Genomic DNA, 57671 nt, shown 5'->3' on the forward strand with positions numbered 1-57671 from the left:
CCGCCTTGCGACCTATGCAATGTGGTGGATCCGGGCGGCCATTCAGGAATACATCCTGCGGTCCTGGAGCCTCGTAAAAATGGGCACGACCGCAAACCAGAAACGTCTCTTCTTCAACCTCCGCAAGGTCAAAAGTCAGATTCAGGCACTGGATGATGGTGACCTGAGACCGGATCAGGTGAGCCAGATTGCCACGCATCTGGGCGTCAGCGAAGCTGAAGTTGTCAGCATGAACCGCCGCCTTTCCGGCGACGCTTCCCTGAACGCTCGTGTGCAATCGGCCGAGTCGGAATCCGGCGAGTGGCAGGACTGGCTGGTTGATGACAGTGACAGCCAGGAACAGATTCTGATCGAAAGTGACGAACTTGACCAGCGCCGCCAGCTGCTGAAAGACGCAATGGGCGTTCTGAATGAGCGCGAGCGCCGAATTTTCGAAGCCCGGAGACTGTCGGAAGATCCCATTACTCTGGAAACGCTGTCAGAAGAGTTCGATGTTTCAAGAGAACGTGTCCGGCAGATCGAAGTTCGTGCTTTTGAAAAGGTTCAGAAAGCGGTCAAGAACGCGGCTCGGGACATCGAAAAAAGCCGAATTGACCTGGTAGAGTCACGCATTTAATCTAAGACGTCTAAGATTGTAGAGGGGACATCTTGGGACGACCGCAGGAATTCGACAAACGCGAAGTACTCGAAAAGGCCATGGCGCTTTTTTGGGAGCGTGGATATACGGCAACGTCTATCCAGGATCTGACTACCCATACAGGCCTGTCTAAAGCCAGCCTCTACAATGCATTCGAGAGCAAAGACGGCTTTTTTAGAGCTGTTATCGAACACTATATTGAGACTAGACAAAAACGCCGCCTTGAACGACTGAAAGAAGCGTCTCCGGGCTATGATGCCATCGACACATTTTTTCACGAGCTCGTCCAGGCAAAGACCGAGCGCGACCGGCGCCTGGGGTGCCTGCTGACGAACACAGCGGTCGAACTTGGACCTCATGTCAGCTACGTGGAAGATCGTCTGTCCCGAGCTTTCAATAATGTGGAAGATGTGTTCCGTCAGGCCCTGCAGAAGGGCATAGAGGATGGCAGCATCTCGGATGAGGCGGATATCGAAACACTGGCAGGAGCCCTGTCCACAGCAATACAGGGTATCCGCGTGCTGGCTCGCTGTGGCACTGATGAAGCGAGCCTGCAAAAGACAGCAGAAACCTATCTGACACTCATCCCGCGGCCTTAGAATCCAATGTCTGCTCAATCACAATAGGGTCAAATCGAGCCTATTCGCTAACTCGCTACTTGAATTTTGAAACGAACGTTCTAAATCTCTTTTCATACAGACGGAGAACAGGAGCTCAGCATGTCCGATATCACCCCTCTTATCCCACGCCAGCAAGTCCCAGGTCTCAACGTGTCGCTAGCCAGTGGCGGAACCTGGTCCTTGGCAGACCAGACACCGGAAAACTTCACCATGGTGGTTTTCTATCGCGGGCTGCACTGCCCGATCTGCAAGAACCAGCTTCTTGATCTGCAGAAGAAATTGCCGGAGTTTGCCAAACGGGGCGTCCAGGTTGTCGCAATCTCTTCCGATGGTGCCGAACGCGCCGAACAGACCAAATCCGAATGGGGCCTGAACGAACTGGACCTCGGCTATGGTATCGACATGGCCACAGCCCGGCAGTGGGGCCTGTATGTATCAAATGGTATTGGCACAACGTCAATCGGGGTAGAAGAGCCCGGCATATTCAGCGAGCCAGGTCTGTTCCTTGTCAGACCAGACGGCACTCTCTACTTCGCATCCGTCCAGACCATGCCATTTGCCCGGCCGCACTTCGCCGAAATTCTGGGCGCTCTCGACTTTGTCCTGGCAAAGGGATACCCGGCCCGCGGTGAGGTCGAAACGGCAGCATAGAGTGGATGTGTTCTACCGCGTGCTTCTGAAAAATTGATAGACTTTTCAGATAAAAGCTCGCGCAGAAACAAACTCTTAAAGCAACGCCGCCGATTCAGGTTAACGGTCTTGTGCTTTAAGACAGCCGCTTATCAATGAAAAAAGGCGGCAGGCCCAAAAGCCTGCCGCCTTTATTGTAAGAAAAAGCTGTTGAAAGAATTGTCTCAACCACCCCAGGCGCGCAGCGCATCATCAAAGACACGCTTGCCGCTGCTACCCTTTTCCAAAGTCAGAATAGCACGGCGCTTGTTGGTATAGAGCAGAGGGATATCAATCCAGTTCTGCGTCCGGAGCAGATCTTCATTGACCTGCTGATCACCCGGGATAGACGACAGGGCCAGCCAGAAGAAATTCTCGGAAACCTTGGCAGATGCCGCACTGAGCGCACGGCCGCGCGCCTGCTCAGCGGTTTTCATGATCATACCCGGAACCTTCTCAATCGCTCCACCGGGGAAATCCGCCGGGCTTGAGAAAGTCAATTCAACCATATGGCTGGCAGGCAAAGCCTGATCATCATTCTTGCGAATAACCAGCTCAAGCGTCAGTCCCCGGTCAGGGACTGAAACACGGGCCAGAATGGATGGTACACCACCGGCAATCCCAGGAACCAGTTCCCAGGCAACAGATGCACTCAAGGCCTGCGCTGTCTGGCCGGACTGGTTACCTTCTTCATAAAGGATGGCCCGATCACTGATCAGAGGTGCGTTGGCGTCAGGCGTGCCAGCGGGATCAGTCGTAGCCCCGGAACCAGTTTGCCCAACATCATTGCCTTGTGACGAGGCCTCAGGCTGGCTTACACCTGTGTCAGGATCCGTGGACTGGTCCCGACTGTCATCAGATTTTGCAATTGTCGTTGTCGTACCGGATGACTGTGTCTGCGCACTGTCTGGTGCCGCATCATCATCTTCAGGCACCCGCTCCTCATCAACATTGCGGACATTCTTCGGTGGATCACGCTCTTCAGCCTGTTCAGGAACAGTCTCGGGTGGTGTGTCAGTCTCATTGCTGGCAACAACAGGTGTGCTGGTCGTCTCCGCTCCAAACAAAGCTTCAACAATCGCATCCTTCTGAGTGAAGGCTGCAACAGCACCGACAATGATCAGGCCAAGAAGGCCCAGGATCAGAAAAATCGGAGAGCCGCTCTTTTGTGCACTGGCTTGTGCCGTCAGACGGTCCGCAGCGAGAACCGGATCAGGCTTGGCATCCCGCTTGGGTTCCACCGCCGGCTTTGCCATCTCTGGCGCAGGTTTTTCAGCAGGCTTTGCTGCGGGCTGATCCGGCGCGCGTGTCCCGAGCTGTTCTGCATCCCTGACCGCATCCTTGAGGATTGTCTTCGCCTGCTCAATCTTTGCTTCCGGATCCTGACTGTCCGGTCCGGTTTCAGGGGTTTTCTGTCCAGCTTCAGATGGCGCATTCTTGTCTTCAGCCTCAGCAGGCTTGGAGCCCGCATACATGGCTGTACCATACTCAGCTTCGACCTTCCGGATCGCTTCTTCAAGCTCCAGACGCTGCCTTGAGAGCTCCTCAGGCGACAACGGCGGATCCAAAGCCTCAAGCTGTCTGACAAGAGCACCACGGGCACGCTCATAGACCGACCGACGGGCAGTGCCCGTATTCTCCGGCAATGCGCCGATGGTGCGATTCAGGATCAGATAGAAATCAGCCATGCGGTTTTAAACCACCTCGTTAATCCAGCCAGGGTCCAGCAGAGAAGCCTACTAGACCCTCTTCGTCAATCAATCCTCGAAAGGATCCTGAACCAGAATTGTATCATCCCGCTCCGGGCTGGTGGACAGCAATGCAACCGGCGCTTCGATCAATTCTTCGATATGACGTACATATTTAACAGCCTGGGCTGGCAGATCATTCCAGGTGCGAGCACCGGCAGTTGTCCCGGACCAGCCTTCCAGTGTTTCATAGATCGGTTTGACACGGGCCTGCTGTCCCTGAGACGCCGGAAGATAGTCAATACGTTTACCGTCAAGTTCATAGGCCACGCAAACCTTGATCTCATCAAGACCATCCAGCACATCAAGCTTGGTCAGTGCGATCCCGCTGATACCGGACGTTTTGCAGGTCTGCCGGACCAAAACGGCATCAAACCAGCCACAGCGGCGCTGACGTCCGGTAACGGTTCCAAACTCATGCCCGCGTTCGCCAAGAAACTGACCGATCTCGTCATTCAGTTCCGTCGGGAATGGCCCCTCACCCACACGGGTTGTGTAGGCTTTGGTAATGCCCAGAACATAATTGATCGCGTTCGGACCAAGCCCCGAACCAGTCGCAGCCTGACCGGCAATCGTGTTGGACGATGTGACAAACGGATAGGTACCGTGGTCAATATCCAGCAGAGCACCCTGAGCACCTTCAAACAGAATCCGATCCCCGGCCTTGCGACGTTCGTCGAGCAGATACCAGACTTTGTCCATGAAAGGCAGGATCTTGTCTGCCACACCAACCAATTCATCATAGATCGTCTGCGCAGAGATTTCCTCAACACCAAGACCGCGACGAATGGCATTGTGATGCACAAGAAGCCGTTCGATTTTGCCCGGCAGGGTATTCAGGTTCACCAGATCCATAAGGCGGATAGCACGACGACCGACCTTGTCTTCATAAGCCGGACCAATGCCGCGTCTTGTGGTCCCGATGCGCGTATCAGCAGACGAATTATTCTCGCGGATAGCATCCAGCTCCTGATGGAGGGACAGGATCAGCGGCGTATTCTCGGCAATGCGCAGATTGGCTTCAGAAACAGCAACACCCTGTTCGGCAAGACGACCAATCTCATCAGCCAGCGCACGCGGGTCCAGAACAACGCCATTGCCGATAACCGCCATCTTGTCCTGACGGACCACACCGGAGGGCAACAGGCTCAGCTTGTACTTTACCCCGTCAATAACCAATGTATGACCGGCATTGTGGCCGCCCTGAAAGCGGACAACCACATCGGCGCGCTCGGACAGCCAGTCAACGATTTTTCCTTTGCCTTCGTCCCCCCACTGAGAACCGACGACAACCACATTGGCCATGAGAACTACTCCTGAACTCGGGAATCAACGCAAAGCGTGATGCAAGACATAATCGCGTGCGTTATAGCGACGTTCTATAGGAATTGCGAGCCCGGACCGCAGTTCATATGGCCATTCTCAAAAAAAACCGCCGCGAGGCCGCGACGGTTCAAGAGATCACAGAGATATTCAGCCAGCTTCAGAACTGAAGAGGCTTTGCCTGCACCACGCCTTCAAGGTTGCCAACCTCCGCAAGAACCGCTTCAGTGAGACATCCGTCTATCTCCAGAAGAGCAATCGCATCCTGCCCCTGGCTCTGACGTCCCAGGTTAAAGGTCGCAATATTGACCGCCGCATTTCCGAGAACCGTCCCCAGGCGGCCAATGAAACCCGGCTTGTCCTGGTTGGAAATATACAACATGTTGGCACCAAGCTCGGCTTCCATATTGATGCCCTTGATCTGGATAACACGCGGCTTGCCGTCCGAGAAAACCGTCCCGGCCACCGAGCGTTCCTGCCGATCAGTGATTACTGTCAAACGGATATAGCTTTCATACGCGCCCTGCTGCTCACGACGGACTTCTTCAAGAGCAATACCACGTTCCTTGGCCATAGCCGGGGCGGAGACCATGTTCACGGTCTGGAGCAAAGGCTGAAGAACCCCGGCCAAAGCTGCCGATGAGAGGGCTTTCACATTCATGGAAGCAACAGCACCCTCATATTCTATGCGAATGCCCTTAAGCCCCGTTTCAGTCAGCTGTCCGGCAAACAGGCCCAGCTGCTCGGCAAGTTTGACAAAAGGTGTCAGCTTCGGGGCTTCTTCAGCACTGATTGACGGCATGTTCAGAGCATTTGTGACGGCCCCGCTCAACAGATAATCAGACATCTGCTCCGCAATCTGTACCGCAACATTCTCCTGCGCTTCAGTGGTCGCAGCACCGAGATGGGGCGTGCAGATAACATTTGGCAAGTCGAACAGCGGATTTTCCCTGGCGGGCTCCTCCTCAAACACATCAAGCGCCACACCGGCCACCTTGCCCGCTTCCAAAGCCACTTTAAGGGCTTCTTCGACGATCAGCCCTCCACGGGCGCAATTGACGATGCGAACACCATCCTTCATCAGATGCAATGCACGGGCGTCAATGATGTTACGCGTCTTGTCGGTCAACGGTGTATGCAGCGTTATGAAATCAGCGCGGCGCAGCAGATCATCCAGTTCTACCTTTTCCACACCAAGATCCACGGCCCGCTCTTCAGAAAGGAACGGGTCAAATGCCACGACCTTCATCCGAAGGCCAAGGGCACGATCGGCCACGACCGCACCGATATTACCGCATCCGATGACACCAAGAACCTTTCCGGTAATCTCGACACCCATGAAGCGGGATTTCTCCCATTTACTGGCCCGCGTGGATATGTCTGCCGCCGGTATCTGGCGAGCAAGCGCCAGCATAAGTGAAATCGCATGCTCTGCTGTTGTGATGGAATTGCCGAAAGGCGTATTCATCACGACGATACCCTTCTGGGTCGCCTTTGGCAGATCAATATTGTCGACACCGATACCGGCCCGACCAATCACTTTGAGATTGTCCGCTGCATCGATGATTTTTTCCGTGGCCTTGGTCGCGGACCGAATAGCCAGGCCATCATATTGCCCTATCACCTGCCGGAGGGCCTCTTTATCCTTGCCCAGATCAGGCTGGAAATCCACGTCGATACCGCGATCACGGAAGATCTGAACGGCAGTTTCAGAAAGCTTGTCAGAAATAAGAACACGAGGTGCCATAATACACTCCTGCTGCGAGCCTGTGCGCTCGCCAAATCAATGGGAAAAGTCTGGATTTACGCTGTCAGGCAATCAGGCTGCTGCGGATAGTGCCTGCTTTTCGGACGCGAAGGCCCAGTCAAGCCAGGGCAGCAGCGCCCGGACGTCATCCGGCTCAACAGTTGCCCCTGTCCAGATTCTGAGGCCGGGAGGCGCATCGCGATAGGCACCAATATCATAGGCGATACCGCGTCCTTCAAGCCGGGACACCAGTCCTTTGGCAAAAGCGCGCTGGCCCGCATCATCAAGAGCGGCAATATCCGGATCAACAATGGACAGGCAGACAGACGTATTCGAACGGGTTCCCGGATCAACCGCAAGAAAATCCACCCAGGCCGTTTCAGTGGCCCATTCGGCGATCGCACCAGCGCTGTCATCGGCCCGGGCAATCAGGGCGGGCAGCCCGCCAATGGACTTTGCCCAGTCCAGAGCATCCAGATAATCCTCGACACACAGCATGGATGGCGTGTTGATCGTTGCACCTTCAAAGATACCGGCAATCAGCTTGCCACCCTTCGTCAGGCGGAAGATCTTCGGTAATGGCCACGCAGGTGTGTAGGTCTCAAGCCGTTCCACGGCCCGCGGCCCGAGAATAAGGACTCCATGAGCCCCCTCACCACCCAGCACCTTCTGCCAGGAGAATGTCACCACATCCAACTTGTCAAACGGCAGAGGCTGGGCGAATGCTGCCGATGTGGCATCACAAATGGTCAGGCCCGCCCGGTCAGCAGAAATCCAGTCACCATTCGGCACACGAACACCGGATGTAGTTCCGTTCCAGGTAAAGACCACATCCCGATCGCAGTCCACTGCGGAAAGGTCAGGCAACAGACCATAGTCGGCCTCGAGCACCCGCACATCATCAAGCTTCAATTGTTTGCTGACATCGGTGACCCAGCCCTTGCCGAAAGATTCCCAGGCAAGCATATCGACGCCACGCGCACCGAGCAGCGACCAAAGGGCCATCTCGACGGCACCCGTATCAGATGCAGGCACGATACCGATCAGATGCGTATCGGGCACCTGCAGAACAGTCCGCGTCATGTCAATGGCGCGTTTCAGACGGTCTTTGCCAAGCTTTGCACGATGAGAGCGCCCCAATGGAGCCCGAGCAAGATTGTCGACGGTCCATCCGGGTCTTTTGGCACAAGGGCCAGACGAAAAACGGGGATTGCCCGGCGCAGTGCCGGGTACGGTAGGTTCAGCCATATCTCTACCCTTTCAGATAGCTGCCCCTCGTTGGGGAGGGGTGTCCCACCGCTGTATCTACGCTCCAAAACGTCGCCCGTCAACCAATTCATGTCGGTTTAAGATCATACGATAGATCTACCAGCCAAACAGAAAACCGGCGCACAAGGCGCCGGTTCCAAATTTCAGGTCTCAGGAAGTTCCTGGGATTAGTGCAGCTCGTAACGGAAGCCGACACGAACTTCATGAGCATCAATATCTTCGTGGTTGATCTGGCCACCGAAGCCATCATCCGCACTGGACACTTCACCCAGGTTCACATAGCGATAGTTCGCATCAAGCAACAGATTTTCGGTTACATCCAGAGACACACCGGCCATCAGAGCCCAGGCAAAGTTCCACTGACCATCGCCACCGAACGGAGTGGAAGATCCATCCGGGTTGACGCCAAAGTGGTTGCCCACATTCACGTAGGCAGCACCAATACCGCCACCGATGTAAGGGCGCAGGCCTTCGAGCACTTCGTACTCAAGATAGGCATTCCACAAGAGTGTATACGATTCGATGCTGGATTTCTCCTGGGAGAAGCCGGAACAACCAACCGTGGTACAGACAGCAAGACCGTAGAAGGATGCATCTACGCGATAGTCGACGGTCACATCCGTACGGAACCATTCATTGACCTGATAACCAATACCGGCACCGATAACGAATGTATGATCCAGGTCTTCCCAAAAAATATCAACGCGTGTGGAAGGGTTGGTAAAATCTGAATCCGTGGACTGATAGACAAAACCTACGTCACCGCGGAGATACCAGGTTCCTGATTCTTCAAAATCAATATCTACGATTGGTGGCTCGGGCAGATCCGCAGCGCTTGCAGCAACAGGGACGACTGCCAGCATCGCCGCACTGATTAGGGATTTAATCTTCAGGCTGACCATTTTATGTTCCTCAATCACCATGCACTCATAACGCCAGCATGAAAAGGATGCTGAAACTCAAGTAACAGAGATACAGAACAAGTCTTAATTGAAGATTAACCAAGAAACTTAACCTCAATTTTTAACCTTAACGCATCATTAATATCAGTTAATTTGTATTTATAAATTTGGCAAAATCCAATAATTCCTAGAGTTACAAAAATACATAAAATAAAAACTATTAATATTTCAGTATTTTTTGTTAATCATTGGATGGAAATTATATGTTCTCCTGACAAAATAAAAACCGGTGTCCATAAGGCACACCGGTTTTCAGATTAGATAGATATCGATTTCAGGGGCGATCAGGCAGCCACTGACCGCACAGCATTGCAGATATCGTCGACAACAGAGAGAACCAGAGGTTCATCATCCCCTTCCGCCATGACGCGAATAAGCGGCTCAGTCCCCGACTTCCGGATAACCAGACGCCCACGCCCGTCAAGACGCGCCTCACCTTCCGCAATAGCACTTTGAACATCAACGCTTTCAAGCGGTGCTCCACCGTTGAAACGGACATTCTTGAGAATCTGCGGCACGGGCTCAAACCGGTGACAGACCTCACTCACAGGCCGGTCACTCTCCTTGACCACAGACAGAACCTGCAGCGCTGATACGAGGCCATCACCTGTTGTGCTGAAATCTGAGAGGATAATATGGCCGGACTGCTCCCCGCCTACGTTATAACCGCCGGATTTCATCCGCTCGATGACATAGCGATCGCCAACCTTGGTTCGTTCCAATGTCAGCTTGCGATCGCTGAGATGACGTTCAAGGCCCAGATTGGACATGACTGTCGCCACGATACCGGGAGAAGACAGCATGGATCGGTCTGCCCACGTGTCGGCCACAACGGCCATCAGCTGATCGCCATCCACCACACGCCCCGTTTCATCAACAATGATGACCCGGTCCGCATCCCCATCAAGAGCAATCCCGATATCCGCACGAACTTCATGCACCTTGCGGCAAAGAGCATCCGTTGAAGTGGACCCGCATCCGTCATTGATGTTTATGCCATTTGGTTCGACACCAATGGTCACCACATCAGCGCCAAGCTCCCAGAGCGCATCCGGTGCCGACCGGTAGGCTGCACCATTGGCACAATCAATCACGACGCGCAGCCCTTCAAGACTCATAGAGCGTGGCAATGTCCGCTTAGCAAATTCAATATAGCGATCCCGAACACCATCCACACGCTTGGCACGACCCAGACGCTCAGAGGAAGCCAGTCGTGGCGCAAGATCTTCTTCCAGAAGGCTCTCAATCTGAGTCTCAAGTGCGTCAGACAGCTTGAAACCATCCGGCCCAAACAGCTTGATACCGTTGTCATGGTAAGGATTATGGGAGGCGGAAATCATGACGCCGATATCGGCCCTGAGGGATCGCGTCAGCATGGCAACTGCCGGAGTCGGCATCGGCCCCAACAGGAACACATCCATACCCGCGCTTGTAAATCCTGCCACCATGGCATTTTCAATCATATAGCCGGACAGCCGAGTATCCTTACCGATCACCACCCGGTGCCGGTGTTCTCCACGGGTAAAGATCAGGCCTGCAGCCATACCCACCTTCATCGCCAGTTCCGGCGTCATCGGTGGTGTATTGGCGCGACCGCGAATTCCATCCGTTCCAAAATATTTCCGAACCATTCAGGGACACCTTCTCGGACAACCAGAACCGCCTCATCCATTGCAAGTGGAGAGATGCTGATGGTCCGATATACTCCATTAAACTGTATTGGCCTTGTCATCAGACAACGCCTTTGGCCGCACCATACGCGAAACTCGTAACCAACGGGTTTCAAATTCAGTTATCAAGTGTAACAGAAAAGCGCGCCTGAGCAGTTCAGGCGCGCTTTGTCGTCTCTGTTCTGTAAAGGAGATCAAGCCTGAGGCTGAGGCTCCATACCACCCGGATCAGACTTGCCGTCCTTCTGCGATCCGGCAGTTGGCACTGCTGTACCGCGAGACGGAGGCGTCTCATCATCTGTATCACGATGAGGCGGCTTGCCTTTCAGAAGATCACAGATCTCATCACCGGACAGGGTTTCATACTCAAGCAGACCCTGGGCAATCGCGTGCAGCTCATCTTCGTAGTCGGTCAGGATCTGCTCCGCAGTCTGATAACCCTGGTCAACATAGGCCTTGATTTCCTCGTCGATCATCTTCTGTGTCTGCCCGGCAATATTTTGCTGACGGGCAACGGAATGGCCGAGGAAAACCTCTTCCTGATTCTCACCATAGGCAATCAGGCCCAGCTTGTCGGACATGCCCCACTGGGTCACCATGGCGCGTGCCAGACGCGTTGCCATCTGGATATCGCCGGAGGCGCCTGAGGTCACCTTCTCATAGCCGAAGATCTTCTCTTCCGCGACGCGACCACCCATGGCAACCGCCAGATCCGCATAACACTTGGCCCGGGTCAGCGAGACCTGATCTTTCTCAGGCAGGCGCATGACCATACCCAAAGCCCGGCCACGCGGAATGATGGTGGCTTTATGGATCGGATCAGAAGCAGGCATATGCAGGGTCACCAGAGCATGGCCAGCCTCGTGATAGGCGGTGAGTTTCTTCTCCTCATCCGTCATCACCAGCGTCCGGCGCTCGGCGCCCATCATTACCTTGTCTTTTGCATCTTCAAATTCCTGCATCGTCACAAGACGACGGCTGCGCCGTGCCGCAAGGAGTGCCGCTTCATTCACAAGGTTCATCAGGTCAGCACCAGAGAAACCCGGAGTTCCACGGGCAAGCGTCTTGATGTTGACATCCGGAGCCAGCGGAACATTGCGCACATGAACTTTGAGGATTTTCTCACGACCGGTCACATCCGGATTGGGCACAACAACCTGTCGGTCGAAACGGCCCGGACGCAGCAGCGCCGGATCCAGAACATCAGGACGGTTGGTCGCTGCAATCAGGATGATGCCTTCATTGGCCTCAAAGCCATCCATTTCAACGAGCAGCTGGTTGAGCGTCTGTTCACGTTCGTCATTGCCGCCGCCAAGGCCCGCACCACGGTGACGGCCTACAGCATCGATCTCATCAATAAAGATGATGCAGGGAGCGTTTTTCTTGGCCTGCTCGAACATGTCACGGACACGGCTGGCACCGACACCCACGAACATCTCAACAAAGTCAGAACCGGAAATGGTGAAGAACGGCACATTGGCTTCACCGGCAACTGATTTGGCCAGAAGCGTTTTACCGGTACCCGGAGGGCCAACCAGCAGCACACCGCGCGGAATACGACCGCCCAGACGCTGGAATTTCTGCGGATCGCGGAGGAACTCAACGATCTCCTGCAGGTCTTCCTTGGCTTCATCCACGCCAGCAACATCTTCAAAGGTCACACGACCATGCGCTTCCGTGAGCATCTTTGCCTTGGACTTGCCAAAACCCATGGCCTTGCCGCCTGAACCCTGCATCTGGCGCATGAAGAACACCCAGACCGCAATAAACAGAAGCATCGGGAACCAGTTCAGAAGAGCACCCAGGATCGGAGAACCTTCCGTTTCCGGCTTGGCCGTAATGGCAACACCCTTGCCATGCAGCTTATCAACAAGGTTCGGAGCATCCGGAGAATAGGTATGGAAGCTTGTATTGTTCCGATACTGACCCGTAATGTTCGGTCCGGAAATCGTGACACTGCTGACCTGTCCCTGCTCCACATCAGTCAGGAACTGGGAGAATGGAATCTCGCGTGTCGACCCACGCTGGGTGGGGTTCTGGAACAACTGAAACAGGGCAATCAAAAGCAAGGCAATGATGACCCAAAGGGCAAAGTTTCTGAAGTTACTGTTCATATGGATGTCCTGTTCGCCCCTGAACCTAGAATTCTGCAAATTTGGAAGATCTTATCATTCAGAGGTTAAAGATAGGTGGGCTTTACACCGATTCCAAGTCAAAGAACCGGCCAATTTGCCGCAAAAACACGCTTTTATGGATATTCTGTTGACCATATTGTCAGAAACTCGTCATCAGCCAGTGGAACAAGCACAGGATTCCCCTGTCTATGACCGCCATTCCCCGTTTCAGCTTTCTCTTCTGGCTCTAATCCTGCTTCACCTAAGACCGACACCACACCCTCACGCATAAGAATCGGTACGGCCATTCTGGCGGCCGGCGGCATCTCCAGATACCGGGTCGGCAATGACGGGCAATCGGATGATGACAGAATCGACAATGGACAAATCACATCACCGGCACGAAAACCATCTGACACATTCACCCTGTAGCGCTGATCCCAGATGATCTCTTTATCCTTATCCGCCAGTTCCTGAGCAGGCAGGCCTTCACGCCCGTCTTCCCGATAGATCCAGAGGCCATTCCCCCAAAACTCAAGAACCGCCCCACCAAGTGTACGGCGATAAGGCTCTCCGGTGGATAAGGCCTGCAGGAATTCAGCAATATGACTCTCAAGGGCATCAGCTCTTGGCGGATAAGCCCGATTGCCGCTTAACCCAACAAGTAGCCGGACGGCCAAATAGTTGAACTCGGGATGCTGATTGTCGAAAAACCCACGATCAACACGAAAGCAAAGCCCCGGATAACGCTTGAGGCAAGGTCTCAGCTTTTCCAATAATACGGATTGCAGGGCATCATTGCTGCGTCTGAGGCGCTCCAGAGTCTCACTGATCCGCCCCGAATCGAGACCAAGTTCCGCAAGTTGCGGCAGCATTTTTCGAATGCGGACACGGGCAAACCGGTCATCATGATTGCTCGGATCATCGATCCAGCTCTGCCCGACCTCATTGAGATAGGATTCCGTCTGATATCTGGAAAACGAAAGGAATGGCCGCTCAACTGAAATGCCATTCATCATTCGGCTGCTTGTCATCGCCGCAAGGCCTTTAAGGCCACTTCCCCGCGCCAGACGTATCAGAAAGGTTTCAGCCTGATCATCCCGGTGATGTGCCACCAGCAGGTGCCCATAGCCCCGCTCAGACAGAAAGGATGTCATGAGATCATAACGGGCCTCACGGGCACCAGCCTGCAGATTGCCGCTGATGGCCCCTGATTGAACCGGGAGAATGTAGTGATCCAAGGCTAACTTGTCACACAGACCAGCGACAAACCTGGCCTCTTCTGCGGCTTCCGCCCTAAGGCCATGATCAACAGTTAGAACACATACAGGCAGATCAGGGGCGTTTTGAGTCCGCCAGTGTGCAAAACTGAACAGCAGGCAGAGCGAATCCGCGCCCCCTGAGACCGCCAGACCAACGCCCGCTACATCGGTAAAGTGGCGATAGGCCGCTTCGAAATCGATTGAGGAAAGCGGCTTATCCGCACCGGGCATTCTGACGCTCAGTCCGTGCACGGCGTTTCAGGGCATCAGGTGCCTGCGGATATTTCTTCAGCATTTCGCCAAACGTCACGCAGGCCGCCTGGCGCTGTTGCAGCTGATTGAGAGAAACCCCAAGCTTCAACAGGCTCTCAGGCGCTTTGTTGTCCTGAGGATATTTAGTCGACACTTCCAGATAGTGATTGGCGGCTTCACGATAACGCCCCTGCGCAAACAGGCTTTCCGCCAGCCAGAACTTGGCATTTGGCTGCAAACGGTGGTTCGGATTCTCGGCAAGAAACTGATTAAAGCCGGATTCAGCCAGATCATAATCCCCGGTCAGCACATAGCCATAAGCCAGGTCATAGGAATCCTGCGGATCACCGGACCCTGCAGTCACACCCAAATTCTGGCCAAAATTCTGGTCTCCAGACCCGGTGTCATCCAGACCTCCAGTCAACCCGCCGGCCAATGCAGACAAATCAAGCGGGCCGCTCTCAAAGTTACCTGATGTGGAATCATTGCCACTGGCCGAGACTTCGCCCAGTGATCGCGGCTCAAGTGAGCTGAGACGATTGCCAGTTGATGTATCCGACTGCCTTGGGGCCGCCGCCGTCTGATTGCGTGGACGGGATTGGGTCGGCGCGGCATTCGAGCGCTTCTTGCCGGCACCGCCTTCGAGCCTCTGCAGACGAAACTCGTTGTCTTCCTGAGCCCGGCGCAGCTGTTCTTTCAACTGCCGCATTTCATAGAGCAGCTCTTCCACCTGGCCATTCAGCCGCCGCATCTGGGATTCAGCCCGGTCCAGACGTACATTCAGGTCGGCAGCACTCTGGGCCACGACAATCGGCTGGCCCGCCCGCGTCTCTCGCTGCCCCAGCAGCGGTGCAGGTGGTGTCACTGTGTCAGAAAATGCTGTCAGGCCTGCTGCCAGCCGGTCTCTCTGGCGCTCGACCTCTCGTTCAAGGGTACTCACCCGGCTTTCCGATGCATTGGCCGGAGTAAATCCACCCAGCGCCAGAAGCGTCACAAGAGAAGCCGAGAGAATGGCCTGATGTTTCAACCGCATAAATCCGTCCCCATGAAGAGCGATCCGATTACAGAAATCGGCTAGTCCAGTTCTGAGGTTATGTCTAGCCGAAACTATGGCCAAAATAAAACCGGCAGGGAAATCCCTGCCGGTCCAAACCACACAATGGTGATTGATTTACTGCGTTGGCACAGTCACCGCACGCCGGTTCTGAGACCAGCAGCTGATGTCATCACAAACGGCAACCGGGCGTTCCTTACCAAAGGAAATGGTCTTGATCCGTGTTGGAGCAATTCCCTTGGACATCAGGTAATTCCGCGTTGCAGTTGCGCGCCGGGCACCAAGCGCCAGGTTATATTCCCGGGTGCCGCGCTCATCCGCATGACCTTCAATGGTGATGCTGTATTTCGCATATTGCGTCAGCCACTGAGCCTGGCGATCCAGCGTCGTTTTGCCTTCTGCCGTCAGGTCTGTTGAATCCGTGGTGAAGAAAACACGATCTCCCACACTCACGGTGAACTCCTGCACACTGCCCGGAGGCGCCTTTGTGCCGGAATTGAAGTCTTTATTCGTGTTTGAACACGCAGCCACTGTCAGAGCCAGCAGAGCGGCAAGTCCGATCCGTTTGCCCATCTGGCCAACTGTCGTGTGAACGGGTAACAGGTTCATCCCCGGTCACTCCTTATCTATGTCCCAAATCGCTGCCGATAATACCCTGTTTAGGTTAAGCAGCCGTTGGCAAACGTGGTTAATAAGCGATTAAGGAAATTTCGTGTCAAAACTGCGTCTGACCGTTTTCCATCCCCTCATCGGCAGAAATCTGCATCAGTTGACCAGTGGCGACCAGGCCGGATCTGAGGCAAAAGTGGATGTATCCATCCGCAACTCATTCCGCCCCGTCAGGTCAATAGACCACAGGCGCGGCCCGCCATTGGGACCAGGTATGTCCCGGAAGAACATCAGCACACGGCCATTCGGTGCCCATGTAGGCCCTTCATTGTGATAACCCTCAGTCAGGATACGCTCTCCTGACCCGTCTGTCTTCATGACGCCGATAAGAAACTGCCCGCCACTGCGCTTGGTAAAGGCAATCAGATCGCCTCGTGGTGACCACACCGGCGTCGAATAAGATCCGTCACCAAAACTGATGCGTCGCTGGTTCGAACCATCCGCATTCATAACGTAAAGCTGCTGCGATCCGCCCCGGTCCGATTCAAAAACAATCTGACGACCATCCGGTGAATAGCTTGGCCCGGTATCAATGGACGCCGAATTGGTCAGACGCGTGGTCCGTCGTGATCTGAGGTCCATCGTGAAGATATTGGCATTGCCTTCCTGCTGAAGGCTCATGATCACCTTGTGGCCATCCGGGGAGAAGCGCGGGGCGAAAGTCATACCCGGGAAATTACCGACCACCTCACGCTGGCCCGTCTCGATGTTCAGCAGATACACACGAGGCCGATCATTGCCGAACGACATATAGGTCACTTCCTGCCGGGACGGGCTGAACCGGGGTGTCAGAACAAGATCATTGCCATTGGTCAGGTAGCGTACATTGGCGCCGTCCTGATCCATAATAGCCAGCCGCTTCACACGCTTGTCTTTCGGTCCATCTTCCGAGACAAACACGATCCGCGTGTCAAAATAACCCTTTTCGCCGGTAAGCCGTTCGTAGATGGCATCAGAAATGATATGCGCCAGACGCCGCCAGTTGCTCTGGGGCGTGAAAAACTGCTGGCCCAGCATCTGCTGTCCGGCAAACACATCCCACAGACGGAATTCCGCTTTCAGACGGCCATCAGGCTGGCTGGTAATCTTGCCCACCACAAGTGCCTGGGCCTCAAGCACACGCCAGTTCTGGAATTGCGGTGTCCTGTCCGGGCCTGCATCGCGACTGATAAAGGCCTGCGGGTCAATCGGACGGAACAGGCCTGATCGCTGAAGATTTGATGTGATAACCTCGGTAATATCCTGCCCGACCTGGGCATCGCCCCCGGCTCCAATAAAGTTTGGCAGAGCAATGGGCAGTGGTTCAACCACACCTTCGGTAATCTGGAGCTTCAGCACCGCCTGTGCCGGATTGCTGAAAGTCGCAAGCCCCACGACAACGGCAAGTGACAGGAAAGCAAGGGACCCCAGACGGGCAAACGCTTTCAGCGGGGATTGCCAAACAGACACCATTGTCACTCTCCTTCAAAGCTGACCTTGCCAGCATATCAGCAGATCACGCGATCAGAACAGGTTACGCGGATCAAATACAATCTCAACATCACGCCAGGCGGAATATTTCTCTATCGGCAGATTGGAATAAGGACCGCAGCGCCAGATAGCCCGCAGCGCACTGTCAGCGGCGGCCTGTCCAAATGCGCCGCCAGGCTGCTGCAGAACGGCTGGGCTTCCATTGACTTCACCGCTTTCCGTCAACTGAAACCGGATGGTCACGATCAGGTCTTCCGGGTTGGCTGCGCCTGCCGGCGGGTTCCAGCACTGCTGGATCTGACCGCGCAGGGCATTCAGCTCATTCTGGGACAGACGCGCAGTCTCACTGCCGAATGCACTGCCAAGAGAAGCCACATCCTGCCCGGTGGTTGAGCCGCCTGACGCGCTGTCCTGCTTGTTCAGCAGGGCTGCGATATCATTGGGGTCAAACTGTTCCTGCTTCTTTTTTGGCTTCTTCTTCGCCACTTTTTTCGGTGGCTTTGGTCGCCTTTGCGGCGCAGAAACCGTTTTCGGCAGATTGCTTTCCGGTTCTGCCTTGGTTTCTTCAACCTTCGGCGCAGGCTCTACAGGCTTTGGCTCGGCTTTCGGTGTCGGAGCGGGTTCAGGCTCTTTGACCTTTTCCTGTTTCGGCGGTTCCAGTGCAGCCTTTGGCTTGGGAGGCAGGGCAGCTACTTTTTCCGGTGTCGGCTTGGGCGTTGCCTTGTGAACAGTCTTGGCCTTGTCTGATGTTTTACGGGTTGGCTTGGCCTCGACGTCACTCTTCTTTTTCTGAATGACCTCTTTCACCTTGCCCCGTTTGTCACCCTTCAGGGTCTTCTCCACATCTTCGATGGGTACAAGCTCCACCGGCAGAACATCAATGGGCGGCGCTTCGAGCGGTGCGACAGACGGCAGGCTGACCAGCCCCCATAACAGGATGCCGGTATGCCCGAACAAAGACATGGCAACACCCGCCCGCATCGCTTACTGCTCCAGCTCTTCCAGGGTCACAAGACCAATTGACCGAAAACCGGCCGAATTCATCAGACCCATAACCCGCATGACTGATCCGTAATCCGTTGTCCGGTCGCCGCGCACAAAGACCCGCTCATTGTACCCGTTCTTGGCGATTGCCAGGAGGCGTGGTACCAGTTCCTCGCGTTCGACTTCCGCATCCTGAAGATAGATCTTGCCCTCTGCATCAACGGATATGGTTATGGGCTCTGTTTTCGATTCAAGTGGTTTAGCCTGACTTTCAGGCAATTCTATGGGCACGCCCACCGTCAGAAGCGGTGCGGAAATCATGAAAACGATAAGCAGAACGAGCATGACATCCACAAAGGGTGTCACATTGATCTCACTGTTGAGCTGACCATGCCGCCTCCGTCTGCGACGACCGCGCCCGTGCCCGCCACCTGATGGTCCTTGAAGCGCCGCACCCATCGTTACTGCTTCTCGTCAAGCTGGCGGGAGAGGATGGCGTAGAACTCATCCGCAAAGCCCTCAAGCCGTCCGCTCAACTTGGAAACTTCACTGGAAAATTTGTTATACGCTATAACCGCCGGAATAGCGGCCAAAAGCCCCATCGCTGTTGCAAAAAGCGCCTCGGCGATCCCCGGCGCAACCACCGCCAGATTGGTATTCTTGGACGCAGCGATAGCCTGAAAACTGGTCATGATGCCCCAGACCGTTCCAAACAGGCCGACGAAAGGGGCCGCCGAGCCGACCGATGCCAGAAACAGCAAGCGACGTTCCAGCTTGTCGGTTTCCCGGGCAATGGTCAGGTCGAGCACCTTCTCAATCCGGTAGGACAGGCCACCCACACCACGAGCACCACTTTCAAAACTGCGTTTCCATTCACGCATGGCAGCCACAAACAGAGCTGCCTGGGATGAATTGGGACGACTGGACAGAGACTGATAGAGGTCTTCAAGCGATTGCCCCGACCAGAACACCCTCTCAAAGCGGTCCATCTGTCGCTTGGTTCGGGCGTATAGAATGACCTTGTCAAAGATGATCCCCCAGGACCAGATCGATGCCACAACCAAGCCAATCATCACGAGCTTGACCACCAGATGGGCCTGCAGAAACAGGTCGAGGAAGGAAAACCCACCCGTCGTGGCACCAAGGGCAGACGTTGCAATATCAGCAGGTGTCGTCATAAAACCGGAACCTCACTCAGTCCTCAGGGTATATGTTTCGGGAAAGTAATCCGCCATTCTGGTCAGCAGCAGTTCTGCATGCAGCATAAAGCTGTCCGGCCCGGCCAGAACCACCGACCGGACTGATGTGACGAAGAATTTTGTCAAAACTTGGATAATCATCCCGCAACAATGGAATTGTCAGATTATTCCAAGAAGCGCCTTTATGGTTAACACACGGTTACCAAACGGGCTGGAGTCGCCGCTTTGGGCCCCAGTTTCAAAGAATTGATCGCTCAAACGCCGAGCGCATGAAGTCAGGCAGCCGCCGGAGGCGACCATCGAGAGTGATCACCACGATGGTGACATCGGCACTGACCAGCTCTGTATCACCCAGAAAAACCCTCTGGTCTAGAACGATACGGGCACCGGTCACAGAACGCGTCGCAGTCCGCACCTCAACGACATCATCAATCCGGGCCGGTCGGCGATAGGTCACGTTGATGGACTGAACAGCAAAGCCCAGTGCTTCACCTGTCTTGCCATCTGCCAGTTCAGAATGATGTACCCCCAGAAGACGGAGAAAATCTGTCCGGCCACGTTCAATAAACTTCAGATAGTTTGCATGATAGACAACGCCGGTAAAATCCGTGTCCTCGTAATAGACCCGGACCGGCAGCATATGGGTACCATCTACCAGCCGCCCGGAGAGGTCAGGCCAGTCGGTCACCCTTCATCCCCTTCTGCAAACAGGCCCATCTGCTGAACCTGCCCCTTGGGTGCAGCCATCCCCAGATGGTCAAAGGCCTGGGGGGTCAGCAACCGCCCGCGCGGGGTTCGCTGCACGAAACCCTGCTGAATCAGATAGGGCTCAACAATTTCCTCAATCGCATCCCGTGGTTCAGACAGGGCTGCAGCAATGGTTTCAATCCCCACAGGCCCGCCACCAAAACTAAGCGCGATACAATCCAGATATCGCCTGTCCAGCGCATCAAGGCCGCGATTATCCACATCAAGCCGCCTCAGCGCCTGGTCTGCAATATCCGCGTCAATGGCTGCTTTGCCGGCAACGGTCGCAAAATCACGCACCCGGCGCAGAAGACGACCGGCAATACGCGGTGTCCCTCGAGACCGACGCGCGATCTCCTCTGCACCGTCATCCGTCATGCCCATGCCAAGCAATCGGGCACCGCGATTGACGATCAGTTTCAGTTCATCAACCGTATAGAAGTTTAACCTGACAGGAATACCGAAACGATCTCTCAAAGGCGTGGTGAGAAGTCCGATACGGGTCGTTGCACCAATCAGGGTAAACCGCGAGAGATCGATGCGTACGGACCGCGCAGCAGGTCCCTCACCAATAATAAGGTCGAGCTGATAATCCTCCATCGCCGGATAGAGCACTTCCTCAACGGCTGGATTGAGGCGGTGAATTTCATCGATGAACAACACATCACGCTCTTCCAGGTTGGTCAGGAGTGCTGCAAGATCACCCGCCTTGGCGATGACCGGCCCGGATGTGGCACGAAAATTGACCCCGAGTTCCCGTGCCATGATCTGAGCAAGAGTGGTCTTGCCAAGGCCGGGAGGTCCAACAAACAGCACGTGATCCAGCGCCTCGGTACGGGACTTGGCGGACTCGATGAAAATATGGAGATTCTCACGAGCCTGCGCCTGACCAACAAACTCGGAAAGAGCCTGCGGGCGCAACGTGGGATCACCAATATCATCATGGTGAGTCTGAGGGGTAACAAGGCGATCTTCAGACATGGCTCACAGACTTGACCGTTGAACAGACAGACTTCATTTCGACAGCTCTTTCAGACCAAGACGGATCAGGGTCTCCGTTCCTGCGTCGTCTCCGGCATCGCGCATGGCTGCCGCCACTGCCGCGCTGGCCTGCGGCTGACTATAGCCGAGATTACACAAGGCTGATACGGCATCGGCAACAGGTCGGGCCGCAACATCGGTGGACATCTTGTCCTGTAACTCAACAACCGCAGGGTCCACGGTTCCAAAGGCCGGTGCCTTGTCGCGCAATTCTGCAATGATACGCTGAGCCACTTTCGGGCCAACGCCCGGTGTCCGCGCCACCATCGCCTTGTCCTGAAGGGCAATGGCGTTGGCCAGATCGCTTGCCTTCAGGGTACTGAGAACAGCCAGCGCCACCTTGGCCCCCACGCCCTGCACAGTCATCAGCAGACGGAACCATTCCCGCTCCAGATCGGACGAGAAGCCAAACAGCTTGATTTCGGTCTCGCGCACATGGGTTTCGATCGCCAGAACAGATGCTTCTCCCGCCTGAGGCAGGGACTGCAAGGTCCGTGATGAACAGAAAACCTGATAACCGACACCCTGCACATCAAGGATGACCCAGTCATCACCATACGAATCGATAATGCCCTTCAATTTGCCAATCATGCACCACCTGCTGCCCGAAGTGTCTTCAATCGCCCGACCGCCGATTGCCGATGATGCGCATGACAGATCGCAATGGCCAGAGCATCGGCCGCATCATCGCTGTCAAAACGCGCCTTGGGCATCAGCATCTTGACCATGGTCTTGACCTGCGTTTTGTCCGCGTGCCCTACACCCACCACAGCTTTTTTCACCGCGTTCGGCGCATATTCAGCAACAGGAAGCCCCTGCTGCACCGGTACAAGCAGGGCCATGGCCCGGGCATGTCCGAGTTTCAGCGTGGCCGTCGCATCCTTGTTCACAAAGGTCTGCTCCACCGCAACTTCATCCGGCAAAAACTGCTGATGAATGTCTGTGATCCCCACATGAAGCTCATGCAGTCTCTGCGCCAACTCCGCCTTGCCGTCAGAAGTCACAAGACCGGAATCAACAAAACTCAACCGGTTGCCACGAGCCTCAATCAGCCCCCAGCCTGTCCGTCTCAAACCAGGGTCAATGCCCAGTATCCGAATCGCTTCACCACTCATGACGGATCTTTAGCACGGAATGAGTGAAGAAAGAACAAAGACTGAACAAGCCGCCACTAGCTTTATCCGATCCAACAAAAAAAGAGCGGCCAAGACCGCTCTTCTGATCGCTACGGAATGAAACCCGCACCTTATGATGCGAGCTTCTCCATGATCTCGTCGGAGATGTCGAAGTTTGCATAGACATTCTGCACATCGTCATCATCTTCAAGTGCATCAATCATCTTGAGCAGAGACCCTGCCTTTTCTTCATCAACCGGCGTCAGGTTCTGTGGCTTCCAGATCGGGTTAACAGATTCAGCTTCGCCCAGCGCGTCACCAAGAGCTTTGGAAACTTCACCAAGATCTTCGAAGGCACATGTTACGACATGCTGTTCCTCATCGGACTGCACATCTTCTGCGCCCGCATCAATGGCTGCTTCCAGCATGGAATCCGCGTCACCCGCAGAAGCCGGATACACAATCTCACCAACACGGTCGAACATGAAGGATACCGATCCGGTTTCGCCAAGTGCACCGCCGTTTTTGGAGAAACAGGCGCGAATGTTGCTGGCAGAACGGTTACGATTATCCGTCAGAGCTTCGACGATCACAGCAATGCCGCCCGGACCATATCCCTCGTAACGGATCTCGTCATAGGTCTCCACATCACCGGCGTCGGCCTTTTTGATGGCACGTTCGATATTGTCCTTCGGCATCGACTGGCCACGGGCGTTCTGGATGGCGAGGCGCAGGCGCGGGTTTGAATCGGCGTCTGGGCCGCCCATCTTGGCGGCAACTGTAATCTCCTTGGACAGGCGGGAGAACAGTTTCGAGCGCTTCGCATCCTGAGCACCCTTGCGGTGCATGATATTTTTGAATTTGGAATGTCCAGCCATGGCTCTCACTCTTAATCTTCTGATGAAGCCACACCGTATCTCGGGGCAACCATCAGGCTGTTATGTCATAAAGGGCTTATAATCCGGGTAACCGGGAATTTCCAGCCGGGAGCACAACAGAAACACTGCCCCGGCTCTCTCTGAACGGCAGATGATCAATCCGGCGGCTGCGCGTCCCAGTGATGCGGCAAGGCCTCGGACAGCACACCGCCCGAACGAAAAGGCTCGACCCGGGTTGCCAGACCGGTTCTCAGGTCCACATCTACACAGAGGCCGCTCAGGCTTGCCTCACCCTTTGCAGGCGAGAAACGACTGCTCGGGATCTTGCGCAGAAACCGGCTGACCGGCTCTTCCTTGTCCATCCCGAGAACGGAATCATAGGCACCACACATGCCCGCATCAGACTGATAGGCAGTCCCGCCAGGCAGGATCTGGTGATCCGCGGTCGGGACATGAGTATGGGTTCCCACGACAAGGGTCGCACGACCATCAACGAAATGTCCCATGGCCTGTTTTTCACTGGTGGCTTCCGCATGCATATCAATGACAATCACATCTGCCTGCTCACCAAGCCCACAGGCATCAAGCTCGCGCTCAACAGCCTGAAAGGGGTCATCCAGCGCATCCATATAAACGCGCCCCATCACATTGACGACGAGGACATTGGCACCATTACGGGATTGCACAAGCGTCGCCCCGCGTCCCGGTGTGCCTGACGGATAATTCGCCGGGCGCAGAAACCTGTCTGTACGCTCGCAGAAACTCAACGCCTCACGCTGGTCCCAGACATGATTGCCCGTGGTAATCACATCGGCACCCGCATCGAGAAGATCGTTGAAGATCTCTTCGGTCACACCAAAGCCACCGGCAGCATTTTCGGCATTCACCACGACAAAGTCGATGCCATATCGTTCAATCAGACCAGGCAGCCGGTCAAAAACAATCTGTCGGCCCACACGGCCAACAAGGTCACCAAGAAACAGAAGACGCATTATGCAAGAGTTCCCGAGCTGCAGATGATGAACTCTTTCTCGGTCACGACACAATCCAGTGCAATATCGTAGACCTCATTCGGTACCCGTTCCACTTCCTGACATGAATGCGCAATACCGACCAGAAGCGGTCGCTTGTCCATATTGATCAGACGCTCGACATAGCGGTCATAATAGCCGCCGCCATAGCCGAGGCGAATACCACGGCGGTCAAACCCGACCATAGGTGCGAGAATGACATCGGGGTAAATCGTCTCTGCGTGATCACCCGGCGCAAAGGTACCAAATCCGGCATCCACCAGATCAGCCTCCGACTGCCAGCGACGGAAATCGATAGTGGTCTTGTCAAGAACGGCCGGAAGAGCAATCACTTTGCCATCAGCTCGCAGGGCTTCGGTCATCGCGCGCGGGTCAATCTCGCTGCGGATTGGCCAATACCCGCCAAGAATGGTTGCGCCTTTGACAACATCAAGCGTCAGCGCCACATCGCTGATACGGGCCGCCGCATCCTTGCGTTCATCAACCGGCACCGCATTCCGACGGCTCATCACCGCTTTGCGCAGCTCTGCTTTCTGATCCGCATTGCTCTGGCTGGTCGTTGTCATCCGTTACTCCTGAAGGCCTGAAGCGCGAGACCGCCGCAGCCGTTGGAAATGTCGATCCTGGGAACCTACAAAGTAGGTGGGTGCCGTGTGATAGAGCCCACGAGCTCAGTCAGGGACAGCTCCCGTTCGGATCGGTAAGGCCCCAGGGATAGTGTTTTCCTGACGCGAAGGGCAGTCTCTGGCGGGACATATAATCTTTGCCAGCCTCCTTGAACAGTCAAAATCGCCGTGAGAGTTCAAAGGAATCACAAGACAACGGCTGGCAGAACAAGCATCAGGCCGGAAAAGAAAAGAAGAAGATGCATAAACAGCCGGAACTGGGCTTCATCCACCTTGTCAAACAGACGCAGACCAACGGATGTGCCGACCACGGCAAAAGGGACACACAGGAGCGCCAGCCAGAGATTTTCAGTGGTGAAAACTCCGTTCCATACATGCGCAATCAACGTGGCAGTGAGAATGGTTCCGTTGAAGGTCTGGTAGATTCGCCGTTGCTCAAGCTTGCCCCAGCCGCAGAAATTTCCCCAAAAGCTCGGGATGACACCGGACAGTCCGGCAAACCCGCCCAGAATACCCGACAGAAAACCGACCGAACCATCAGCCAGACGCCTGTGCGGAACAGCAACAACCTGTGAGGGCCGGGCCAGATTGATTCCCACATAGGCCATCAGCAACAGACCAGCCCCGACCTTCACATAGAACGGGTCCAGATAGAGCAGCAGATAGACCCCGAGCGGGATACCCAGCAACCCGCCAATGATGAGGGGAACCGCATCCACGGTCAGAAAGTCAAACCCGCGCCGAATGACCGCCAGCCCGTGGCCAATCACAGCACAGGTCACGGCAAGTGCCGTTGCAGTGGCAGGATCAAAGACATGGAGCCAGATGCTGAGCGCAACAATTGCAGTCCCAAACCCTGCAAGGCCGTTGACGCAACTGCCCGCAAAAGCACCAAGCGCGAGAAAAACCAGAACAGTCAGGGACATGTGAAATACAATCGGACAGGCAGAGACTCATGCCTGTTGAGAAAAATCATCAGGCATCAGCCCGCTTTGTCGCATTCAGAGCCTTACCCAGACGTTCCAGTTGCTCTGCAGCATCATTCACCCGGTCTGCAAGACGCTGTTCGTGGCCTTCGAACCGCTCGACGACTGCAGTCCGGGCATCTCGCAATGCGGAGAGTTCCGCTTCCAGACCACTGATCTGGCGCTGCATCTCGGATAGCTCATCAGTCACCATGATTCCGGCCATCACTGTGAGACGCTGGTCGCCGATCTCTCCGAACACTTCTTTGAGCTGAGAAATATAGCCGTCAAATTTCCGCGCCAGACCAACCAGATGGTCTTCCTGGCCGTCATCACAGGCCATCCGGTAGGATTTGCCGTTTATCTGCACACTGATCTGAGACATGAGCCCCGCCTATCCCCCATGCCTGTCGAGAACGTTTCTGATCGATTCCATAGCTGCGACAAGCCTGCGGGAAACCTCCTGATTGGCTTCCTCCAGCCGCTCGGATCGTGACGTCTGAACATCAAGAGAATTGGCAAGACGCGCACGGTCTTCCTCGACCTGCTGCATCTGTTCACGCAGACCAACTGTCAGGCGATCCTGCTCAAGTCGCCTGTCTACCGCCGCTTCCACAGTATCGATGGCGGTTGACAGCCGGTTAAGGGCCTCTTCCAAACGATGGCCGCCTGCCATTGTACCCCTCAAAATCCGCTCTAGTACCCCCAATAACGATTGGGGCTCCCTGCCTCCACCCGACCAAATCGGTCGAGTCGCTTCCCAAAACGAGAATCAGAGACTTTATGGTTATTATGTGACTGACATTAGGCGCCGGATCGCGGCTTCGTCAACGGAATCGCATCACCTTAATCGCATGAGACGACCCAAAAGGGCAAAAAAAATGCCCCCAAATTTGGATAAGAACCCCGGTTTTCTCAATGAGCGCATTGACTCGTGCGCCGCGCCTGATATGTGTCTTGCGCCTGCCTAAGTGGGTAGGGTCAAGAGATTTCCACAGATTGAACGGACTGCGCGCACCAACAGTGCGCTATTGGCAATTCATGACAGATCTAGCAAAACACTCCAAGATGGCAAACGCGATCCGCGCCCTTGCCATGGACGCCGTGGAAGCGGCAAAATCCGGCCACCCCGGCATGCCGATGGGAGCCGCTGACATTGCGACGGTTCTCTTTACCCGCTGCATGAAATTCGATCCAACCGATCCGCATTGGGCTGACAGAGACCGCTTTGTGCTCTCAGCGGGTCACGGATCCATGCTGCTTTATTCAGTTCTGCACCTGCTCGGCTATGAAGACTTCCCGCTCGATGAGCTGAAGAACTTCCGCCAGATCGGTGCCCGGACCGCTGGCCATCCTGAGTTCGGCCACGGCGCTGGCATCGAGACCACCACCGGCCCGCTGGGTCAGGGTGTGGCAACGGCTGTCGGTATGGCACTGGCCGAGCGCATCATGAATGCCAAATTCGGTGATGACCTGGTTGACCACCATACCTATGTCGTCGCAGGCGATGGCTGTCTGATGGAAGGTATCAGCCAGGAAGCCATCGGCCTTGCAGGGCATCTCAAGCTGTCAAAGCTGATTGTTCTCTGGGATGACAACGAGATCACCATTGATGGTTCCGTGTCTCTCTCTGATTCCACCAATCAGCTCGATCGTTTCCGTGCCTCCGGCTGGGCTACCCGTGAAGTAGACGGCCACAATCCGGAAGATCTCTTCGCAGCCATTGAAGCCGCCAAGATATCCGATCGCCCGACCCTGATCGCCTGTAAAACCACAATCGGTTACGGCGCACCAAACAAGGCTGGCACATCCGGCGTTCACGGCGCACCGCTTGGCTCTGACGAAATCGCAGGGACCCGTGCAGCGCTCGACTGGCCGCACGCACCCTTTGAAATTCCGTCCGATGTAACCGATGCCTGGCGCATTGCCGGTCTGCACGCAGCTCATGCGCATAAGGACTGGCAGAAACGCCATGATGCGCTGGACGCTGATATCCGGACTGATTTTGACCGTCGTATGCGCGGCGATCTGCCAGCCGGTTTTGAAGACGCGATTCTCGATTACAAGCGTCAGCTGGCCGAAGAACATCAGACCGTTGCAACCCGCAAGGCCTCACAGATGGCTCTTGAGGTCATCAACAAGGCTGTTGAGGATACCATCGGCGGCTCTGCCGACCTGACCGGTTCCAACAACACCAAGACAGCCGGTATGAGCGGCATCACCGCTGACGACTTTACCGGCCGTTTTGTCAATTACGGCATTCGCGAGCACGGTATGGCAGCCGCGATGAACGGCATGGCCCTGCATGGCGGCGTCATTCCCTATTCCGGCACCTTCCTGGTGTTTGCCGACTATGCCCGCCCGGCCATCCGCCTCTCCGCCCTGATGGGACAGCGCATTGTCTATGTGATGACACACGACTCCATCGGTCTTGGCGAAGATGGTCCGACCCATCAGCCAGTCGAACATATGGCCAGCCTGCGCGCCATTCCGAACCTCAATGTCTTCCGCCCGGCGGACGTCACTGAAACCGCGGAATGCTGGCAGCTTGCCCTTGAGACCAAAGACGCGCCAAGCGTTATTGCCCTGACCCGTCAGAATCTCCCGGCATTGCGGACCTCTTTTGACCAGAGAAACCCGTGCGGTTGCGGTGCCTATGTTCTGGCATCCACCAACGGCCATGCAGACGTCTCCCTGTTTGCATCAGGCTCCGAGGTCGAAATCGCCATGGATGCGAAAGCCCAGCTTGAAGAAAAGGGTATTTCCGTCCGTGTCATTTCCGTGCCCTGTTTCGAGCTGTTCGAAGCACAGAGCGCCGAATACAAGGCAGAGATCATCGGTCAGTCGAAGGTCAAGGTCGCTGTTGAAGCAGCAATCCGTCAGGGTTGGGATCGCTTCATCGGATCTGACGGCATCTTTGTCGGCATGTCCGGCTTTGGTGCCAGCGGACCTTACAAGGCCCTTTACGAGCATTTCGGCATTACCGCAGACGCCGTTACCAATCAGGTTGTCGACGCCCTTGAGCGCGCGGCCGACTAACAGAGGAACGAGAGGGCCATTGTGGCCCTCTTGACATTTTGACTGCGCTATCCGGCGCACAGCACGGAGATTGAACCATGGCTGTGAAAGTTGCCATTAACGGCTTTGGCCGTATCGGACGTAACATCTTGCGCGCGATCATTGAATCCGACCGCACCGACATCGAAGTCGTCGCCATCAATGATCTGGGCCCGGTCGACACCAACGCGCACCTACTGCAGTACGATTCCGTCCATGGCCGCTTCCCGGTAGAAGTTAAGGTTGACGGCGATACAATCGACGTTGGCCGTGGCCCGATCAAGGTAACCGCTGTTCGTGACCCGAAAGATCTGCCATGGGGCGAGCTAGGTGTTGATATTGCCATGGAATGTACCGGCATCTTTGCCGACAAGGACAAGGCAATGGCGCATATCGAAGCCGGTGCCAAGCGTGTTCTGGTTTCCGCTCCGGCGACTAATGCCGACAAGACCATCGTTTACGGCGTCAACCATGACACCCTGACTGCAGACGATCTGGTCGTTTCAAACGCATCCTGCACCACCAACTGCCTGTCCCCAGTGGCTCACGTCCTGCACAAGCTGGTTGGTATCGAGCGTGGTTTCATGACCACGATCCACGCTTATACAGGCGATCAGCCAACCCTCGACACCATGCACAAGGATCTGTACCGCGCACGTGCAGCTGCAATGTCCATGATCCCGACATCAACCGGTGCTGCGAAAGCTGTTGGCCTGGTTCTGCCGGAACTGGCTGGCAAGCTGGATGGCTCATCCATCCGCGTCCCGACAGCCAACGTATCGGTCGTTGATCTGAAGTTTGATGCTGGTCGCGAAACAACTGCTGAAGAAATCAATGCGGCAATCAAGGAAGCTGCTGAAGGTGAGCTGAAAGGCGTTCTGGCCTATTCCGACAAGCCGCTGGTTTCCATTGACTTCAACCACGACCCGCATTCGTCTTCGTTTGCCAGCGAGCAGACCAAAGTTATGGGCGGCCGTTTCGTCCGTATCCTGACCTGGTATGACAATGAATGGGGCTTCTCCAACCGCATGTCCGATACAGCGGTTGCCATGGCCAAATTCCTGTAAGCGGGAACAGATTTGACGATGAGTGCATTTCGCACCCTTGATGACGCGGATGTAGCGGGCAAGCGCACGCTGGTCCGCGTCGACCTTAACGTGCCCATGAAAGATGGGCACGTTACCGATACGACCCGTATTGACCGGATCATCCCGACACTCAAGGAACTCTCCGACAAGGGTGCCAGGGTTATCCTCCTGGCCCATTTCGGACGTCCGAAGGGCTCGGTCAATCCAGAGATGTCTCTGGCACCGGTGGTTCCAGCCTTGTCTGAAGCATTGGGCAAGCCTGTGACCTTTGCAGCAGACTGCATCGGCTCTGTTGCTGAAGGGGCCGTCGCTGCTTTGTCAGAAGGCGATGTTCTTCTTCTCGAAAACACCCGCTTCCACGCCGGTGAAGAGAAGAACGAGGAAACCTTCATTGACGCCCTGGCCGCAAATGGCGATCTGTTTGTCAGTGATGCGTTTTCTGCAGCACATCGTGCACATGCATCAACAGAAGGCCTTGCCCGCCGCCTGCCCGCTTATGCTGGCCGGACCATGCAGGCCGAGATCGAGGCGCTGGAATCCGCTCTCGGCACACCGAAACGGCCGGTTCTGGCCGTTGTTGGCGGAGCCAAGGTATCAAGTAAGATCGACCTTCTGGAAAATTTGGTTTCCAAAGTCGATGGCCTTGTCATCGGTGGCGGCATGGCCAACACTTTCCTGGCGGCCCAGGGTGTTGCTGTCGGCAAGTCTCTCTGTGAGCATGACCTTGCAGATACTGCCAGCCGGATCATGACCAAAGCGGCTGATGCAGGATGTACCATCATCCTGCCGGAAGACGTGGTGGTCGCCAGAGAATTCGCTGCCAATGCCGAAAACGAAACGGTTTCAAAAGACAGTGTCTCTGAAGACGGTATGATCCTGGATGTGGGGCCTCAGTCAGTGGATAGCGTCAAGGCGCATATCGACACCGCTGCCACACTGGTCTGGAACGGCCCGCTTGGAGCCTTTGAAGTCACCCCATTTGATCGGGCAACAGTTGCAGCCGCACAGCATGCAGCAGAAAGAACCGCAGCCGGTTCTCTTCTGACGGTTGCTGGCGGTGGTGATACGGTTGCCGCGCTTAATCATGCAGGCGCAGGTGACCACTTCTCTTATGTCTCTACTGCAGGCGGTGCATTCCTTGAATGGCTTGAAGGAAAGCCACTTCCGGGTGTAGACGTTCTCAGGAAGGCTGACTGATAGAAATACGGATCGCGCAAGGGCGGTCCAGTTGATCGCTGTTCTGCATAGAACGGGAATATGGAGCACTTAATTATGAGCGAATATTTGGACGATATCGCCGCTGCCATGGTCGCCGAAGGCCAGGGCATTCTGGCTGCTGACGAAAGCACCGGCACCATCAAGAAGCGTTTCGATTCCATCAATGTGGAATCAACCGAGGACAAGCGTCGCGATTATCGTGAAATGCTATTCCGCGCCGACGATGCCATGAACAACTACATCTCCGGTGTCATCCTCTATGACGAAACCCTTCGTCAGGCTGCCAGAGACGGCACACCACTCGTTGACCTGATCAAGAACGCCAATGCGGTTCCGGGCATCAAGGTCGACATGGGCGCCAAGGATCTGGCCGGTTTCCCGGGCGAGAAAATCACCGAAGGTCTTGATGGCCTGCGTGAGCGCCTGGCCGAGTATCACGATCTCGGTGCACGGTTTGCCAAATGGCGCGCTGTTATCGACATCAACGAAGATGCTCCGTCTGCCTATGCAATGAAAGCCAATGCACAGGCTCTGGCCCGCTATGCATCTTTGTGTCAGGAAGCAGGTATCGTGCCAATCGTCGAGCCGGAAGTGCTGATGGACGGCCCGGACGCCACTCACGACATCGAAGACTGCTACGAAGTCACCGAAGCTGCTCTCAACACTGTCTTCAGTGAACTCTATGATGCAGGTGTTCTGCTTGAAGGCATGATCCTGAAGCCGAACATGGTGATCGCTGGCAAAAACTGCCCGGATCAGGCTGACGCTGAACAGGTTGCCGAGCTGACCATTCGCTGTCTCCGGTCAACTGTCCCGGCGGCAGTTCCAGGCATTGCCTTCCTGTCCGGTGGACAGAGCGACGAGCAGGCAACCCAGAACCTTTCCCTGATGAATGCCATGGGTAATCTGCCATGGGCCCTGACCTTCTCTTATGGTCGTGCCCTTCAGGCTGCTGCCCTGAAAGCATGGGGTGGTCAGGATGCCAATGTGGCCGCCGCTCAGGCAGCCTTCACGCATCGCGCCCGCATGAACGGCCTTGCCGCTCTTGGCAAGTGGTCCTCCGAGCAGGAAAAAGCGGCCTGAGGCCAAACGACCTGCCTTGACCTTCAGGTCGGGACTGATAAAGCTTGAAAGAGGGATGCTGAGAAATCAGCATCCCTCTTTTGCCTTATTCTCATGGCACCACCCAATCACGATCCGACAGGAATAACGACCGGATTGACACTGAAGAAACGCGCCCATGTCAGACATCAACCGTATTTATCTCATCACCCCGTCCAGTCTTGATCCGGATGTGTTCTGCCCTTTGCTGGACAAGACGCTGGATACAGGTGGCGTGGCGGCGGTTCTGATTTCTCTGGACGAACGGGACGCTTCCAGACGCCAGTCCATTTCCGAGCGGATTTCAGGCATCTGTCACAAGCATGGCGTTGCGGCCATTCTGCATCTTGATCCTGAATGTACCGATGACAGTCGCATTGCAGGCCGTGCCCGGCTGGATGGTGTTCATTCCGGAACCGGCGAAGCGGATCTGGAAAACGCTCTGGACAGTTTCGCACCCCAGAAGATGGTCGGTGCCGGGAACCTGCGTGACCGCCATACGGCCATGACTGCAGGCGAGCTCGATCCGGATTATGTCTTTTTCGGCCTTCTGGAACGGCCCGACGATGAAACCCTGCACGACAAGACATTCGATCTTGCCGTCTGGTGGGCACAGATGTTTGAAATCCCAGCAGTTGCCTTCATCGGACTGGACCTTGCAGACACAGACCGCCTAGCAGCAGAAGGCGTCGAGTTCATTGCGGCAAGAGAAGCCGTCTGGTCCCATCCGGACGGCCCTGAGAGCGCACTGAAAATCATCCAGTCACATCTGGCCAGCCATCCGCTGGAGATGGGCAGATGATCCGCTTCTGCCTTGCCCTGCTTCTCGGTCTTGCAACAGGTTTGAACAGCACCCTTGTTCAGGCAGCAGACAACAATACCGGAAGCGAGGCGAAACAGACCGTAAAGACCGAAACAACCGGCTCAGACGAGCAGGCCAGGCCGAAGAAGACCGTGGACCTCGCTTATGGCGCATTCCAGCGCGGTTTTTATCTGACCGCCTTTGCCCATGCCGTCATTGAAGCCGGAAAAGGCGATCAGGCTGCACAAACACTGCTAGGCGAAATCTACTCCAAGGGCCTTGGGGTCCCCCGCGATCAGACCAAGGCCATCCAGTGGTATCAGATCGCGTCCAATACCGGCGACCCGGAAGCCCAGATTGCCCTTGCTCTCATCTACCTGCGCGGCGATGGCACAGAGAAGAATCTCGAAAAAGGCGTTCACTGGCTGAAGAAGTCCGCAGAAGCAGAACAACCAACGGCACTCTACAATCTGGCACGACTTTATTTGAGCGGGACCGGCGTCAAGAAAGATGAAGCCGAGGCTGCCAGGCTGATGAAAAAGGCAGCCGATCTGGAGGAGCCAGAAGCCCAGTATGGTATCGCCCAGCTCTACCATCACGGTATCGGGCTCAAGCAGAGCGATGGTCTGGCCACGTTCTGGTATGGGAAGGCCGCAAGAGCCGGCCAGATCGATGCCCAGGTTGAATATGCCACGGCCCTGTTTCAGGGACGCGGCATTGCCACAGATCAAAAACGTGCTGCTCTCTGGTTCCTAACAGCTGCACAAAGCGGGCATGTTATCGCCCGGAACCGCATAGCGCGTCTATACGCAACCGGTTTTGGCATCGAACAGGATCTGACCAGTGCTGCCACCTGGCATTTTCTGGCGTCTGCCGCTGGCCTGAAAGATGATGAACTTGATCTGATGGTAACCCGCCTCACGCTCGGAGAACGCAGACGAGCGACTGAGCGGGCCCGCATCCTGTCAGGTCGCTAGGCCATATCTCGAGCTATCACGATCCGGAATTATTCGCTGGATGGTGTCCAGATAATCCTCTTGTCCAGATCGTATGTCCATGGCAGTCCGGCATTACGCCAGCCATTGACCGTGCGCTGGCGGGTCAGCCGATTACGATCCCCTTCGAACCCCTCAACAATATTCCAGACATTGGTATAGCCGGCCTTTGCCAGCATATTGGCACCAACCGCGGAACGGGCACCCGACCGGCAGATGATCATCACCGGATCATCCTTGGACTTACCTTCTCGCATCATGACCCGGCCCACATCCGCAACAAAATGCCGATTGGCCAGCATCCGGTAACCGCGACCATTCCCGGTCGGCTGATGTGTCATTGTACGGAGTGGCACAATTCCATCGACACCTGCCGCATGGCCGACAAAACTGATTTCAACCGGATCACGAACATCAAGGAAGATGATGCCATCATCAACCTGGAGGGCTTCAAAAGCATCCTGCGGTGTCAGATAGAGCCCCAAAGATGTCTGTTTGTGCTTTGCGAGAAACGCAGCATCCACGCTGCTGGAGAGGCCTTCCGCCAGCACCGGCGCAACACCAAACATCCAAAGAACCATGACAAGCGCAACACGAGTAACAGACATCCGAGGACCTCTTATTTCAGACCTATCGCAACAACCTAGCGAGCCACAGCCAGCACCACAATCTATCCATTTGCCCTAGGGTCAAAATTGGAACCGGTTTGGCGAAAACCAACGCACTCCCGCAGAAGTATGGAGCATGTTGCGCGAATCCCATTCACCACAACATGCTCTGAGGTCAAAACTCGATCACAGCAGAAGACCCATATCCACTTTGGTTTTTTTCTTGAATTCCTCCGCCATTTGTGGTGCATCACCCAGATGATCCGCGAACCGGGCCTTTGCGCTGATTTCTGCAGCATGCCTTCGCTCACATTCATGATTCCAGTCGGATAAGCTCTTATGAAAATCAATGGTAACGAAATTCGCCCAGGCAACGTCATTCAGCATCAGGACACCATCTGGGCTGCTGTCAAGGTTCAGAGCGTCAAGCCAGGTAAGGGCGGTGCCTTCGCCCAGGTCGAGCTGAAGAACCTGATTGACGGTCGGAAACTGAATGAGCGGTTCCGCGCTTCTGAAACAGTTGAACGTGTTCGCCTCGAACAGAAGGACTATCAGTTCCTCTATGAGCAGGGCGAGGATCTGGTTTTCATGGATATGGAAAGCTATGAGCAGCTGGAACTGCAGAAGGAATTTGTCGGTGACCGCGCCGCCTTCCTTCAGGATGGCATGACAGTCACTGTGGAAAGCCACGAAGGTCGCCCGATCGGCATTTCCCTGCCGGACCAGGTTACACTGGAAGTGACAGAAACCGAGCCGACCATCAAGGGCCAGACCCAGTCATCTTCATACAAGCCGGCAACGCTTGAAAACGGTGTTCGCTGCATGGTGCCCCCATTTGTCACGACAGGTGAAAGAATTGTGGTCGACACCAACGAAATCACCTATGTGCGCCGCGCCGACTAAGACGCTCTGAAACAAACATTGACCTCAATCCGGCGGCAGAATGATCTCCGCCGGATTACGATTGAATAAAGCAGGACGAAATCCATGGCCTACTCGGCAATCATGAATGTAATGGTCAACGCCGTTATGAAGGCCGGTCGCAGCCTCAAGCGGGACTTTGCCGAAGCGGAAAGCCTTCTGGTATCCCGGAAAGGCCCGGGCGATTTCGTCTCCGCAGCCGATAAGAAGTCTGAAAAGATCCTCTATGAGGAACTGAGCAAGGCCCGTCCCACATACGGCTTTCTGATGGAAGAAGGCGGAGAGATCATCGGTGAGGATCCGACCTGCCGTTGGATCATTGACCCGCTGGACGGAACAACAAACTTCCTCCACGGCATTCCTGCCTTTGCCATTTCCGTTGCCGTTGAGCGCCAGGGGCGTCTTGATGCCGCCGTCATCTTCAACCCGGCAACCGATGACCTCTATACTGCAGAACGAGGCTCCGGTGCTTTCATGAATGACCGCAGGATGCGTGTGTCCGGTCGCGTTGACCTGCATGACAGCGTCATTGCAACAGGTATCCCTCATCTTGGCAGGGGTCAGCACAGTCTGGCCCTGCGCGAACTCAAACATGTGATGAGTGAAGTCTCCGGTATCCGCCGCTTTGGTGCAGCATCCCTTGACCTGGCCTGGGTGGCGGCCGGACGCTTCGATGCCTTCTGGGAACGTGATCTCAACGCCTGGGATATGGCCGCTGGAATTCTGCTCATCAAGGAAGCCGGCGGGTTTGTTTCTGACGTCAACAATCGCGACAAGATCTTTGAGAGCGGCTCCATTGTGGCTGGCAACGAAACCATGCACCGCAACCTCGTTGCTCTGCTGAAAAGAGCCAAAACACCGCCCAGATCCTGAGAGGATCGCTTTATGGGCCAGGGGTGGTTCTTTTTCGTCACAAATCAGTTTATCACTAGATTAACGTGACGCGATTGGAGCCCACCGACCCATGGCGGATGAACTGGACCCGTACAAGCTGTCGAGCCCACAGATCTATCTGTGGCGCATGGTCATTTTTCTGATTATTGCGGCCTTTGTGCCCTTCATTCTCTACCGCCAGGTGCTGGATGCCTTCAACGCCAATGTGTTTCTGAACGGCGTCATCCTCGCCGTGCTGTTCTTTGGTGTCATACTGGCTTTTCGTCAGGTCATTCTGCTGTTTCCCGAAGTCCGCTGGGTCAATGGCTACAGGGTGAGCGATGAGGGCATCAGCATGGAAGCCCATCCCACATTGCTGGCACCGATGGCAACCATGCTGAGAGATCGTCAGAGCCAGATGGCCATGTCACCGACGACCATGCGGTCGATCCTTGATTCCATCGGCACCCGCCTTGATGAGGCTCGGGATATATCCCGCTACCTTACCGGTCTGCTGGTTTTCCTTGGCCTGCTCGGCACCTTCTGGGGCCTGCTGCAGACCATTGGCGCTGTGGGCAATACAATCCAGTCTCTGGATGTGGGAAGCGGCGATGCCGGGGTCATTTTTGAAGACCTGAAGACCGGCCTTGAAGCGCCCTTGTCCGGAATGGGTATCGCCTTTGCCTCATCCCTTTTCGGTCTTGCCGGATCTCTGGTTCTCGGTTTCCTTGATCTGCAGGCCGGCGCCGCACAGAATCGTTTCTATACCGATCTCGAAGACTGGCTGTCGTCTCTCACCGACCTTCATCCGGAAGCCTTTGCCGGCATTGCAGCCGAGCAGGCAGAGGATATAGAAGACAGACTACAGGCGGCCCTCGACAGGCTGTCCCACTCACTCGACAATGGCGGTAACGCACGCACGACCACAGCCGCCATGGCCAATCTGGCCGAAGGGATCCAGGGTCTCGTCCAGCACATGCGAAACGAGCAGCAGATGATCCGGACCTGGGTGGAAAAACAGGGCGAACAACAGGAGGATATCCGGCGTTTGCTCCAGCTTCTGACCAGTCACAAACCCTCTGACAATCCCAACAAAGAGGGATAATCTCTGATGGCACTTGGTCGCGCACGACGTCGCGAACAGCGAATGGACTACTGGCCCGGTTTCGTGGATGCCATGGCTACGCTGCTGCTTGTCATCATCTTCCTTCTTTCCGTTTTCATGCTGGCCCAGTTCTTTCTCAGCCAGGAAATCAGCGGGCGTGATACGGTACTCAACCGGCTCAACAGCCAGATTGCCGAACTGACAGAACTTCTCGCCCTTGAACGCGCCAACAAGCGCGAACTTCAGGGCACCGTCAATCTGCTCGAAGCCAATCTGCGCAACGCGGAAGCCAGCCAGGCGCGCCTGCAGGGTCTGCTGGATACGCAGCAGCAGACGTCTGGTTCAGCCGACGCACAGATTGGTGCCCTGAATACCCAGCTTGACGAAGAAAAACAGGTTTCAAAACGCGCCCTCTCCCAGGTCGAAATTCTGAACCAGCAGATTTCAGCCCTGCGCCGCCAGATTGCTGCACTGGAAGACGCACTTGATGCATCTGAAAACCGTGACAGGGAAAGTCAGGCCAAGATTGCCGATCTTGGCAAACGGCTGAATGTGGCTCTGGCCCAGCGGGTTCAGGAACTGACACGCTATCGGTCGGACTTCTTTGGTCGCCTGCGGGAAATTCTCAGCCAGCGTTCGGATATTCGCGTCGTCGGTGACCGTTTCATCTTCCAGTCGGAAGTCCTGTTTGGTTCCGGCTCGGAGCAGGTCAATGATGAGGGCCGCAAGGAGTTGGATGCCCTCGCCTCCGCGATTGTTGAGCTGGAGCAGGTTATCCCTGATGAAATCAACTGGGTGCTCAGAATTGATGGCCACACCGACGCACGCCCGCTATCCGGTACGGGGCGCTTCCGCAACAACTGGGAACTGTCCGCAGCACGCGCCATTTCTGTGGTCCGTTATCTGATTGACGGGGGCGTATCCCCCAAACGGCTGGTCGCTGCCGGGTTCGGGGAATTTCAGCCTCTCGAAGAGGGTGAAACAGATGAGGCTTACGCGAAAAACAGACGTATCGAGCTGAAGCTGACCGAACGATGATCAGATGACACTACCCAGCCGCCCATACCAGCCCTCGGACTACGAACAGGTCATAGAGTGCTGGGTGGCGGCCTGGAAACCGATCTTCGATACGATCTGGCTCGAAGATTTCATTGATGCCTGGCGGGAACAATTCAGATTACTCACCAGACAGGACGATGCGTCCATTACACTGGTTGAAGATCCGGAAGGCATCGCCGGAGTTCTGATTGTCTTGAAAGATACCTGCAAGGTGGATCAGCTTTTCATCCACCCGAGAGCAAAACGCCTTGGCCTTGGTCGGCAACTGATCATAGAAGCGCAAAGCCTTTGCCCCAGCCATGTGTGGCTAACCGTCTTCACCTTCAATGAACAGGCCATCCTGTTTTACGAAGCACTTGGGTTCACACTGGTCAGGCAATATACAAGCGAGGCCAGTGGTCTGCCTTTGTACGAATATCACTGGAAGCCCCACTGCATACCCGTGAGAAGCTGACAGCCTTTCCTGGTAACAAATTCGTTCTAAACAGAACCGGCAGAGGCTGTATCAAACTGAAGTCTGGCCAGCTTGGCGTACAATCCACCACGCTGAACAAGCTCCTGATGAGTTCCCTCTTCGGCAATCTCTCCCTGATCAAGAACCACGATCCGGTCCGCCTTGAGCACCGTTGCCAGCCGGTGCGCAATCACAAGGGTGGTGCGTCCCTTCATCAGCTGTTCCAGGGCCTGCTGAACCAGATGCTCACTTTCCGCATCCAGCGCTGATGTTGCCTCATCAAGCAGTAATATAGGAGCGTCTTTCAGAATAGCGCGGGCAATGGCAATCCGTTGCCGCTGGCCGCCAGAGAGTGTCAGGCCACGTTCACCAATCTGGGTCTCATAGCCCTGCTCCATCCGGCTGATGAATTCATCAGCCAGAGCCAGTTCCGCAGCTTTTTTGACTTCTGCGTCGGAAGCAGACGGTCGGCCATAGCGGATATTCTCCAAAGCACTGGCCGCAAAGACCATCGTATCCTGCGGCACGATGGCAATCTGTTGTCGCAGCTCTGTGGGATCAAGCGACCTGAGCGAAACCTGATCCACCTGAATATCACCGCCTGTCACATCATAGAAACGCGTCAGAAGATGGAACAAAGTGCTCTTGCCGGACCCCGTAGGCCCAACAATCGCAACAGTTTCGCCGGGCTGAATATCAAGCGAGATATTCCGCAGCACCGGTGCATCACGTCGGCCCGAATAAGCAAAGTCCACTTCAGAGAAGGCAACACGACCGGAAATACGCCCAGATAGACGGACAGGCTCTGCAGGAGCTTTCACGTCTGATTCGGTCTCAAGCAGCTCCGACATACGCTCTGCAGCGCCCGAAGCGAGCGCAATCTCACCCCAGACCTGTGACAGCTCACCGAGCGAGCTCGCGGCAAGAACGGCGTAAAGCACGAACTGTCCCAGCTCACCGCCGGTCATTGTCCCCGCGAGCACGCGTTGGGCCCCGAACCAGAGCACAGCCACAACGCTGGCAGATACCATAAAGATGGCAAAGGCTGTCAGGGCAGCCCGCGCCCCCATGGAGGATCTGGCCGCCGCAAAGGCTTTCTCGACACTGTCGCGAAACCTGTTACTGGCATAAGGTTCATTGGTGAAGGCCTGCATCGTACGGACACCACTGATCGCTTCAGAGGCATAAGCCGTTGCATTGGCCAGGGTGTCCTGGGCAAACCGTGATTTCTTCCTCACCGCTCGACCAAAGCCCACAAGAGGCAGAACGATAAACGGAATAGCAGCGAGAACCAGCCCGGACAGACCAGGACTGGTCACCACCATCATGATGCTCGCCCCGAAGAACAGGAACAGATTGCGCAAAGCGACCGATGTGCTTGCGCCAACCACGGCCTTGATCTGTGTCGCATCCGCCGTCAATCGCGACACCACTTCACCGGAAAGCTCTCTGTCAAAGAAACCCGGGCTCAGGCGTGTGACATGCGCAAAAACATCGGCGCGCAAATCACTGACAATACGTTCACCCAGCCATGTCACGCAGTAGAATCTGAGAGCACTGGCAAACGCAAGCACACCGCAGACAAGAACCAGCATGGCAAAGTACCGGTCGACAAAACCGCCATCACTGCCCCCAAAACCGAAATCAATCATCCGGCGCATGGCAAGTGGAATAGCAAGCGTCGCAGCCGCAGCCAGGGTCAGCGCAAAAAAGGCCAGACCGATCTGAGCCCTGTATCGCCTGAGGTAAGGCAGAAGCGACGCGAGCGGTCTAACCGATTGCCTTGTTCTCTTGGACTGTTGTGTCTCTTCGGCGGATGCAGATTCGGTACGCGCCAACGTGGTCTCTCCAGGCTCTTTTTATGCGGTGGCACAATGCCCTGGATTAAGGTCCAATTTCAAGAAAAAGGATGGGTTGTCTCAAACGCAATCCTGGGGTATATCGTCGCTCCGAAGATAATACGATCTGATAGCGTGGCTGTAACGCCCCCTTGTGAGGGCTTGAAACAGGCCCTTTCCTCAGACTCGTGAACGCAAACAAGAGTTGCCCGTCTTGCTGAATGAATCAGGATGGGCCTGATGCATTGGGTAACCGGTGCAAAAAGAGGACATTCGTGATGAAAAAAGACACGCATCCGGATTATCACATGATCAAAGTCGTCATGACCGACGGCACGGAATACATGACCCGCTCCACATGGGGTTCTGAAGGCGACACCATGACGCTGGAAATCGATCCGACCACGCATCCGGCCTGGACCGGCGGCAATGCCCAGCTGATCGACCGCGGTGGTCGTCTGTCCCGCTTCAAGGACAAATTCTCCGGCTTCCTCGGCAGCTAAGCCCGCCGGTCAGAGATTTCAAAAAACCCCGCCAGTCTCGGCGGGGTTTTTTTGTGCCTCAAGACCAAGGCATGTGCGCCACAGTGGGAACCAGCCTGACAAGAACAACTTGCGAAGGTGGATACTCTAAAGACAAAAGGGGCAGCCAGAGGCTGCCCCTTAATTCGATACAGATGTCCCAGAATGGATCAGTCAGTCCTGAGACCCGCTTTAAAGCACCAGACCTTTAACCTGAATCGGTGGCGGTGCTTTAAGAGTTTATTTCCGCGCGAGCTTTGATCTGAAAAGTCTATCAACTTTTCAGAAGCACGCTTTAGTCGGCGTGACGGGCATTCAGAGCACTGGACAGACGGCCCAGCTGATCGGCAACCGGGTTGGCCGACCCCTCGAATTCGGCCTCATCATCCCGCTCCATAGCTTCTTCAAGCCGCAGAATACGCTCCCGCAGGCGGAATGAACGGTCAATCAGATCTCTCATCATCTCAGGCAGGTCATCCCAGCCCGGGCTGTCTGATGCACGGCGGGCCGTATCGAGTTTCAGCTTCTGCTTTTCCTGCCGCGCCTGGTCAGATGACATCTCACCTTCATTAACGGCACGCTGAAGCAACAGCCAGGACGCAAGCTGCATCAGACGGGTGGTCAGGCGCATGGATTCAGTGGCAAATGCAAGAGAACCGGCACGCGGCAACTGACGCGCCTCCTCCCGACCCGGGCCATCCAGATAACTGGCTGTCTCTTCAACCAGCCCCATACCTTCCCGGAACAACGCCTTGAAATTGTCAGACTGGGCCAGTTTCCGTCCAAAAATGATTGGATCGGCCTTCAGCTGTTGCCGTTGTCCACGTCCGCCTGTCTTCATACCATCTGTCATCGCCATTTTCCCGTACACGCCAACTACTCTGGTCAATCGAGAACCTGATAGTCTGTTACAATAGTCTTCTGCGTCCCATTTCGGTACATCATCCGCGGGACGAAGGATCTAAACATTAGTGTGAGCAAAACACATGCCACAGTTCTGAAACCCGCCATGGCATGAGCATGAATGACATCATAACCGGCAAGCAGACAGAAAAAAAGAGCCGCGCAAAGCGGCTCTCAGGAGTTAACAGGGAGGCGTCAAACAGAGTGGACAGGAGCCACTCAGAAATCCAGATAACTGGATATGTTTAGTAAACACTCGTAAAGCTTAACAATTGGTTAACAGATCAAATAAAATGCATATCACTACTGTGCATTAGTCTGGAAAACAGGGATTACGATTCACTAAGACATGCGCCGGAGCGCAAGTCATACTAAAATCTGAATTTTTGTTAAGCATTTGCCTTCCTGAATACGTAAGGCATATTGACACACATCCATTGAGACGCAATTCAGCATCACGAAAGCCTTGGGGTTTAGACATATTATGACGCAGACAATCCCGCAGATGATGACAGGCATCAGTATTCTTCAGCCGGGTTCCGCTGATGTCCTTGTCCCGCAAACATTTCCGGTCCCAGCACCGGGGAATACAGACGTCCTGATCAGGGTTTCATCCGCCGGGGTCAATCGTCCTGATGTCCTGCAGCGTCAGGGGCTCTATCCACCACCTCCAGGAGCCTCTGACATTCCGGGCCTTGAAGTCTGCGGCACAATCGCTGCCCTTGGCCGTGATGTAACAGGGTGGGCTATCGGGGACCGGGTCATCGCTCTCGTTACAGGTGGTGGTTATGCGGAATATTGTCTGGCCGATCAGCTCTGTGTCCTGCCCGTCCCGCGTGGCTTGTCAGACGAGGAAGCCGCTGCGCTTCCCGAAACCTACTTCACTGTCTGGAGTACTGTCTTCCAGCGGGCGGGGCTGAAGCCCGGCGAAACCATCCTTGTTCACGGTGGGACAAGCGGCATCGGAACCACAGCCCTCCAGCTGGCCAGACAGTTTGGCGCAAAAGTCTTTGCGTCAGCCGGATCGGATGAAAAATGTGCTGTCTGCCTGGAGCTCGGCGCAAGTATCGCGATCAACTATAACAGTCAGGATTTTGTCGAGGTCACGCAACAGGCAACCGATGGCCACGGTATGGATGTGATTCTGGATATGGTAGGTGGCGACTATATCAGCCGGAACTATGAGGCAGCGGCACTCGAAGGGCGTATCATCCAGATAGCCTTCCTCAACGGCGCAATTTCAGAGGCTGACTTCAGCCGTCTCATGTTGAAACGACTGGTCCATACGGGAGCGACCCTCCGTGCCCGCTCTGCCGCCTTCAAAGGCACAGTGGCGACAGAACTGAAAGCCCATGTCTGGCCGCTTCTGGAAGACGGGTCTGTAAAACCTGTCATGGACTCATCTTTTCCGCTGGAAGAAGCTGCAAAGGCTCACGCCCATATGGAAAGCAGCACCCATATCGGCAAGATCGTTATCACTGTTTGAATCCTGAGCCATTTTTCTGCAGTTTTCCCGCTCCAGACGACGAAAGCCGTTTGCGTCTCAATGCAAACGTCCCTATAGTGCGGCTTCCCCCTTTCAATTGAGAAAGAATCGGCTTTGCCGCCGTAACCTCGGCAAAGCGCAAGGAAGGAGTATTTCATGTCGAACACGCCATTGATGCCAAAGGCTACTGCCGTCTGGCTGGTCGATAACACGGCGTTGTCGTTCGATCAGATTGCCGGGTTCTGCAAACTCCACCCGCTTGAAGTCAAAGCCATCGCTGACGGTGAATCTGCGCAGGGCATTAAAGGCCTTGATCCCATCAGCACAGGACAGTTGACTCGCGAGGAAATCAATCGCGGCCAGGCCAATCCGAATTACAAGCTGAAACTGGCAGAACAGTCTGTTCGCGTTCCGGAAGCCAAACGTCGCGGCCCACGCTACACACCGGTCTCCAAGCGTCAGGATCGTCCAAACGCCATTCTCTGGCTCGTGCGTCATCATCCTGAACTCAAAGACGCCCAGGTTATGCGTCTGGTCGGCACCACAAAGCCAACCATTCAGGCTATTCGGGACCGCACGCACTGGAATTCGGCCAACCTGTCACCGATGGATCCAGTAACACTCGGTCTCTGCTCCCAGATCGATCTCGACATGGAAGTGGAAAAGGCGGCCAAGTACCTTCCGCAGACAGAACAGCCGGAAGCAGCTCAGCTCCTGTCCGCAGAAGAAACCACCAATGCAGATGCTCTGGCAGCAGCAGCGCTGGGCGGCATGACCCCGACACCACCGTCATCATCTGAAGACGAAATTCCGGATGCCGACGCGGTCTTTGCCAAGCTCACATCGCTCAAGTCAGACGACGCGTCAGAAGACTGACCATCTGACGATGCAGCAGTACTGACAGATACTGCAGGCTTAACGAAAAATGCCCGGCAACTTGCCGGGCATTTTTGTATCAAGGCTCTACAGCGTGCTTCTGAAAAGTTGACAGGCTTTTCAGAAGCCACTGTCACGGACCAATCAATCAGGCTTTCTGGGCCAGACCGTGATCTCGCAGCACGTCACCGATTTCATCCAGGATCATCGGGTCATCAATCGTGGCTGGAACTGCAGCTTCTTCACCATCTGCAATCTTGCGCATGGTGGCACGGAGAATCTTGCCCGACCGCGTTTTCGGCAGTCGCTGCACAGTCATGACCAGCTTGAAGGCTGCCACTGGTCCGATCTTTTCACGCACCAGCTTGACGATTTCCTTTTCGATCTCGCCACGATCACGATCAACACCTGCCTTCAGAACCACAAACCCGGCCGGAATCTGACCTTTCAGCGTATCGGCCACACCGATCACAGCACATTCTGCCACATCCGGATGAGAGGCAACCACTTCCTCCATGCCGCCGGTCGACAGGCGGTGCCCAGCCACGTTGATGATGTCATCTGTTCTGGCCATGATGTAGAGATAACCATCCTCATCCATGAAACCGGCGTCTGACGTCTGGTAATATCCGGGGAATTCATTGAGATAACTGTCACGGAACCGGGCTTCATTGTTCCAGAGCGTTGGCAGACATCCCGGCGGCAGAGGCAGTTTGACAACAATGTTGCCCAACACGCCTGCCTCAATCTGATGACCTTCATCATCAACAATCTGCACGTCATATCCCGGCATCGCGACAGTCGGAGAACCAAGCTTGATCGGCAATATGCCGAGGCCAAGCGGATTACCCGCGATAGCCCAGCCGGTTTCTGTCTGCCACCAGTGATCGATCACCGGCACCTTCAACATGTCCTCGGCCCACTGGATGGTATCAGGATCGGCCCGCTCGCCAGCGAGGAAAAGGCTGCGGAGACAGCCAAGGTCATAATTGCCGATAAATGACCCTTCCGGATCTTCCTTTTTAATCGCGCGGAAGGCCGTGGGCGCTGTGAAAAGCGATGAAACACCATATTCGGAAATCACTCGCCAAAATGTACCGGCATCAGGCGTCCCTACCGGCTTGCCTTCGAAGACCAGTGTTGTCGCTCCATGAAGCAACGGCGCATAGACAATATAGGAATGCCCGACAACCCAGCCCACATCGGAAGCCGCCCAGAAGACTTCACCCGGCTGGATGTCGTAGAGATTGCTCATGGTCCATTTCAGCGCAACCATATGCCCGCCATTGTCGCGAACAACACCCTTGGGCTGACCGGTCGTACCGGATGTGTAAAGGATGTAGAGTGGGTCAGTCGCACTGACAGGGACACAGGGAACATCCCGATCCTGATTTTTCAGGTCACCCTTGAGAGCCGCATAGTCATGATCACGACCATCAATGAGTTCCGCGCCATGTTCCTCACGCTGCACGATGATACAACCTGACGGCTTGCTCTCACTTAACTCGATTGCTTCATCAAGCAATGGCTTGTAGGCAACGATTCGCCCGGGCTCGATACCACAGGACGCGCTGAATACCAGCTTCGGTTTTGCATCATTGATACGGGTCGCCAGTTCCTTGGCGGCAAATCCGCCGAACACGACAGAATGCACCGCACCAATACGGGCGCAGGCCAGCATGGCAACAACAGCTTCGGGAATCATCGGCATATAGACCAGAACCCGGTCGCCTTTCTCAACGCCGAGATCCTGCATCATGGCTGCGGCCAGCTTTACCTCATCCAGCAATTCCGCATAGCTGTAGGTTGCTTTCTTGCCGGTGATCGGGCTGTCATAGATCAGAGCTGGCTGACCGGGACGGCCGCGCTCCACATGACGATCAAGGCAATTGTAACAGGTGTTGGTTTCAGCACCCGCAAACCAGCGACCGTAGACATCCAGATCCGGATCAAAGATCTTGTCAGAAGGCTTGAACCAGTCAATTTCCTCAGCAGCCTTGGCCCAGAATGCTTCGGGGTCGGATTTCCAGGCTCCGTAGACCTCTTGATATGACGATGCCATCACTATCCTCCCTGATCGAATACACCGGCTTCAAGCACCCGGCTGACAAGCCTATAGTACTAGGGTTCAGACTCATAACGCCAAGCAGCACAAAATAAGATAAGACTTTGGGGTAAAACCACTGCTCGCAAACTAGGCCCTTTGGCGAGGTTCTCCATTTCTGATGATAGAAGATCCGTATTTCTACGCGATAGCACTCCCCGCTATCCTTCTCGTTGGCCTGTCAAAGGGTGGTTTTGGCGGCGCACTGGCCATGCTTGGCGTCCCGATGATGACGCTGGTTATCCCGCCGGTTCAGGCTGCAGCCATTCTGCTGCCGATCCTCATTGTCATGGATATTGTCGGCCTGCTGTCCTACCGGAAAATCTACGACCGGCAATCCCTTATCAATCTGATCCCGCCCGCACTTCTCGGCATTCTTGCGGGCTGGGCCATGGCGTCTCTGGTGTCAGACGCCATGGTCCGCCTGATCGTCGGCCTTATTGCTGTATCCTTCACCTTGCGGTACTGGCTGCAGACCGCTGAGCGGCGCAAGACGCCTGCCCGCCATTCAAGGCCCTGGGGCATCCTCTGGGGAACCATTGCAGGCTTCACCAGTTTTGTCAGCCATGCAGGCGGCCCGCCCTATCAGATGTACACCCTGCCTCTGCGTATGGATCCGCGCCTCTTTGCAGGAACGGCCGTGATTTTCTTTGCTGTGGTCAACTCAGTCAAACTGATCCCCTATTTCGCACTCGGACAATTTTCAGCGGATAATCTGCTTACCTCACTGGTTCTGATGCCTCTTGCACCGATTGCAACACTCATAGGCGTCTGGGCCGTAAACGTCATCAATCCGGAAAAATTCTACAGTCTCACGTATAGCCTGTTGTTTCTTATCGGCCTGAAACTGATCTGGGATGCAGGCACAACAGGATTCCTCTGAAAATCGACCAATAGGTCTCAGGGAGAATTGTCATGATCCGGCAGCCCGGTTACAGACAGAAGAGACCAAATGGGAGCGAGGCGCCATGAACAATATCTTTGATCAGGATCTTGAACGGAACCCGGCGAACTATCAGCCGTTGACCCCTCTCACGTTTCTTGAACGCGCCGCGGCTATTTATCCTGACCGGACAGCCATTATCCACGGCTCCACAAAACGCTCCTATGGCGATTTCTATGCGCGAGCCCGCCAGCTCGCATCTGCTCTTGCTGCCCGGGGCATCGGCCGTGGTGATACGGTCTCAGCTGTTCTCTCCAATACGCCAGCCATGCTGGAAGCTCACTATGGTGTGCCTATGGCTGGCGGAGTCCTGCATTCAATCAACACCCGTCTGGATGCGGATATCATTGCTTTCCAGCTGGATCACGCCGAAACAAAGATCCTGATTACGGACAGGGAATTTGCTCCAACCGTCAAGGCCGCCCTCGCCAAGGCAAATGTCACCCCTCTGGTGATCGATTATGACGATCCCGAATTTCCGCAGGATGGAGACCTGCTTGGATCGCTTGAATATGAGGATCTGATTGCCGAAGGCGACAGTGATTTCAACTGGCTGCAGCCTCTGGACGAATGGGACGCAATAAGCCTCAATTACACATCCGGCACCACAGGCAATCCCAAGGGAGTGGTCTATCACCATCGCGGCGCCCATCTGATGGTCTATTCCAATGTGATAGCCGCCAAGATGGAACAGCATCCTGTCTATCTCTGGACCCTGCCGATGTTTCATTGCAACGGATGGTGCTTCCCGTGGTCACTGTCTGTTGTTGCAGGGACCCATGTCTGTCTGCGCTGGGTCCGGGCAGACGCAATCTTCAATGCACTTGCAGAGCATAAGGTCACCCATCTTTGTGGTGCGCCGATTGTGATGGCAACCTTGCTGAACGCTGCAGACGGAGACAAGCGGGCGCTGGATCATCGCGTGGCTTTTGTCACCGCTGCAGCGCCTCCGCCTGAGGCCGTGCTTGCCGGTATGGCAGACGCCGGATTTGATGTGACCCATGTCTATGGCCTGACCGAATCCTATGGACCGGCAGTTGTCAACGAGTGGCAGGACAGCTGGGATGCTCTGCCATCAGCGGAACGCACCACCAAAATGGCGCGCCAGGGTGTCTGTTACCCGGCTCTTGATGGCCTCACAGTGATGAACCCTGAAACCATGGAACCCGTTCCGGCAGATGGCGAAACCATGGGTGAGGTCATGTTTCAGGGCAATATTGTCATGAAAGGCTATCTGAAGAACCCGGAGGCCAGTACGGAAGCCTTCCGGGGCGGATGGTTTCACTCCGGAGACCTTGGGGTCATGCATCCGGACGGCTACATCCAGCTCAAGGACAGGTCCAAGGATATCATCATTTCAGGCGGCGAGAACATCTCATCCATCGAGGTGGAAGACGTGCTGTACAAGCACCCTCAGATTACAGCCGCCGCTGTTGTCGCCAAACCGGATGACAAGTGGGGAGAAACCCCGTGCGCTTTCGTGGAAACTTCTCCAGAGGCGAATCTGACGACTGAAGAGGTCATCAGCTGGTGCCGGGATCATCTGGCACACTATAAATGCCCGCGTCATGTCATCTTTACAGACCTACCCAAAACGTCGACAGGTAAGATCCAGAAATTCGTCCTGCGCGAAGAAGCCCGCAAATAGCAGGATCCAGCATCGGGGCCCAGTATTCAGAGTTCGGCCAATGAAAAACGCCACGCGTCTATCGACAGCGTGGCGTTTTCAATCATGACTGTGTCAGTCAAATCAATCTAATGCACTGTATCATCCGAGCAGAGGCGCCGGATCTCATCTTTAAGCTGAAGCTTCTTGCGCTTGAGAGAAGCCACTTCGAGAGAATCCATACTCGGGTGAGTCATGGCCTCTTCCAGTTGACGCTCCAAAGCCTGGTGACGACGCTCCAGTTCTTGCAGATGCGAATCCATGGACATTCAAACCTCCATTGTCGTTTCAGCCGCAGTGGCCCATACCTCTTGGTCGGTATGAGCACAACTTGATGAGTGTTGCACGGAAACGACTCGCTGTCGAACATGTTCCATGAAAATTTTATGACGCAGCGCAACACAATAAACAGAGTGTTGACCACACCCGAATGAATTAACAAGAGAGACCAAAATCATAGGTAGATGCGATGACGCTTTCCTGAATTTGTGATACTGTTGGCAAATCTATTCAGCCGTTCTCGAACATCAGACGCCGGGTATTCCATGACATCAGAAGAAGAACACGAATTGCGCATCGAGCTGGCTCGTCTGCGTCAGGAACACAGTGATCTGGATGCAGCTATTCTGGCACTTTTCGAGACAGGCCGTTCTGATCCTCTCTCCCTGCAGCGCATGAAGAAGAAAAAGCTCGCTCTCAAAGATCGCATTGTCGCGATCGAGGACCAGATAATCCCCGACATAATCGCCTGAAAACAGCCCTTGCCTGCCCGTTCAACATCTCTATAATCCGCGCCTTTCCAGCCTGCACCACAGCCAAACCGGGATTGAGCCGATGACAGAGGCAAAAGGGGCGCCAGTCGCCATCATTATGGGCAGCCAGTCCGACTGGCCAACCATGAAACACGGCGCAGACATTCTCGACAGTCTGCAGATTCCTTATGATGCCCGCATCGTTTCCGCGCACCGGACACCGGATCGTCTCGTGGACTTCGCAAAGACAGCCCGGGACAATGGCCACAAGGTCATCATTGCCGGCGCCGGTGGTGCCGCTCATCTGCCGGGAATGACGGCTGCCTTTACCCCGCTTCCGGTCTTCGGTGTACCAGTCCAGTCGCGCGCCCTGAGCGGTCAGGACAGCCTCCTTTCCATTGTCCAGATGCCCGCAGGCATCCCGGTCGGAACCCTCGCAATCGGAAAGGCGGGCGCAGCCAATGCGGCCCTTCTGGCAGCAAGCGTTCTGGCCCTTTCTGATCAGGGCATTGCCGACCGTCTGGATGCCTGGCGCCAGACCAACACCGATTCCATTGCTGAGGTTCCCGTCGATGAAGACTGACACGGCTCCCCTCACCCCCGGCTCAACAATCGGCATGCTTGGCGGTGGTCAGCTTGGCCGTATGATGGCGCTGGCAGCGGCACGCCTCGGACTTGACGTCCATGTTTATTGTCCCGATGAGAACAGCCCCGCTTTCTCTGTCGCCAAAGCCTATACTTGCGCGGCCTATGAGGATGAGACCAGCCTGATAACCTTTGCCCAATCCGTCGATGTGGTGACCTACGAGTTCGAGAATGTTCCGTCCGCCACGGCAGAACTTCTTGCACAATATGTACCGGTCCGCCCCGGCACCAAGGCACTGGACGTGTGCCAGGACAGGCTCACGGAAAAGACATTCATTTCAAGTCTTGGCATTGAGGTCGCACCCTTTGCCGACATCGCTTCAGATGAAGATCTCCTGTCGGCAGCGGACCGGATTGGCCTGCCCGCCATTCTGAAAACCCGTCGTTTTGGATATGACGGCAAGGGTCAGACAACCCTGCGCACCCGGGATGACCTCACAGGCGCACGTGATGCCATTGGCGGCGGCCCGGCCATTCTGGAAGGGTTTGTTCCCTTCGAACGCGAAGTTTCGATTATCGCAGCCAGAAATCCGGACGGACAATGCCGGATCTATGACATTGCCGAGAACAGGCATGAGAACCATATCCTGCGTGAAACCAATGTTCCCGCCAATATCAGCCCGGATGTGATCGAGAAGGCCAACACAGCCGTCCAGTCGCTGATGGATGAACTCGGCTATATCGGCGTCATCGCCGTTGAGCTCTTTCTGGTACGCGAAGAAGATGGTGACCGACTGGTCGTCAATGAAATCGCACCACGAGTCCACAATTCCGGCCACTGGACAGAGGCTGTCTGTCCTGTTGACCAGTTCGAGCAGCATATTCGCGCTGTAGCAGGCTGGCCTCTTGGCCAGACTGAGCGACTGGCCGATGTGGTGATGACCAATATTCTTGGCAGCGAATCGAATAACTGGCAGGCCTTTGCAGCCGACCCGGACACAGTCCTGCACCTCTATGGCAAGGCAGAGCCCCGCGATGGTCGGAAAATGGGCCATATGACCCGCATCATCCGGTCAGGCGAAGCCTGATGAGGGTGCATTTCTTGGCGCAGACCAGTGGACAAAGCCATTACGACGTGCTAATCACAATGAAAATTCGGAGCGCCTTTACGGCGAACCATTAGGTATTCCCGAAATTTCGAAGCTAACGCTAGAGACACAGGATAAAACGCGTGCAGGTACTCGTTCGCGACAATAATGTCGATCAGGCTCTTAAAGCCCTTAAGAAGAAGATGCAGCGTGAAGGCATCTTCCGTGAAATGAAGCTGCGTAACCATTACGAAAAGCCGTCGGAAAAGAAAGCTCGCGAAAGCGCTGAAGCCGTCCGTCGTGCCCGTAAGCTTGCTCGCAAGCGCGCACAGCGTGAAGGCCTGCTGCCATCAAAAGGCCGCCGCCGCTAAGACTGTCTCAGTCTTCCAAAAGTTTTAGGCACGCATGACATGTCATGCGTGCTTTTTGTGTTTGTGAGCCTCGTTCTGGTGGAGTTGGGAAGTCTACGCTTGAATCTGAAGGCTTTCTGCAGATGTCCGCCGCGCCAGACAGAAAACTCCCTCCGCAGAACTGACCGAGTTTATGGGCTTAAACCCTAAAGTATCAGACCTTTAACTTGAATTGGCAGCGATGCTCTAAGAGTTTGTTTCTGCGCGAGCTTCTATCTGAAAAGTCTATCAACTTTTCAGAAGCACGCTGTAGTCGGATTATCCAGCACTTGAAGGTGTTTGCAGTGCCTGCGCACTCGCAAGACCGGGATCACCTCGCCCTCGCTACCAGCTGATATCCAGGTTTAGCAATTGCCCGGACCATAGTAATCGGAGCATCATTGATCCAGGTGGTTCGCTCAATAACAAACAAAGCCTCCTCCACATCAGATGCCAAGAGCTCGGCTTCTTGACGCGTTGCTCTTTTGGCAAGGAAACGAACTTCACAATCGCTGTAGGGGCGATTCCGGATAAGCCACTCATTGGCGCTTTCGCGGCTCAGGTCAACATCCAGAACTTCCGGCGTGGTCGCATGGACAATCCATCTGTCCTCAAAAATATAAGGTTGCTTGTCGGCCATATGCAGCGCCTGAACGTGAAGCATCTCGGTGGGCTCGGCAAGACCGAACGCAGACGCAATGCGCGGCGGGGAAACACGAATGTCCCGAGAGACCAGGAAGTAACTGTAATCTTTCCCGGCGGCTTCGATTTCCAGACGCGTGATCGGGATATCAAATGTGGTGCGCGTGATCGGATGCAACGTGACCGTTGTTCCACCCTTGCGGCGACGATCAACCGTGCCGCTTTGGGCGAGGTCCAGCATGGCCCTCTGAACGGTGGTTCGAGAGCATTGGAATTCCTCCGCAAGCTCCTGATCATTCGGGAGCTTTGCACCCGGTAGTAACTCACGATCCAGAACACGTCGCTTTATCTCGTCTCGTATGGCTATCCAGTTACTGTTCATTCCCGGACCCTTTGGTTTTAGCACCTGAACAATGTTGCTGTGTCTGGACGACCAGCGAGCCAGATACGACTGGCTTCCAGAATTAGATTGACTCTCATATTATGTGCATGCTTAAAAAAATATGGCAACAGCTTATAATGAGCTGCATGTTGGGAGGAAACCATGAAACGCAGAGATTTTGTGAAAGCAGGAGTATTTGGGGTCGCGGCAACATCGTTGGCGGCTCCTGCTGTCGCTAAGGATGTTCGGCAATGGAACATGGTCACAGCTTGGCCGAAAAATCTGCCTGGCCCAGGAGTTGCCGCACAGATGCTGGCGGACCGGATCACGACCTTGTCGGGTGGGCGGCTTCAGGTGAAGCTCCACGCTGCGGGAGAGCTTGTACCCGGCCGGGGCGTCTTCGACGCCGTATCCGAAGGCACAGCAGAACTATATCACGCTGTTCCAGCCTATTGGGGCTCCAAATCCAAGGGTATCCTGCTGTTCGGATCACAGCCTTTCGGCTTGCGGGCAGATGAGCAGTTTGGCTGGCTCTATCACGGTGGCGGGCAGGCTTTGTATGACGAAATCTATGCACGCTTTAATCTCAAGCCGTTTCTCTGTGGCAATTCAGGCCCTCAATGGCAGGGCTGGTTCCGAAATGAGATCAAGTCGCTTGATGATCTGAAGGGTCTCAAATTCCGCACAACAGGTCTCGCATCACAGATGTGCTCAAAAATCGGGATGGCCGTACAGGCGATGGGTCCGCGCGATATGTTCCAGGGCCTGCAAACAGGCGCCTTAGACGCGGGCGAATTCATCGGTCCCTGGACTGACAGCGCCATCGGGTTCCAGCAAGTCGCCAAGAACTACTATTGGCCAGGGGTGGGTGAGCCGTCTTCAGCTGAGGAATGCGCCATCAATGCCACTGCCTATGCAGAACTGCCTGACGACCTGAAACAGGCGGTCAGCTTTGCCTGTGAAAGCCTCTACAACCCGGTCTGGACAGAATACACCACCAAGCACGCACAGGCCCTAGCGCGTCTGGTGGCAGAAGAGGGTGTTCAGGTACGCACTTTGCCCGCTGACGTTATTGCAGCAATGGGCGCGGCATCTGTCGAAATTATGGACGAGCTGTCACAGGACGAAGACGAGCTGGTACGTCGGATTACCCAAAGCTTCCTGACTTATCGCGATGCTGTCGGCTCATACATGAGCTATGCAGACAACGGTCAGATGAACGCACGCGCAGGCGTTCTGGGATACTGATATTTGACGTTGCTCACCGGTGGGTGATTAGCCCGCCGGTGGCACATTGAGGCCAGAGTGCAGCAGTTAATCAAAGCATTGGACGGCTTTAGTCGTACAGTCGGGTCAGCCATACGGTGGCTGGCCCTGGCTATGGTACTGGTTCAATTCTTCATCGTTGTGGCCCGTTACGTCTTCGGGTTCAGCGATGTCGCGATCAATGAATCCGTCCTTTATATGCATGCAACCCTGTTCATGCTGGGCGCCGGATACACTTTGCTGGTCGGTGGTCATGTGCGCGTGGATATCTTCTACAACAGGCTGGGTGATGCTGGCCGACGCCGTATTGATCTGTTTGGCCACCTCGTACTGCTGATGCCGACAATGGTGGCCATTCTCTATTGGTCCTGGCCAGCCGTAGCGAATTCCTGGAGCATTCTGGAGGGGCCGCTCTCAGTGGGTGGTATCAAGGCCGTTTTCCTCCTGAAAACGCTCATTCCCGCCTTTTGCGGCCTTCTGTTGCTACAATCAGCAGCCGAAGTGCTGCGCCTTCTGATTGGAGACCAGGCGCGTGATTGAATATCTTGATCTCCTGATGTTCGCGGTGCTGATGGTGGCCATCTTGTCCGGCTTTCCAGTCGCGTTCAGCATCGCCGGAACCGCTATTCTGTTCGCTTTTTTGGGATGGTTTTTAGGGGTGATGAATATCTCCCTGCTGGGGGCCATGTCACAACGCATTTTCGGCCTTTTGACCAATGGCGTGCTGATCGCCATCCCGCTTTTCGTGCTGATGGGCGCGGTGCTGGAAAAAAGCCGGATCGCTGAGGATATGCTGGAAACAATGGGGCGATCATTCGGCAACCTGCGCGGTGGACTTGGTCTTTCCGTTGTTCTGGTGGGTATGCTGCTGGCGGCGTCAACGGGAATTGTCGGCGCGACGGTGATCGCTATGGGGCTGATTGCCCTACCCACCATGTTGCGCGCGGGTTATGATTCCCGACTGGCTGCGGGTATCGTCTGCGCCTCTGGTACGCTGGGCCAGATTATACCGCCATCGACCTTGCTGATTATTCTGTCTGATGTGGTGTCAAACGCCTATCAGCAGGCCCAGTACGAGCAGGGCAAGTTTGCGATAGATACGATCTCCGTGGGTCAGATTTTTGCAGCCGCCTTACTGCCCGGACTAACAATGGTGGTTCTCTACATTCTCTACATTCTGGTCCGTGGCGTCATTCGGCCCGGAGACCTGCCGGTTGTGGAGAGCTCCGAAGCTCATTTGTCTCTGTCAAAAGCGCTGCCAGCCATTCTTCCAGCGATCCTGCTGATTCTGGCTGTTCTCGGCGCGATCCTGAGTGGCATCGCCTCCCCCACCGAGGCTGCATCGGTTGGCGGACTTGGCGCGATCCTGATGGCGGCGATCAAAACCGGACAGTTCCGGAAAACCATGTTTCTGGGAACCACCAGCCTTGTATTGCTGGCCATAGGTGCAGGCCTCTATCCTGTTCGTCTGCAACGCAGCGACCTGGAGGTGTTCGACTATGTCATAGGCGCCGGATATGTGATGCTCAGCCTGTTCGGGGCAATCGCCATATGGCTCGCAATCCGCTCATTGATCCGCCGGAACACCTTGCAGCCTGCGCTAAACGCGACCGTCTCAATGACATCCATGATCTTCAGCACCATCCTGGCAGCAGGTATCTTCTCACTGGTGTTCATCGGTCTGGGCGGAGAAGAACGCGTGCACAGCCTGCTGACCGATCTGCCCGGCGGCCCCACAGGGGCTTTGCTGTTTTGCATGCTGTTTATCTTTGTACTCGGCTTTTTCCTGGACTTCGTCGAAATCACAGTGATCGTCCTGCCACTGGTCATGCCCACGCTGATCTTGATGGGACATGATCCAGTGTGGCTGTCGGTGTTGATCGCCATCAACCTGCAAACCTCTTTCCTCACCCCGCCGTTTGGATTTTCCCTGTTCTACCTGCGTGGGGTCGCGCCAAAAGAGATCAGCACCGGACAAATCTATGCGGGGGTGGCTCCGTTCATTCTCATCCAGATCGTCGCTGTCGCAATTATCTGGTTCCTGCCACAAATCGCCACTCTGTTGCCGGATCTGCTTTTCTAAACCCGGGCAAATGATATCTGACCAGCCGGAACAAACCCCAGACACCAGCGCCCTGTATCGTCACCGGCAGTCCAAATGAAACCGGTTTGGCAGTTTGTTTGATTGGGCCAGCTCTGGTCAAAAGGCCACCGCTGCCAAGAATGCCTCAGCCTTCCAAAAGTTTTAGGCACGCATGACACTTCATGCGTGCTTTTTGTGTTTGTGGAGTTTGCTCTGGCGAAGTGGGAGATTCTATGGCCTGAACTTACGGAACGCTGCACTGCCACGAAGGTCCGCTTTGAGCCCATAGTTGCAAATGCTGCAAAGACCATAAATGGCTGCTTTAGGCATATTCAGGCGATCCTCAAATTAACTTCACTTAGAAAAAGGAGATCACGTTGCGGGAGATTGCTGATTCAATTCAAACAGAGGGTTACCATCGAAGTGTATATTCACCAACATTGATGCAGCGACAATGATGGTCACCCCAATGCCGCTTAAGGCTTCAGATCCAGTCGGCTCCAACGGCAAGTGGATTTCTCCCGCCTCACCTGTTTCGATATTGCTTTCAGGAGGCCCAAACGTCACATAACGTGCCGCTGACTCGAGGATCTCTTCTTGCTTCTCCCTAGATGGATCTAGATGTGCTCCACCCAGCTTGTTGCATGCAAACCGAAGAATCCTTTCCATTGAGAAATCTTCGCCTTGGAAGTGAAGTACACGGCGGTTCATCATTTTGCTTCGCTTAACCAGCTCAATTCGTTGAGAGCTTAGTTCGTGAATCCAATTTGGCGGTTTGTCGGCATTTGAATGGTAAAGCATCCATATTGGCGTT

57 protein-coding genes and 1 other RNA gene (2 of these 58 only partly in view) are annotated in these 57671 nt (G+C 55.1%); 26 read left to right on the forward strand and 32 right to left on the reverse strand.

Annotated elements, in window-relative coordinates:
* The 3 genes from rpoH to RA157_RS03810 form a co-directional block, all read left to right on the forward strand.
* A protein-coding gene (gene rpoH, locus RA157_RS03800) for an RNA polymerase sigma factor RpoH (protein ID WP_350335147.1) crosses the window boundary here: on the forward strand, positions 1-616 show its 3' portion. Its footprint begins 293 nt before the window's first position; only the last 616 of its 909 coding nucleotides appear in the window; its start codon lies beyond the left edge, outside the window; it ends in the stop codon at positions 614-616.
* A gap of 32 nt (positions 617-648) precedes the next feature.
* The gene (locus tag RA157_RS03805; protein WP_350335148.1) at positions 649-1236 is read left to right on the forward strand and encodes a TetR/AcrR family transcriptional regulator; all 588 of its coding nucleotides are present in this window, start codon (positions 649-651) and stop codon (positions 1234-1236) included.
* A 120-nt stretch (positions 1237-1356) separates the two neighbouring features.
* Complete coding sequence (locus RA157_RS03810; RefSeq protein ID WP_350335149.1) at positions 1357-1908, forward strand: peroxiredoxin-like family protein; 552 nt, start codon at positions 1357-1359, stop codon at positions 1906-1908.
* 203 nt (positions 1909-2111) lie between these two features.
* Here RA157_RS03810 and RA157_RS03815 read toward each other — a convergent pair whose 3' ends face one another.
* From RA157_RS03815 to RA157_RS03935, 25 genes are all read right to left on the reverse strand, one after another.
* Positions 2112-3614, reverse strand: a complete 1503-nt coding sequence (locus RA157_RS03815) for a hypothetical protein (RefSeq protein WP_350335150.1) — start codon at positions 3612-3614, stop codon at positions 2112-2114.
* A gap of 69 nt (positions 3615-3683) precedes the next feature.
* Positions 3684-4979 carry an adenylosuccinate synthase gene (locus tag RA157_RS03820; RefSeq protein ID WP_350335151.1) on the reverse strand — a complete coding sequence of 432 codons (1296 nt, stop codon included), beginning with the start codon at positions 4977-4979 and terminating at the stop codon, positions 3684-3686.
* Between the two features lie 178 nt (positions 4980-5157).
* Positions 5158-6744, reverse strand: a complete 1587-nt coding sequence (serA, locus tag RA157_RS03825; protein ID WP_350335152.1) for a phosphoglycerate dehydrogenase — start codon at positions 6742-6744, stop codon at positions 5158-5160.
* A gap of 72 nt (positions 6745-6816) precedes the next feature.
* On the reverse strand, positions 6817-7992 hold the full coding sequence (locus RA157_RS03830; RefSeq protein ID WP_350335153.1) for a phosphoserine transaminase: 1176 nt from the start codon (positions 7990-7992) through the stop codon (positions 6817-6819).
* Between the two features lie 188 nt (positions 7993-8180).
* Positions 8181-8915: an outer membrane protein gene (locus tag RA157_RS03835; RefSeq protein ID WP_350335154.1), complete on the reverse strand. Its 735-nt coding sequence runs from the start codon at positions 8913-8915 to the stop codon at positions 8181-8183.
* 344 nt (positions 8916-9259) lie between these two features.
* Positions 9260-10606 (reverse strand): phosphoglucosamine mutase, encoded by a 1347-nt coding sequence (gene glmM, locus RA157_RS03840; RefSeq protein WP_350335155.1) that lies wholly within the window; start codon positions 10604-10606, stop codon positions 9260-9262.
* Positions 10607-10839: 233 nt separating this feature from the next.
* Positions 10840-12759, reverse strand: coding sequence for an ATP-dependent zinc metalloprotease FtsH (ftsH, locus tag RA157_RS03845; RefSeq protein WP_350335156.1), 1920 nt, complete (start codon positions 12757-12759; stop codon positions 10840-10842).
* Between the two features lie 134 nt (positions 12760-12893).
* On the reverse strand, positions 12894-14252 hold the full coding sequence (tilS, locus tag RA157_RS03850; RefSeq protein WP_350335157.1) for a tRNA lysidine(34) synthetase TilS: 1359 nt from the start codon (positions 14250-14252) through the stop codon (positions 12894-12896).
* A complete protein-coding gene (gene ybgF / locus RA157_RS03855; RefSeq protein ID WP_350335158.1) occupies positions 14236-15306 on the reverse strand; it encodes a tol-pal system protein YbgF in 1071 nt (356 codons plus the stop codon). The genes tilS and ybgF overlap by 17 nt, the downstream gene beginning before the upstream one ends.
* A 138-nt stretch (positions 15307-15444) precedes the next feature.
* The gene (gene pal / locus RA157_RS03860; RefSeq protein WP_350335159.1) at positions 15445-15936 is read right to left on the reverse strand and encodes a peptidoglycan-associated lipoprotein Pal; all 492 of its coding nucleotides are present in this window, start codon (positions 15934-15936) and stop codon (positions 15445-15447) included.
* Positions 15937-16092: 156 nt separating this feature from the next.
* On the reverse strand, positions 16093-17448 hold the full coding sequence (gene tolB, locus RA157_RS03865; protein WP_350335160.1) for a Tol-Pal system beta propeller repeat protein TolB: 1356 nt from the start codon (positions 17446-17448) through the stop codon (positions 16093-16095).
* A 51-nt stretch (positions 17449-17499) separates the two neighbouring features.
* Positions 17500-18429, reverse strand: a complete 930-nt coding sequence (locus RA157_RS03870; protein WP_350335161.1) for a UCP034077 family protein — start codon at positions 18427-18429, stop codon at positions 17500-17502.
* A gap of 21 nt (positions 18430-18450) precedes the next feature.
* Positions 18451-18909 (reverse strand): protein TolR, encoded by a 459-nt coding sequence (tolR, locus tag RA157_RS03875; RefSeq protein WP_350335162.1) that lies wholly within the window; start codon positions 18907-18909, stop codon positions 18451-18453.
* A 2-nt stretch (positions 18910-18911) separates the two neighbouring features.
* Entirely contained in the window at positions 18912-19628 is a 717-nt protein-coding gene (gene tolQ / locus RA157_RS03880) for a protein TolQ (RefSeq protein WP_350335163.1), read from the reverse strand.
* A 259-nt stretch (positions 19629-19887) separates the two neighbouring features.
* Positions 19888-20337: a tol-pal system-associated acyl-CoA thioesterase gene (ybgC, locus tag RA157_RS03885; protein ID WP_350335164.1), complete on the reverse strand. Its 450-nt coding sequence runs from the start codon at positions 20335-20337 to the stop codon at positions 19888-19890.
* The gene (gene ruvB / locus RA157_RS03890; protein ID WP_350335165.1) at positions 20334-21377 is read right to left on the reverse strand and encodes a Holliday junction branch migration DNA helicase RuvB; all 1044 of its coding nucleotides are present in this window, start codon (positions 21375-21377) and stop codon (positions 20334-20336) included. The genes ybgC and ruvB overlap by 4 nt, the downstream gene beginning before the upstream one ends.
* A gap of 33 nt (positions 21378-21410) precedes the next feature.
* Positions 21411-22028: a Holliday junction branch migration protein RuvA gene (gene ruvA / locus RA157_RS03895; protein ID WP_350335166.1), complete on the reverse strand. Its 618-nt coding sequence runs from the start codon at positions 22026-22028 to the stop codon at positions 21411-21413.
* Positions 22025-22552 carry a crossover junction endodeoxyribonuclease RuvC gene (gene ruvC, locus RA157_RS03900; RefSeq protein WP_350335167.1) on the reverse strand — a complete coding sequence of 176 codons (528 nt, stop codon included), beginning with the start codon at positions 22550-22552 and terminating at the stop codon, positions 22025-22027. The genes ruvA and ruvC overlap by 4 nt, the downstream gene beginning before the upstream one ends.
* A gap of 131 nt (positions 22553-22683) precedes the next feature.
* Positions 22684-23430 carry a YebC/PmpR family DNA-binding transcriptional regulator gene (locus tag RA157_RS03905; RefSeq protein WP_350335168.1) on the reverse strand — a complete coding sequence of 249 codons (747 nt, stop codon included), beginning with the start codon at positions 23428-23430 and terminating at the stop codon, positions 22684-22686.
* Positions 23431-23585: 155 nt separating this feature from the next.
* Complete coding sequence (locus RA157_RS03910; protein ID WP_350335169.1) at positions 23586-24422, reverse strand: TIGR00282 family metallophosphoesterase; 837 nt, start codon at positions 24420-24422, stop codon at positions 23586-23588.
* Entirely contained in the window at positions 24422-25027 is a 606-nt protein-coding gene (locus RA157_RS03915; protein WP_350335170.1) for a 5-formyltetrahydrofolate cyclo-ligase, read from the reverse strand. Before RA157_RS03915 ends, RA157_RS03910 begins: the two co-directional genes overlap by 1 nt.
* A 23-nt stretch (positions 25028-25050) precedes the next feature.
* Positions 25051-25208: non-coding RNA, 6S RNA (gene ssrS, locus RA157_RS03920), on the reverse strand.
* 64 nt (positions 25209-25272) lie between these two features.
* Positions 25273-26013, reverse strand: coding sequence for a sulfite exporter TauE/SafE family protein (locus tag RA157_RS03925; protein ID WP_350335171.1), 741 nt, complete (start codon positions 26011-26013; stop codon positions 25273-25275).
* A 49-nt stretch (positions 26014-26062) separates the two neighbouring features.
* Entirely contained in the window at positions 26063-26437 is a 375-nt protein-coding gene (locus tag RA157_RS03930) for a cell division protein ZapA (protein ID WP_350335172.1), read from the reverse strand.
* 9 nt (positions 26438-26446) lie between these two features.
* On the reverse strand, positions 26447-26728 hold the full coding sequence (locus RA157_RS03935; RefSeq protein ID WP_350335173.1) for a DUF4164 domain-containing protein: 282 nt from the start codon (positions 26726-26728) through the stop codon (positions 26447-26449).
* Between the two features lie 365 nt (positions 26729-27093).
* On the opposite strand from RA157_RS03935, the gene tkt reads away from it, so the two are divergent.
* The 6 genes from tkt to RA157_RS03965 all read left to right on the forward strand — a co-directional run bounded on the left by tkt (position 27094) and on the right by RA157_RS03965 (position 34295).
* Complete coding sequence (tkt, locus tag RA157_RS03940; RefSeq protein WP_350335174.1) at positions 27094-29091, forward strand: transketolase; 1998 nt, start codon at positions 27094-27096, stop codon at positions 29089-29091.
* A 77-nt stretch (positions 29092-29168) separates the two neighbouring features.
* Complete coding sequence (gap, locus tag RA157_RS03945; RefSeq protein WP_350335175.1) at positions 29169-30176, forward strand: type I glyceraldehyde-3-phosphate dehydrogenase; 1008 nt, start codon at positions 29169-29171, stop codon at positions 30174-30176.
* Positions 30177-30194: 18 nt separating this feature from the next.
* Entirely contained in the window at positions 30195-31394 is a 1200-nt protein-coding gene (locus RA157_RS03950) for a phosphoglycerate kinase (protein WP_350335176.1), read from the forward strand.
* A gap of 75 nt (positions 31395-31469) precedes the next feature.
* Entirely contained in the window at positions 31470-32498 is a 1029-nt protein-coding gene (locus RA157_RS03955; RefSeq protein ID WP_350335177.1) for a class I fructose-bisphosphate aldolase, read from the forward strand.
* A 157-nt stretch (positions 32499-32655) separates the two neighbouring features.
* Positions 32656-33318, forward strand: a complete 663-nt coding sequence (locus tag RA157_RS03960; RefSeq protein WP_350335178.1) for a thiamine phosphate synthase — start codon at positions 32656-32658, stop codon at positions 33316-33318.
* Positions 33315-34295, forward strand: coding sequence for a tetratricopeptide repeat protein (locus RA157_RS03965; protein ID WP_350335179.1), 981 nt, complete (start codon positions 33315-33317; stop codon positions 34293-34295). Before RA157_RS03960 ends, RA157_RS03965 begins: the two co-directional genes overlap by 4 nt.
* 29 nt (positions 34296-34324) lie before the next feature.
* On the opposite strand, the gene RA157_RS03970 is transcribed toward RA157_RS03965, so the two are convergent.
* On the reverse strand, positions 34325-34921 hold the full coding sequence (locus tag RA157_RS03970) for a rhodanese-like domain-containing protein (RefSeq protein WP_350335180.1): 597 nt from the start codon (positions 34919-34921) through the stop codon (positions 34325-34327).
* Positions 34922-35260: 339 nt separating this feature from the next.
* On the opposite strand from RA157_RS03970, the gene efp reads away from it, so the two are divergent.
* From efp to RA157_RS03995, 5 genes are all read left to right on the forward strand, one after another.
* Entirely contained in the window at positions 35261-35824 is a 564-nt protein-coding gene (gene efp, locus RA157_RS03975) for an elongation factor P (RefSeq protein WP_350335181.1), read from the forward strand.
* 84 nt (positions 35825-35908) lie between these two features.
* Positions 35909-36715 carry an inositol monophosphatase family protein gene (locus tag RA157_RS03980; protein WP_350335182.1) on the forward strand — a complete coding sequence of 269 codons (807 nt, stop codon included), beginning with the start codon at positions 35909-35911 and terminating at the stop codon, positions 36713-36715.
* Between the two features lie 91 nt (positions 36716-36806).
* The gene (locus RA157_RS03985) at positions 36807-37820 is read left to right on the forward strand and encodes a flagellar motor protein MotA (protein WP_350335183.1); all 1014 of its coding nucleotides are present in this window, start codon (positions 36807-36809) and stop codon (positions 37818-37820) included.
* Positions 37821-37826: 6 nt separating this feature from the next.
* Complete coding sequence (locus RA157_RS03990) at positions 37827-38858, forward strand: peptidoglycan -binding protein (protein ID WP_350335184.1); 1032 nt, start codon at positions 37827-37829, stop codon at positions 38856-38858.
* Positions 38859-38862: 4 nt separating this feature from the next.
* A complete protein-coding gene (locus tag RA157_RS03995) occupies positions 38863-39333 on the forward strand; it encodes a GNAT family N-acetyltransferase (protein ID WP_350335185.1) in 471 nt (156 codons plus the stop codon).
* A 26-nt stretch (positions 39334-39359) separates the two neighbouring features.
* Here the strand turns inward: RA157_RS03995 and RA157_RS04000 are convergent, their stop codons facing one another.
* The gene (locus tag RA157_RS04000; RefSeq protein WP_350335186.1) at positions 39360-41171 is read right to left on the reverse strand and encodes an ABC transporter transmembrane domain-containing protein; all 1812 of its coding nucleotides are present in this window, start codon (positions 41169-41171) and stop codon (positions 39360-39362) included.
* Positions 41172-41449: 278 nt separating this feature from the next.
* Between RA157_RS04000 and rpmE the strand changes: the two genes are divergently transcribed.
* Positions 41450-41674, forward strand: a complete 225-nt coding sequence (gene rpmE / locus RA157_RS04005) for a 50S ribosomal protein L31 (protein WP_350335187.1) — start codon at positions 41450-41452, stop codon at positions 41672-41674.
* A 313-nt stretch (positions 41675-41987) separates the two neighbouring features.
* On the opposite strand, the gene rcdA is transcribed toward rpmE, so the two are convergent.
* Entirely contained in the window at positions 41988-42545 is a 558-nt protein-coding gene (rcdA, locus tag RA157_RS04010) for a protease adaptor protein RcdA (RefSeq protein WP_350335188.1), read from the reverse strand.
* 534 nt (positions 42546-43079) lie between these two features.
* Between rcdA and RA157_RS04015 the strand changes: the two genes are divergently transcribed.
* Complete coding sequence (locus tag RA157_RS04015) at positions 43080-44081, forward strand: NAD(P)H-quinone oxidoreductase (protein WP_350335189.1); 1002 nt, start codon at positions 43080-43082, stop codon at positions 44079-44081.
* A 156-nt stretch (positions 44082-44237) separates the two neighbouring features.
* Positions 44238-44957 (forward strand): DUF1013 domain-containing protein, encoded by a 720-nt coding sequence (locus RA157_RS04020; protein ID WP_350335190.1) that lies wholly within the window; start codon positions 44238-44240, stop codon positions 44955-44957.
* Between the two features lie 148 nt (positions 44958-45105).
* On the opposite strand, the gene RA157_RS04025 is transcribed toward RA157_RS04020, so the two are convergent.
* Positions 45106-47019 (reverse strand): propionyl-CoA synthetase, encoded by a 1914-nt coding sequence (locus RA157_RS04025; protein ID WP_350335191.1) that lies wholly within the window; start codon positions 47017-47019, stop codon positions 45106-45108.
* A gap of 163 nt (positions 47020-47182) precedes the next feature.
* Between RA157_RS04025 and RA157_RS04030 the strand changes: the two genes are divergently transcribed.
* Together RA157_RS04030 and RA157_RS04035 are read left to right on the forward strand one after the other, a co-directional pair.
* Positions 47183-47944, forward strand: coding sequence for a sulfite exporter TauE/SafE family protein (locus tag RA157_RS04030; protein WP_350335192.1), 762 nt, complete (start codon positions 47183-47185; stop codon positions 47942-47944).
* Positions 47945-48029: 85 nt separating this feature from the next.
* On the forward strand, positions 48030-49652 hold the full coding sequence (locus tag RA157_RS04035) for an acyl-CoA synthetase (protein ID WP_350335193.1): 1623 nt from the start codon (positions 48030-48032) through the stop codon (positions 49650-49652).
* A 107-nt stretch (positions 49653-49759) separates the two neighbouring features.
* Here RA157_RS04035 and RA157_RS04040 read toward each other — a convergent pair whose 3' ends face one another.
* Positions 49760-49939, reverse strand: a complete 180-nt coding sequence (locus tag RA157_RS04040) for a YdcH family protein (protein ID WP_350335194.1) — start codon at positions 49937-49939, stop codon at positions 49760-49762.
* Positions 49940-50215: 276 nt separating this feature from the next.
* Here RA157_RS04040 and RA157_RS04045 point away from each other — a divergent pair, with 276 nt between their 5' ends.
* The 4 genes from RA157_RS04045 (at position 50216) to rpsU (ending at position 52466) form a co-directional block, all read left to right on the forward strand.
* The gene (locus RA157_RS04045; protein WP_350335195.1) at positions 50216-50422 is read left to right on the forward strand and encodes a YdcH family protein; all 207 of its coding nucleotides are present in this window, start codon (positions 50216-50218) and stop codon (positions 50420-50422) included.
* Positions 50423-50504: 82 nt separating this feature from the next.
* On the forward strand, positions 50505-51005 hold the full coding sequence (gene purE / locus RA157_RS04050; protein ID WP_350335196.1) for a 5-(carboxyamino)imidazole ribonucleotide mutase: 501 nt from the start codon (positions 50505-50507) through the stop codon (positions 51003-51005).
* Entirely contained in the window at positions 50995-52095 is a 1101-nt protein-coding gene (locus RA157_RS04055) for a 5-(carboxyamino)imidazole ribonucleotide synthase (protein ID WP_350335197.1), read from the forward strand. The genes purE and RA157_RS04055 overlap by 11 nt, the downstream gene beginning before the upstream one ends.
* A 143-nt stretch (positions 52096-52238) precedes the next feature.
* Positions 52239-52466 carry a 30S ribosomal protein S21 gene (rpsU, locus tag RA157_RS04060; RefSeq protein ID WP_350335198.1) on the forward strand — a complete coding sequence of 76 codons (228 nt, stop codon included), beginning with the start codon at positions 52239-52241 and terminating at the stop codon, positions 52464-52466.
* Between the two features lie 349 nt (positions 52467-52815).
* On the opposite strand, the gene hutC is transcribed toward rpsU, so the two are convergent.
* On the reverse strand, positions 52816-53508 hold the full coding sequence (hutC, locus tag RA157_RS04065; RefSeq protein WP_350335199.1) for a histidine utilization transcriptional repressor HutC: 693 nt from the start codon (positions 53506-53508) through the stop codon (positions 52816-52818).
* Positions 53509-53670: 162 nt separating this feature from the next.
* Here hutC and RA157_RS04070 point away from each other — a divergent pair, with 162 nt between their 5' ends.
* From RA157_RS04070 to RA157_RS04080, 3 genes are read left to right on the forward strand one after another with little or no spacing between them, the layout of a single operon-like run.
* Positions 53671-54756 carry a TRAP transporter substrate-binding protein gene (locus tag RA157_RS04070; RefSeq protein ID WP_350335200.1) on the forward strand — a complete coding sequence of 362 codons (1086 nt, stop codon included), beginning with the start codon at positions 53671-53673 and terminating at the stop codon, positions 54754-54756.
* A gap of 57 nt (positions 54757-54813) precedes the next feature.
* Positions 54814-55314 (forward strand): TRAP transporter small permease subunit, encoded by a 501-nt coding sequence (locus tag RA157_RS04075; protein WP_350335201.1) that lies wholly within the window; start codon positions 54814-54816, stop codon positions 55312-55314.
* A gap of 16 nt (positions 55315-55330) precedes the next feature.
* Positions 55331-56857 (forward strand): TRAP transporter large permease, encoded by a 1527-nt coding sequence (locus RA157_RS04080; RefSeq protein ID WP_434058486.1) that lies wholly within the window; start codon positions 55331-55333, stop codon positions 56855-56857.
* A gap of 372 nt (positions 56858-57229) precedes the next feature.
* Here RA157_RS04080 and RA157_RS04085 read toward each other — a convergent pair whose 3' ends face one another.
* On the reverse strand, positions 57230-57671 hold the 3' portion of the coding sequence (locus RA157_RS04085) for a hypothetical protein (RefSeq protein WP_350335203.1). The gene runs 371 nt beyond the window's last position; only the last 442 of its 813 coding nucleotides appear in the window; its start codon lies off the right edge, out of view — the gene reads right to left on this strand; it ends in the stop codon at positions 57230-57232.

The organism is Coralliovum pocilloporae (assembly GCF_030845175.1).
Taxonomy (GTDB): Bacteria; Pseudomonadota; Alphaproteobacteria; order Rhizobiales; family Cohaesibacteraceae; genus Coralliovum; species Coralliovum pocilloporae.

Coding starts and splice junctions, on each gene's coding strand:
- RA157_RS03810 (WP_350335149.1), top strand. CDS start 1,357: ATGTCCGATATCACCCCTCTTATCCCACGCCAGCAAGTCCCAGGTCTC.
- RA157_RS03815 (WP_350335150.1), bottom strand. CDS start 3,614: ATGGCTGATTTCTATCTGATCCTGAATCGCACCATCGGCGCATTGCCG.
- RA157_RS03820 (WP_350335151.1), bottom strand. CDS start 4,979: ATGGCCAATGTGGTTGTCGTCGGTTCTCAGTGGGGGGACGAAGGCAAA.
- serA (WP_350335152.1), bottom strand. CDS start 6,744: ATGGCACCTCGTGTTCTTATTTCTGACAAGCTTTCTGAAACTGCCGTT.
- RA157_RS03830 (WP_350335153.1), bottom strand. CDS start 7,992: ATGGCTGAACCTACCGTACCCGGCACTGCGCCGGGCAATCCCCGTTTT.
- RA157_RS03835 (WP_350335154.1), bottom strand. CDS start 8,915: ATGGTCAGCCTGAAGATTAAATCCCTAATCAGTGCGGCGATGCTGGCA.
- glmM (WP_350335155.1), bottom strand. CDS start 10,606: ATGGTTCGGAAATATTTTGGAACGGATGGAATTCGCGGTCGCGCCAAT.
- ftsH (WP_350335156.1), bottom strand. CDS start 12,759: ATGAACAGTAACTTCAGAAACTTTGCCCTTTGGGTCATCATTGCCTTG.
- tilS (WP_350335157.1), bottom strand. CDS start 14,252: ATGCCCGGTGCGGATAAGCCGCTTTCCTCAATCGATTTCGAAGCGGCC.
- ybgF (WP_350335158.1), bottom strand. CDS start 15,306: ATGCGGTTGAAACATCAGGCCATTCTCTCGGCTTCTCTTGTGACGCTT.
- pal (WP_350335159.1), bottom strand. CDS start 15,936: ATGAACCTGTTACCCGTTCACACGACAGTTGGCCAGATGGGCAAACGG.
- tolB (WP_350335160.1), bottom strand. CDS start 17,448: ATGGTGTCTGTTTGGCAATCCCCGCTGAAAGCGTTTGCCCGTCTGGGG.
- RA157_RS03870 (WP_350335161.1), bottom strand. CDS start 18,429: ATGTCTTTGTTCGGGCATACCGGCATCCTGTTATGGGGGCTGGTCAGC.
- tolR (WP_350335162.1), bottom strand. CDS start 18,909: ATGGGTGCGGCGCTTCAAGGACCATCAGGTGGCGGGCACGGGCGCGGT.
- tolQ (WP_350335163.1), bottom strand. CDS start 19,628: ATGACGACACCTGCTGATATTGCAACGTCTGCCCTTGGTGCCACGACG.
- ruvB (WP_350335165.1), bottom strand. CDS start 21,377: ATGTCTGAAGATCGCCTTGTTACCCCTCAGACTCACCATGATGATATT.
- ruvA (WP_350335166.1), bottom strand. CDS start 22,028: ATGATTGGCAAATTGAAGGGCATTATCGATTCGTATGGTGATGACTGG.
- ruvC (WP_350335167.1), bottom strand. CDS start 22,552: ATGAGTGGTGAAGCGATTCGGATACTGGGCATTGACCCTGGTTTGAGA.
- RA157_RS03905 (WP_350335168.1), bottom strand. CDS start 23,430: ATGGCTGGACATTCCAAATTCAAAAATATCATGCACCGCAAGGGTGCT.
- RA157_RS03910 (WP_350335169.1), bottom strand. CDS start 24,422: ATGCGTCTTCTGTTTCTTGGTGACCTTGTTGGCCGTGTGGGCCGACAG.
- RA157_RS03915 (WP_350335170.1), bottom strand. CDS start 25,027: ATGACAACGACCAGCCAGAGCAATGCGGATCAGAAAGCAGAGCTGCGC.
- RA157_RS03925 (WP_350335171.1), bottom strand. CDS start 26,013: ATGTCCCTGACTGTTCTGGTTTTTCTCGCGCTTGGTGCTTTTGCGGGC.
- RA157_RS03930 (WP_350335172.1), bottom strand. CDS start 26,437: ATGTCTCAGATCAGTGTGCAGATAAACGGCAAATCCTACCGGATGGCC.
- RA157_RS03935 (WP_350335173.1), bottom strand. CDS start 26,728: ATGGCAGGCGGCCATCGTTTGGAAGAGGCCCTTAACCGGCTGTCAACC.
- tkt (WP_350335174.1), top strand. CDS start 27,094: ATGACAGATCTAGCAAAACACTCCAAGATGGCAAACGCGATCCGCGCC.
- gap (WP_350335175.1), top strand. CDS start 29,169: ATGGCTGTGAAAGTTGCCATTAACGGCTTTGGCCGTATCGGACGTAAC.
- RA157_RS03950 (WP_350335176.1), top strand. CDS start 30,195: ATGAGTGCATTTCGCACCCTTGATGACGCGGATGTAGCGGGCAAGCGC.
- RA157_RS03955 (WP_350335177.1), top strand. CDS start 31,470: ATGAGCGAATATTTGGACGATATCGCCGCTGCCATGGTCGCCGAAGGC.
- RA157_RS03960 (WP_350335178.1), top strand. CDS start 32,656: ATGTCAGACATCAACCGTATTTATCTCATCACCCCGTCCAGTCTTGAT.
- RA157_RS03965 (WP_350335179.1), top strand. CDS start 33,315: ATGATCCGCTTCTGCCTTGCCCTGCTTCTCGGTCTTGCAACAGGTTTG.
- RA157_RS03970 (WP_350335180.1), bottom strand. CDS start 34,921: ATGTCTGTTACTCGTGTTGCGCTTGTCATGGTTCTTTGGATGTTTGGT.
- efp (WP_350335181.1), top strand. CDS start 35,261: ATGAAAATCAATGGTAACGAAATTCGCCCAGGCAACGTCATTCAGCAT.
- RA157_RS03980 (WP_350335182.1), top strand. CDS start 35,909: ATGGCCTACTCGGCAATCATGAATGTAATGGTCAACGCCGTTATGAAG.
- RA157_RS03985 (WP_350335183.1), top strand. CDS start 36,807: ATGGCGGATGAACTGGACCCGTACAAGCTGTCGAGCCCACAGATCTAT.
- RA157_RS03990 (WP_350335184.1), top strand. CDS start 37,827: ATGGCACTTGGTCGCGCACGACGTCGCGAACAGCGAATGGACTACTGG.
- RA157_RS03995 (WP_350335185.1), top strand. CDS start 38,863: ATGACACTACCCAGCCGCCCATACCAGCCCTCGGACTACGAACAGGTC.
- rpmE (WP_350335187.1), top strand. CDS start 41,450: ATGAAAAAAGACACGCATCCGGATTATCACATGATCAAAGTCGTCATG.
- rcdA (WP_350335188.1), bottom strand. CDS start 42,545: ATGACAGATGGTATGAAGACAGGCGGACGTGGACAACGGCAACAGCTG.
- RA157_RS04015 (WP_350335189.1), top strand. CDS start 43,080: ATGACGCAGACAATCCCGCAGATGATGACAGGCATCAGTATTCTTCAG.
- RA157_RS04020 (WP_350335190.1), top strand. CDS start 44,238: ATGTCGAACACGCCATTGATGCCAAAGGCTACTGCCGTCTGGCTGGTC.
- RA157_RS04025 (WP_350335191.1), bottom strand. CDS start 47,019: ATGGCATCGTCATATCAAGAGGTCTACGGAGCCTGGAAATCCGACCCC.
- RA157_RS04030 (WP_350335192.1), top strand. CDS start 47,183: ATGATAGAAGATCCGTATTTCTACGCGATAGCACTCCCCGCTATCCTT.
- RA157_RS04035 (WP_350335193.1), top strand. CDS start 48,030: ATGAACAATATCTTTGATCAGGATCTTGAACGGAACCCGGCGAACTAT.
- RA157_RS04040 (WP_350335194.1), bottom strand. CDS start 49,939: ATGTCCATGGATTCGCATCTGCAAGAACTGGAGCGTCGTCACCAGGCT.
- RA157_RS04045 (WP_350335195.1), top strand. CDS start 50,216: ATGACATCAGAAGAAGAACACGAATTGCGCATCGAGCTGGCTCGTCTG.
- purE (WP_350335196.1), top strand. CDS start 50,505: ATGACAGAGGCAAAAGGGGCGCCAGTCGCCATCATTATGGGCAGCCAG.
- RA157_RS04055 (WP_350335197.1), top strand. CDS start 50,995: ATGAAGACTGACACGGCTCCCCTCACCCCCGGCTCAACAATCGGCATG.
- hutC (WP_350335199.1), bottom strand. CDS start 53,508: ATGAACAGTAACTGGATAGCCATACGAGACGAGATAAAGCGACGTGTT.
- RA157_RS04070 (WP_350335200.1), top strand. CDS start 53,671: ATGAAACGCAGAGATTTTGTGAAAGCAGGAGTATTTGGGGTCGCGGCA.
- RA157_RS04080 (WP_434058486.1), top strand. CDS start 55,331: ATGTTCGCGGTGCTGATGGTGGCCATCTTGTCCGGCTTTCCAGTCGCG.